Origin of the sequence: Paraburkholderia sp. A1RI-2L, assembly GCF_048957375.1 — a bacterium.
Lineage (GTDB): Bacteria > Pseudomonadota > Gammaproteobacteria > Burkholderiales > Burkholderiaceae > Paraburkholderia.
Genome location: NZ_JARBTA010000001.1, coordinates 3080058 through 3135537 on the forward strand (window position 1 = coordinate 3080058; position 55480 = coordinate 3135537).

The 55480-nt window shown below is 63.4% G+C and carries 61 protein-coding genes and 1 pseudogene (2 of these 62 only partly in view); 54 read left to right on the forward strand and 8 right to left on the reverse strand.

Annotated features, from left to right (window positions below):
• The 36 genes from recQ to dsbD form a co-directional block, all read left to right on the forward strand.
• On the forward strand, positions 1-937 hold the 3' portion of the coding sequence (recQ, locus tag PWP93_RS14075; RefSeq protein WP_421044888.1) for a DNA helicase RecQ. Its footprint begins 911 nt before the window's first position; the window shows 937 of its 1848 coding nt (coding positions 912-1848); its start codon lies off the left edge, out of view; it ends in the stop codon at positions 935-937.
• A gap of 278 nt (positions 938-1215) precedes the next feature.
• Positions 1216-1596, forward strand: a complete 381-nt coding sequence (gene rpsL, locus PWP93_RS14080) for a 30S ribosomal protein S12 (RefSeq protein WP_027797953.1) — start codon at positions 1216-1218, stop codon at positions 1594-1596.
• A gap of 185 nt (positions 1597-1781) precedes the next feature.
• Positions 1782-2252 carry a 30S ribosomal protein S7 gene (gene rpsG, locus PWP93_RS14085; protein ID WP_006053291.1) on the forward strand — a complete coding sequence of 157 codons (471 nt, stop codon included), beginning with the start codon at positions 1782-1784 and terminating at the stop codon, positions 2250-2252.
• A 147-nt stretch (positions 2253-2399) separates the two neighbouring features.
• Positions 2400-4502, forward strand: coding sequence for an elongation factor G (fusA, locus tag PWP93_RS14090; RefSeq protein WP_421024923.1), 2103 nt, complete (start codon positions 2400-2402; stop codon positions 4500-4502).
• A gap of 95 nt (positions 4503-4597) precedes the next feature.
• Positions 4598-5788, forward strand: a complete 1191-nt coding sequence (tuf, locus tag PWP93_RS14095; protein ID WP_377784958.1) for an elongation factor Tu — start codon at positions 4598-4600, stop codon at positions 5786-5788.
• 143 nt (positions 5789-5931) lie between these two features.
• Positions 5932-6243 (forward strand): 30S ribosomal protein S10, encoded by a 312-nt coding sequence (gene rpsJ / locus PWP93_RS14100; RefSeq protein ID WP_027819357.1) that lies wholly within the window; start codon positions 5932-5934, stop codon positions 6241-6243.
• Positions 6244-6442: 199 nt separating this feature from the next.
• Entirely contained in the window at positions 6443-7102 is a 660-nt protein-coding gene (gene rplC / locus PWP93_RS14105) for a 50S ribosomal protein L3 (RefSeq protein WP_052148398.1), read from the forward strand.
• On the forward strand, positions 7102-7722 hold the full coding sequence (rplD, locus tag PWP93_RS14110) for a 50S ribosomal protein L4 (protein ID WP_028213350.1): 621 nt from the start codon (positions 7102-7104) through the stop codon (positions 7720-7722). Before rplC ends, rplD begins: the two co-directional genes overlap by 1 nt.
• Positions 7719-8033: a 50S ribosomal protein L23 gene (gene rplW / locus PWP93_RS14115; protein ID WP_028206513.1), complete on the forward strand. Its 315-nt coding sequence runs from the start codon at positions 7719-7721 to the stop codon at positions 8031-8033. Before rplD ends, rplW begins: the two co-directional genes overlap by 4 nt.
• Positions 8034-8035: 2 nt before the next feature.
• On the forward strand, positions 8036-8863 hold the full coding sequence (gene rplB / locus PWP93_RS14120) for a 50S ribosomal protein L2 (protein WP_421024921.1): 828 nt from the start codon (positions 8036-8038) through the stop codon (positions 8861-8863).
• Between the two features lie 10 nt (positions 8864-8873).
• Positions 8874-9149: a 30S ribosomal protein S19 gene (gene rpsS, locus PWP93_RS14125; protein ID WP_027797286.1), complete on the forward strand. Its 276-nt coding sequence runs from the start codon at positions 8874-8876 to the stop codon at positions 9147-9149.
• A gap of 12 nt (positions 9150-9161) precedes the next feature.
• Complete coding sequence (gene rplV / locus PWP93_RS14130; RefSeq protein WP_004199272.1) at positions 9162-9491, forward strand: 50S ribosomal protein L22; 330 nt, start codon at positions 9162-9164, stop codon at positions 9489-9491.
• An 11-nt stretch (positions 9492-9502) separates the two neighbouring features.
• A complete protein-coding gene (gene rpsC, locus PWP93_RS14135; RefSeq protein ID WP_421044889.1) occupies positions 9503-10285 on the forward strand; it encodes a 30S ribosomal protein S3 in 783 nt (260 codons plus the stop codon).
• Positions 10286-10287: 2 nt separating this feature from the next.
• A complete protein-coding gene (rplP, locus tag PWP93_RS14140; protein WP_042269753.1) occupies positions 10288-10704 on the forward strand; it encodes a 50S ribosomal protein L16 in 417 nt (138 codons plus the stop codon).
• A gap of 10 nt (positions 10705-10714) precedes the next feature.
• The gene (gene rpmC, locus PWP93_RS14145; RefSeq protein ID WP_035967606.1) at positions 10715-10909 is read left to right on the forward strand and encodes a 50S ribosomal protein L29; all 195 of its coding nucleotides are present in this window, start codon (positions 10715-10717) and stop codon (positions 10907-10909) included.
• The gene (gene rpsQ, locus PWP93_RS14150; RefSeq protein ID WP_027797289.1) at positions 10906-11178 is read left to right on the forward strand and encodes a 30S ribosomal protein S17; all 273 of its coding nucleotides are present in this window, start codon (positions 10906-10908) and stop codon (positions 11176-11178) included. Before rpmC ends, rpsQ begins: the two co-directional genes overlap by 4 nt.
• A 353-nt stretch (positions 11179-11531) precedes the next feature.
• Positions 11532-11900 (forward strand): 50S ribosomal protein L14, encoded by a 369-nt coding sequence (rplN, locus tag PWP93_RS14155; RefSeq protein ID WP_028213345.1) that lies wholly within the window; start codon positions 11532-11534, stop codon positions 11898-11900.
• A 9-nt stretch (positions 11901-11909) separates the two neighbouring features.
• Positions 11910-12218: a 50S ribosomal protein L24 gene (gene rplX / locus PWP93_RS14160; protein ID WP_421024920.1), complete on the forward strand. Its 309-nt coding sequence runs from the start codon at positions 11910-11912 to the stop codon at positions 12216-12218.
• Positions 12219-12234: 16 nt separating this feature from the next.
• The gene (gene rplE / locus PWP93_RS14165; RefSeq protein ID WP_035531716.1) at positions 12235-12774 is read left to right on the forward strand and encodes a 50S ribosomal protein L5; all 540 of its coding nucleotides are present in this window, start codon (positions 12235-12237) and stop codon (positions 12772-12774) included.
• Positions 12775-12781: 7 nt separating this feature from the next.
• A complete protein-coding gene (rpsN, locus tag PWP93_RS14170) occupies positions 12782-13087 on the forward strand; it encodes a 30S ribosomal protein S14 (RefSeq protein WP_035531713.1) in 306 nt (101 codons plus the stop codon).
• Between the two features lie 14 nt (positions 13088-13101).
• Positions 13102-13497 (forward strand): 30S ribosomal protein S8, encoded by a 396-nt coding sequence (rpsH, locus tag PWP93_RS14175; RefSeq protein ID WP_027819345.1) that lies wholly within the window; start codon positions 13102-13104, stop codon positions 13495-13497.
• An 18-nt stretch (positions 13498-13515) separates the two neighbouring features.
• On the forward strand, positions 13516-14046 hold the full coding sequence (gene rplF / locus PWP93_RS14180) for a 50S ribosomal protein L6 (protein WP_421024919.1): 531 nt from the start codon (positions 13516-13518) through the stop codon (positions 14044-14046).
• Between the two features lie 12 nt (positions 14047-14058).
• On the forward strand, positions 14059-14424 hold the full coding sequence (rplR, locus tag PWP93_RS14185; RefSeq protein WP_027819343.1) for a 50S ribosomal protein L18: 366 nt from the start codon (positions 14059-14061) through the stop codon (positions 14422-14424).
• Between the two features lie 14 nt (positions 14425-14438).
• Positions 14439-14957 carry a 30S ribosomal protein S5 gene (rpsE, locus tag PWP93_RS14190; protein ID WP_028206522.1) on the forward strand — a complete coding sequence of 173 codons (519 nt, stop codon included), beginning with the start codon at positions 14439-14441 and terminating at the stop codon, positions 14955-14957.
• 11 nt (positions 14958-14968) lie between these two features.
• Positions 14969-15151, forward strand: a complete 183-nt coding sequence (gene rpmD, locus PWP93_RS14195; RefSeq protein WP_006400644.1) for a 50S ribosomal protein L30 — start codon at positions 14969-14971, stop codon at positions 15149-15151.
• A gap of 34 nt (positions 15152-15185) precedes the next feature.
• Complete coding sequence (gene rplO, locus PWP93_RS14200; protein ID WP_028222618.1) at positions 15186-15620, forward strand: 50S ribosomal protein L15; 435 nt, start codon at positions 15186-15188, stop codon at positions 15618-15620.
• Between the two features lie 59 nt (positions 15621-15679).
• Positions 15680-17026: a preprotein translocase subunit SecY gene (secY, locus tag PWP93_RS14205; protein WP_129562996.1), complete on the forward strand. Its 1347-nt coding sequence runs from the start codon at positions 15680-15682 to the stop codon at positions 17024-17026.
• Positions 17027-17034: 8 nt separating this feature from the next.
• Positions 17035-17253 carry a translation initiation factor IF-1 gene (gene infA / locus PWP93_RS14210; RefSeq protein ID WP_004521905.1) on the forward strand — a complete coding sequence of 73 codons (219 nt, stop codon included), beginning with the start codon at positions 17035-17037 and terminating at the stop codon, positions 17251-17253.
• Between the two features lie 20 nt (positions 17254-17273).
• Positions 17274-17390 (forward strand): 50S ribosomal protein L36, encoded by a 117-nt coding sequence (rpmJ, locus tag PWP93_RS14215; protein ID WP_027819338.1) that lies wholly within the window; start codon positions 17274-17276, stop codon positions 17388-17390.
• A 35-nt stretch (positions 17391-17425) separates the two neighbouring features.
• Positions 17426-17791, forward strand: coding sequence for a 30S ribosomal protein S13 (gene rpsM, locus PWP93_RS14220; protein ID WP_035531705.1), 366 nt, complete (start codon positions 17426-17428; stop codon positions 17789-17791).
• A 28-nt stretch (positions 17792-17819) separates the two neighbouring features.
• Entirely contained in the window at positions 17820-18224 is a 405-nt protein-coding gene (rpsK, locus tag PWP93_RS14225) for a 30S ribosomal protein S11 (protein WP_006052224.1), read from the forward strand.
• A 164-nt stretch (positions 18225-18388) separates the two neighbouring features.
• The gene (gene rpsD, locus PWP93_RS14230; protein ID WP_042269728.1) at positions 18389-19012 is read left to right on the forward strand and encodes a 30S ribosomal protein S4; all 624 of its coding nucleotides are present in this window, start codon (positions 18389-18391) and stop codon (positions 19010-19012) included.
• A 124-nt stretch (positions 19013-19136) separates the two neighbouring features.
• The gene (locus PWP93_RS14235) at positions 19137-20114 is read left to right on the forward strand and encodes a DNA-directed RNA polymerase subunit alpha (protein ID WP_028222614.1); all 978 of its coding nucleotides are present in this window, start codon (positions 19137-19139) and stop codon (positions 20112-20114) included.
• Positions 20115-20243: 129 nt separating this feature from the next.
• Entirely contained in the window at positions 20244-20636 is a 393-nt protein-coding gene (gene rplQ, locus PWP93_RS14240; RefSeq protein WP_027797304.1) for a 50S ribosomal protein L17, read from the forward strand.
• 258 nt (positions 20637-20894) lie between these two features.
• A complete protein-coding gene (gene cutA, locus PWP93_RS14245; RefSeq protein ID WP_213299013.1) occupies positions 20895-21227 on the forward strand; it encodes a divalent-cation tolerance protein CutA in 333 nt (110 codons plus the stop codon).
• Positions 21220-23193, forward strand: coding sequence for a protein-disulfide reductase DsbD (gene dsbD / locus PWP93_RS14250; protein WP_421044890.1), 1974 nt, complete (start codon positions 21220-21222; stop codon positions 23191-23193). Before cutA ends, dsbD begins: the two co-directional genes overlap by 8 nt.
• 95 nt (positions 23194-23288) lie before the next feature.
• Here the strand turns inward: dsbD and hemB are convergent, their stop codons facing one another.
• Both hemB and yihA read right to left on the reverse strand, forming a co-directional pair.
• Positions 23289-24287, reverse strand: a complete 999-nt coding sequence (gene hemB / locus PWP93_RS14255) for a porphobilinogen synthase (protein WP_421044891.1) — start codon at positions 24285-24287, stop codon at positions 23289-23291.
• Between the two features lie 327 nt (positions 24288-24614).
• A complete protein-coding gene (gene yihA, locus PWP93_RS14260) occupies positions 24615-25259 on the reverse strand; it encodes a ribosome biogenesis GTP-binding protein YihA/YsxC (RefSeq protein ID WP_421044892.1) in 645 nt (214 codons plus the stop codon).
• Between the two features lie 237 nt (positions 25260-25496).
• Here yihA and PWP93_RS14265 point away from each other — a divergent pair, with 237 nt between their 5' ends.
• The 5 genes from PWP93_RS14265 (at position 25497) to msrQ (ending at position 31751) form a co-directional block, all read left to right on the forward strand.
• On the forward strand, positions 25497-26168 hold the full coding sequence (locus PWP93_RS14265; protein WP_421044893.1) for a c-type cytochrome: 672 nt from the start codon (positions 25497-25499) through the stop codon (positions 26166-26168).
• 137 nt (positions 26169-26305) lie between these two features.
• Positions 26306-28510 (forward strand): cytochrome c biogenesis protein ResB, encoded by a 2205-nt coding sequence (locus PWP93_RS14270; protein ID WP_421044894.1) that lies wholly within the window; start codon positions 26306-26308, stop codon positions 28508-28510.
• Between the two features lie 81 nt (positions 28511-28591).
• Positions 28592-29827 (forward strand): c-type cytochrome biogenesis protein CcsB, encoded by a 1236-nt coding sequence (gene ccsB, locus PWP93_RS14275; protein ID WP_421044895.1) that lies wholly within the window; start codon positions 28592-28594, stop codon positions 29825-29827.
• 203 nt (positions 29828-30030) lie between these two features.
• Positions 30031-31032, forward strand: coding sequence for a protein-methionine-sulfoxide reductase catalytic subunit MsrP (msrP, locus tag PWP93_RS14280; RefSeq protein WP_421024913.1), 1002 nt, complete (start codon positions 30031-30033; stop codon positions 31030-31032).
• A 14-nt stretch (positions 31033-31046) separates the two neighbouring features.
• Entirely contained in the window at positions 31047-31751 is a 705-nt protein-coding gene (msrQ, locus tag PWP93_RS14285) for a protein-methionine-sulfoxide reductase heme-binding subunit MsrQ (protein ID WP_421044896.1), read from the forward strand.
• Between the two features lie 100 nt (positions 31752-31851).
• Here the strand turns inward: msrQ and lysA are convergent, their stop codons facing one another.
• Complete coding sequence (lysA, locus tag PWP93_RS14290; protein WP_421044897.1) at positions 31852-33135, reverse strand: diaminopimelate decarboxylase; 1284 nt, start codon at positions 33133-33135, stop codon at positions 31852-31854.
• Positions 33136-33171: 36 nt separating this feature from the next.
• Entirely contained in the window at positions 33172-33582 is a 411-nt protein-coding gene (gene lptM / locus PWP93_RS14295; protein WP_421044898.1) for an LPS translocon maturation chaperone LptM, read from the reverse strand.
• 35 nt (positions 33583-33617) lie between these two features.
• On the opposite strand from lptM, the gene cyaY reads away from it, so the two are divergent.
• Positions 33618-33935, forward strand: coding sequence for an iron donor protein CyaY (gene cyaY / locus PWP93_RS14300; RefSeq protein WP_035531687.1), 318 nt, complete (start codon positions 33618-33620; stop codon positions 33933-33935).
• A gap of 129 nt (positions 33936-34064) precedes the next feature.
• Here cyaY and PWP93_RS14305 read toward each other — a convergent pair whose 3' ends face one another.
• Positions 34065-36551: a penicillin-binding protein 1A gene (locus PWP93_RS14305; RefSeq protein ID WP_421044899.1), complete on the reverse strand. Its 2487-nt coding sequence runs from the start codon at positions 36549-36551 to the stop codon at positions 34065-34067.
• Positions 36552-36877: 326 nt separating this feature from the next.
• On the opposite strand from PWP93_RS14305, the gene pilM reads away from it, so the two are divergent.
• From pilM to ugpQ, 8 genes are all read left to right on the forward strand, one after another.
• Positions 36878-37900 carry a type IV pilus biogenesis protein PilM gene (gene pilM / locus PWP93_RS14310; protein ID WP_421044900.1) on the forward strand — a complete coding sequence of 341 codons (1023 nt, stop codon included), beginning with the start codon at positions 36878-36880 and terminating at the stop codon, positions 37898-37900.
• Positions 37897-38595 carry a hypothetical protein gene (locus tag PWP93_RS14315; protein ID WP_421044901.1) on the forward strand — a complete coding sequence of 233 codons (699 nt, stop codon included), beginning with the start codon at positions 37897-37899 and terminating at the stop codon, positions 38593-38595. The genes pilM and PWP93_RS14315 overlap by 4 nt, the downstream gene beginning before the upstream one ends.
• Entirely contained in the window at positions 38592-39488 is an 897-nt protein-coding gene (locus PWP93_RS14320) for a hypothetical protein (RefSeq protein ID WP_421044902.1), read from the forward strand. The genes PWP93_RS14315 and PWP93_RS14320 overlap by 4 nt, the downstream gene beginning before the upstream one ends.
• Complete coding sequence (gene pilQ, locus PWP93_RS14325; protein ID WP_421044903.1) at positions 39485-41155, forward strand: type IV pilus secretin PilQ; 1671 nt, start codon at positions 39485-39487, stop codon at positions 41153-41155. Before PWP93_RS14320 ends, pilQ begins: the two co-directional genes overlap by 4 nt.
• Before the next feature lie 150 nt (positions 41156-41305).
• On the forward strand, positions 41306-41860 hold the full coding sequence (gene aroK, locus PWP93_RS14330; RefSeq protein ID WP_421025280.1) for a shikimate kinase AroK: 555 nt from the start codon (positions 41306-41308) through the stop codon (positions 41858-41860).
• A 42-nt stretch (positions 41861-41902) separates the two neighbouring features.
• A complete protein-coding gene (gene aroB, locus PWP93_RS14335) occupies positions 41903-42985 on the forward strand; it encodes a 3-dehydroquinate synthase (protein ID WP_421044904.1) in 1083 nt (360 codons plus the stop codon).
• A gap of 177 nt (positions 42986-43162) precedes the next feature.
• A complete protein-coding gene (locus PWP93_RS14340; RefSeq protein WP_421045094.1) occupies positions 43163-44302 on the forward strand; it encodes a deoxyguanosinetriphosphate triphosphohydrolase in 1140 nt (379 codons plus the stop codon).
• 31 nt (positions 44303-44333) lie between these two features.
• Positions 44334-45095, forward strand: a complete 762-nt coding sequence (gene ugpQ, locus PWP93_RS14345; RefSeq protein WP_421044905.1) for a glycerophosphodiester phosphodiesterase — start codon at positions 44334-44336, stop codon at positions 45093-45095.
• Between the two features lie 90 nt (positions 45096-45185).
• Here ugpQ and PWP93_RS14350 read toward each other — a convergent pair whose 3' ends face one another.
• Both PWP93_RS14350 and PWP93_RS14355 read right to left on the reverse strand, forming a co-directional pair.
• On the reverse strand, positions 45186-45563 hold the full coding sequence (locus PWP93_RS14350; RefSeq protein WP_421024903.1) for a DUF883 family protein: 378 nt from the start codon (positions 45561-45563) through the stop codon (positions 45186-45188).
• A 402-nt stretch (positions 45564-45965) separates the two neighbouring features.
• Entirely contained in the window at positions 45966-46685 is a 720-nt protein-coding gene (locus PWP93_RS14355) for an OmpW/AlkL family protein (protein ID WP_421024902.1), read from the reverse strand.
• Between the two features lie 188 nt (positions 46686-46873).
• On the opposite strand from PWP93_RS14355, the pseudogene PWP93_RS14360 reads away from it, so the two are divergent.
• From PWP93_RS14360 to thpR, 4 genes and pseudogenes are all read left to right on the forward strand, one after another.
• Positions 46874-47563 (forward strand): annotated as a pseudogene (locus tag PWP93_RS14360) (transposase); the annotation flags it as partial.
• Positions 47564-48212: 649 nt separating this feature from the next.
• The gene (locus PWP93_RS14365) at positions 48213-52913 is read left to right on the forward strand and encodes a glutamate synthase-related protein (protein ID WP_421044906.1); all 4701 of its coding nucleotides are present in this window, start codon (positions 48213-48215) and stop codon (positions 52911-52913) included.
• Between the two features lie 119 nt (positions 52914-53032).
• Positions 53033-54499, forward strand: coding sequence for a glutamate synthase subunit beta (locus PWP93_RS14370; protein ID WP_421024900.1), 1467 nt, complete (start codon positions 53033-53035; stop codon positions 54497-54499).
• A 229-nt stretch (positions 54500-54728) separates the two neighbouring features.
• Complete coding sequence (gene thpR / locus PWP93_RS14375; protein WP_421044907.1) at positions 54729-55286, forward strand: RNA 2',3'-cyclic phosphodiesterase; 558 nt, start codon at positions 54729-54731, stop codon at positions 55284-55286.
• Positions 55287-55302: 16 nt separating this feature from the next.
• On the opposite strand, the gene PWP93_RS14380 is transcribed toward thpR, so the two are convergent.
• Positions 55303-55480, reverse strand: partial view of a D-amino acid dehydrogenase gene (locus PWP93_RS14380; RefSeq protein ID WP_421044908.1) — the 3' end only. 1199 nt of this gene lie beyond the right edge of the window; 178 of the gene's 1377 nt are visible here — the last part of the coding sequence; the start codon falls outside the window, past its right edge; its stop codon occupies positions 55303-55305.

Below are 55480 nucleotides of genomic sequence, written 5' to 3' on the forward strand. Positions count from 1 at the left end.
GGACGTGCGTTTCGTCGCGCACCTCGACCTGCCCAAGAGCGTGGAAGGCTATTACCAGGAAACCGGCCGCGCGGGCCGCGACGGGCTGGCGGCGAATGCGTGGATGGCCTACGGCCTCGGTGACGTCGTGCAGCAACGCAAGATGATCGACGAGTCCGACGCCGACGATCAGCACAAGCGCGTCCAGACGGGCAAGCTCGATGCGCTGCTCGGCCTGTGCGAAACCGCCACGTGCCGGCGCGTGCGCCTGCTCGCGTACTTCGGCGAAGCGAGCAAGCCCTGCGGCAACTGCGACACCTGCATCGAGCCGCCGGCTACGTGGGACGCCACGCGCGAGGCGCAGATGGCGCTTTCGTGCGTATTTCGCGCGCAGCGCGCAAGCGGTTTCAATTTCGGCGCGGGCCATTTGATCGACATTCTGCGCGGCAACCGCAACGAAAAGATCATGCAGCGCGGGCACGAGAAAATTTCGACGTTCGGCATTGGCTCGGCGCTTTCTGAAGCCGAATGGCGCGCGATTTTCCGGCAACTGGTGGCGTTCGGCTATCTCACCGTCGATCACGACGGCTTTGGCGCACTCGTGCTCACCGAAGCAAGCAAGCCCGTGCTCAAGGGTGAGCAGCAGGTCACGATGCGCCGCTACGTGAAACCCACGCGTACGCGCACCTCGTCGAGCCGCACCAGCGAGCGTGCCGATCCGACCCTCGGCATGAGCCCGCGCCAGCGTGGGCGCTGGGAGCGCCTGCGGCTGTGGCGCACCGATACCGCGAAGAGCGAGGGCGTCCCCGCCTACGTGATCTTTCACGACGCCACGCTGGCGGAGATCGCGCGCAACGGCCCCGAGTCGGTCGACGAGTTGCGTGATATTCCGGGCATCGGCGCGCGCAAGCTCGAACGCTTCGGCGAGGAGCTGGTCGAGGTCGTCGGCGACGATTGAGCGCGCTGGCGGGGCGGCGCGTTCGTGCTGTGTCACGTGATTGCCACATTCTCCGTCCTCCGAAATGTCGCAAGCCGTTGACTCGCTTGGTATTTTCGGAATATCATGCTGGGTTCCGGTTTCTGGGATGCTTGCGCGCGTCGGTTAGTTTGACTAATTCGTCGGCTGAGCAACGCATAAAGCGCCTGTCATTTTCAGGTTCTGGAGTTCGATACGCATGGTTTTCCGCTTTGCCCGGAAATAAATGCGTCGATTTTGTTCAATTTCAGGAATAAACAATGCCAACCATCAATCAACTGGTTCGCAAAGGCCGCGCTTCGGAAGCTACGAAGAGCAAGTCGCCGGCCCTGCAGGACTGCCCGCAGCGTCGCGGCGTGTGCACCCGTGTGTACACGACGACGCCGAAGAAGCCGAACTCGGCACTTCGTAAGGTCGCCAAGGTTCGTCTGACGAACGGCTTCGAAGTCATTTCGTACATCGGTGGTGAAGGCCACAACCTGCAGGAGCACTCGGTCGTGCTGATCCGCGGCGGCCGTGTGAAGGACTTGCCGGGTGTGCGCTACCACATGGTTCGCGGCTCGCTGGATACCCAGGGCGTCAAGGATCGTAAGCAGGCTCGTTCGAAGTACGGCGCAAAGCGCGCGAAGGCTGCGAAGTAAGAGTCAAGTGTCGTCGTGCTCGCGAGAGTGCCGGCGATAAAAGCGACAGGTGCCGGATTGGCCGGTGCTGTCGAGTAAGTGGTCACCCGACCAGGCTGGTAAGTCGTGAGATGAATCGGGTTAGTTGGTGGCCGCGGAGCGTTGGGTTCAATCCACGCTTCAACTGAAAAGTTAAAGGAAGAAACATGCCGCGTCGTCGCGAAGTCCCCAAGCGGGAAGTGTTGCCGGATCCGAAGTTCGGCAACGTTGATGTAGCCAAGTTCATGAACGTGCTGATGCTCTCCGGCAAGAAGTCGGTTGCCGAGCGTATCGTGTACGGCGCTTTCGAACAGATCCAGACCAAGGGTGGCAAGGACCCGCTGGAAGTGTTCACTGTTGCGCTCAACAACGTGAAGCCGGTGGTGGAAGTGAAGAGCCGCCGCGTTGGTGGTGCGAACTATCAGGTTCCGGTCGAAGTGCGCCCCTCGCGTCGTATGGCATTGGCGATGCGTTGGCTGCGTGAAGCCGCGAAGAAGCGTAGCGAGAAGTCGATGGCCCTGCGTCTGGCAGGTGAACTCTCCGAAGCGGCCGAAGGCCGTGGCGGCGCGATGAAGAAGCGCGACGAAGTTCACCGGATGGCAGAAGCGAACAAGGCGTTCTCGCACTTCCGCTTCTAAGAGAAAGCCCCTACCGGGGTTTGCTCAAAAAGCGGAAAAAAATCCGGGCGGGTGCGCTTATCGAGCGCCTCGCCCGTTTGTGTTCAGACGCGTTGGGATCACCCGGTCGGGATCGATCCGGCGCGCACCTCCCCATAGAGGATCAAAGTGGCTCGCAAGACTCCTATCGAGCGCTACCGCAATATCGGTATTAGCGCTCACATCGACGCCGGCAAGACGACGACGACCGAGCGCATTCTGTTTTACACCGGCGTGAACCACAAGATTGGTGAAGTTCACGACGGCGCTGCGACCATGGACTGGATGGAGCAGGAGCAGGAGCGTGGCATCACGATTACCTCCGCTGCTACGACCGCGTTCTGGAAGGGCATGGGCGGCAACTACCCCGAGCACCGCATCAACATCATCGACACCCCGGGCCACGTCGACTTCACGATTGAAGTCGAGCGCTCGATGCGCGTGCTCGACGGCGCGTGCATGGTCTACTGCGCAGTGGGCGGCGTGCAGCCGCAGTCGGAAACGGTGTGGCGCCAGGCGAACAAGTACAAGGTGCCCCGTCTCGCGTTCGTCAACAAGATGGACCGTACTGGCGCGAACTTCTTCAAGGTCTACGACCAGCTGAAGAACCGCCTCAAGGCGAACCCGGTTCCGGTCGTGGTGCCGATCGGCGCGGAAGAAAACTTCAAGGGCGTCGTCGACCTCCTGAAGATGAAGGCGATCATTTGGGACGAGGCCTCGCAAGGCACGAAGTTCGACTACGTCGACATCCCGGCTGAACTCGTTGACACGTGCAACGAGTGGCGCGAAAAGATGATCGAATCGGCTGCTGAAGCCAGCGAAGAGCTGATGGAAAAGTACCTCGGCGGCGAAGAGCTGTCGGAAGCCGAAGTCGTCAAGGCACTGCGCGACCGTACGATCGCGTGCGAAATCCAGCCGATGCTGTGCGGCACCGCGTTCAAGAACAAGGGCGTGCAGCGCATGCTCGACGCCGTGATCGACTTCCTGCCGTCGCCGGTGGACATTCCCCCGGTCAAGGGCGAGCTCGAAAACGGTGAAACGGCCGAGCGCCGCGCAGCCGACGACGAGAAGTTCTCGGCACTCGCGTTCAAGATCATGACCGACCCGTTCGTCGGCCAGCTGATCTTCTTCCGCGCGTACTCGGGCATCGTCAACTCGGGCGACACCGTGCTGAACTCGACCAAGGGCAAGAAGGAACGCCTCGGCCGTATTCTGCAGATGCACGCGAACAACCGCGAAGAAATCAAGGAAGTTCGCGCTGGCGACATCGCCGCCGCGGTCGGCCTGAAGGAAGCGACCACGGGCGACACGCTGTGCGACCCGGCGCACCCGATCGTTCTGGAGCGCATGGTGTTCCCGGAGCCGGTGATTTCGCAGGCCGTCGAGCCGAAGACCAAGGCTGACCAGGAAAAGATGGGCCTCGCCCTGAACCGCCTGGCGCAGGAAGACCCGTCGTTCCGCGTCCAGACGGACGAAGAATCGGGCCAGACCATCATTTCGGGCATGGGCGAGCTCCACCTGGAAATTCTGGTCGACCGCATGAAGCGTGAATTCAACGTGGAAGCGACCGTCGGCAAGCCGCAGGTTGCCTACCGCGAAACGATCCGCGCAACGGCGAAAGACGTGGACGGCAAGTTCGTCAAGCAGTCGGGTGGTCGCGGCCAGTACGGTCACGCGGTCATCACGCTCGAGCCGAACGAGCAGGGCAAGGGCTACGAGTTCCTGGACGAGATCAAGGGCGGTGTGATTCCTCGCGAATTCATCCCCGCGGTCGACAAGGGTATCCAGGACACGCTGAAGGCTGGCGTGCTGGCGGGCTTCCCGGTCGTCGACGTCAAGGTTCACCTGACGTTCGGTTCGTACCACGACGTTGACTCGAACGAAAATGCGTTCCGCATGGCCGGTTCGATGGCGTTCAAGGAAGCGATGCGCAAGGCGCAGCCGGTCATCCTCGAACCGATGATGGCTGTCGAAGTCGAAACGCCGGAAGACTACATGGGCAACGTGATGGGCGACCTGTCGGGCCGTCGCGGTATCGTCCAGGGCATGGAAGACATGGTTGGCGGCGGCAAGATCGTTCGCGCCGAAGTGCCGCTGTCGGAAATGTTCGGCTACTCGACGTCGCTGCGCTCGCTCACGCAGGGCCGCGCAACGTACACGATGGAATTCAAGCACTACGCAGAAGCACCGCGTAACGTGGCCGACGCGATCATCAGCGCGAAGGCGAAGTAAGCATCGGCGCTCATTTGAGCACGCAGTGGGCCAGGCATGGGTCTGGCTCACAATGCACAGTCACCGATTCACCACTTTTTTGAAAGAAGAGAAACATGGCAAAAGGTAAATTCGAACGGACCAAGCCGCACGTGAACGTGGGCACGATCGGTCACGTTGACCACGGCAAGACCACGCTGACGGCAGCGATCACGACGGTTCTCACGCAGAAGTTCGGCGGCGAAGCGAAGGCGTACGACCAGATCGACGCAGCGCCGGAAGAAAAGGCGCGTGGTATTACCATCAACACCGCGCACGTCGAGTACGAAACGGCTAACCGCCACTACGCACACGTCGACTGCCCGGGCCACGCTGACTACGTGAAGAACATGATCACGGGCGCGGCACAGATGGACGGCGCAATCCTGGTGTGCTCGGCCGCTGACGGCCCGATGCCGCAAACGCGTGAGCACATCCTGCTCGCCCGTCAGGTTGGCGTGCCTTATATCATCGTGTTCCTGAACAAGTGCGACATGGTCGACGACGCCGAGCTGCTCGAGCTGGTCGAAATGGAAGTGCGCGAACTCCTGTCGAAGTACGACTTCCCGGGCGACGACACGCCGATCATCAAGGGTTCGGCCAAGCTGGCGCTCGAAGGCGACAAGGGCGAACTCGGCGAAGTGGCGATCATGAACCTGGCCGACGCGCTGGACACGTACATCCCGACGCCGGAGCGTGCTGTTGACGGCGCGTTCCTGATGCCGGTGGAAGACGTGTTCTCGATCTCGGGTCGCGGCACGGTGGTGACGGGTCGCGTCGAGCGCGGCATCGTCAAGGTCGGCGAGGAAATCGAAATCGTCGGTATCAAGCCGACGGTGAAGACGACCTGCACGGGCGTGGAAATGTTCCGCAAGCTGCTCGACCAGGGTCAGGCAGGCGACAACGTCGGTATCCTGCTGCGCGGCACGAAGCGTGAAGACGTGGAGCGTGGCCAGGTTCTGGCCAAGCCGGGTTCGATCACGCCGCACACGCACTTCACGGCTGAAGTGTACGTGCTGAGCAAGGACGAAGGCGGCCGCCACACGCCGTTCTTCAACAACTACCGTCCGCAGTTCTACTTCCGTACGACGGACGTGACGGGCTCGATCGAGCTGCCGAAGGATAAGGAAATGGTCATGCCGGGCGACAACGTGTCGATCACGGTGAAGCTGATCGCTCCGATCGCGATGGAAGAAGGTCTGCGCTTCGCAATCCGCGAAGGCGGCCGTACCGTCGGCGCCGGCGTGGTTGCCAAGATCATCGAGTAAATCGAGTAGAATACTTGGCTTGCTGTAAGCAGTAGTAGTTGAGGTACTTGGGACCGGCCTGCGGCTCTCCGCCGCAGGCCGGTCCTGCGCTCTTTATATCGTCTGGCGGCGCAAGTCCGCCTCGCTCTTTTCAAGGAATTGCCATGCAGAACCAAAAAATCCGTATTCGCCTGAAGGCCTTCGACTATCGCCTGATCGATCAATCGGCTGCTGAAATCGTCGAAACGGCGAAGCGGACGGGTGCAATCGTTCGCGGTCCGGTGCCGCTGCCGACGCGCATCCAGCGTTTCGACATCCTGCGTTCGCCGCACGTCAACAAGACCTCGCGCGACCAGCTCGAAATCCGCACCCACCTGCGCCTGATGGACATCGTCGACCCGACGGACAAGACCGTCGACGCGCTGATGAAGCTGGACCTGCCGGCTGGTGTGGACGTCGAAATCAAGCTGCAGTAAAAGTCTCGAGCGCGGCCAGGATAGCCTGATCGCGCTAAGTCTTTGATTGCTTGCGGAAATCGTGGGAGGACGTTATACTTGACGTCTTTTCGCGCATTTGCGCAATAAATCGGTGTGATTTTTTGGGCCTTTACCCTGAAAACACGCCGGTACTTTGTAAATTAGCCCCGACCAATCGCAGTCGGGAATGGAGAAAACGATGAGCCTTGGACTCGTAGGTCGCAAGGTTGGCATGACGCGTATCTTCACGGCTGACGGGGATTCGATTCCCGTGACCGTGCTGGACGTGTCCGACAACCGCGTGACGCAGATCAAGACTGTTGAAACCGACGGCTACACGGCCGTTCAGGTTGCGTTCGGTACGCGCCGTGCATCGCGCGTGACGAAGCCGCTCGCAGGTCATCTCGCCAAAGCTGGCGTTCAAGCCGGTGAAATCCTCAAGGAATTCCAGATCGACGCCGCCAAGGCTGCCGAACTGTCCGCTGGCGCCGTGATCGGTGTGGAACTCTTCACGGAAGGCCAAAAGATCGACGTGCAAGGCACCTCGATCGGTAAGGGCTACGCCGGTACCATCAAGCGTTACAACTTCAGCTCCGGCCGTGCTTCGCACGGTAACTCGCGCTCGCACAACGTGCCGGGTTCGATCGGTATGGCGCAGGATCCGGGTCGGGTGTTTCCGGGTAAGCGCATGACCGGTCACATGGGCGACGAGACCGTAACGGTGCAAAACCTCGAAATCGCCCGTATCGACGCAGAGCGCAAGCTGCTGCTGGTCAAGGGTGCCGTGCCGGGTGCTAAGGGCGGCAAGGTTTTCGTGACGCCGGCCGTCAAGGCGCGCGCCAAGAAAGGAGCGCAATAATGGAACTGAAGCTCCTGAACGCTAATGGTCAAGAAGGTGCTGCAGTCAATGCGTCGGACGTCGTGTTCGGCCGTGACTACAACGAAGCACTGATTCACCAGATCGTTGTCGCCTACCAGGCGAACGCGCGCAGCGGTAACCGCGCGCAGAAGGATCGTGAGCAAGTCAAGCACACCACCAAGAAGCCGTGGCGCCAGAAGGGTACGGGCCGTGCTCGTGCCGGTATGTCGTCGAGCCCGCTGTGGCGTGGCGGTGGCCGCATCTTCCCGAATTCGCCGGAAGAAAACTTCTCGCACAAGGTCAACAAGAAGATGCATCGCGCAGGCCTCTGCTCGATCTTCTCGCAGCTGGCCCGCGAAGGCCGCATCTCGGTCGTCGAAGAGCTCTCGCTCGAAGCGCCCAAGACGAAGCTGCTGGCCGAAAAGTTCAAGGCCATGGGTCTCGAATCCGTGCTGGTCATCACCGACACGGTCGACGAGAACCTGTATCTCGCGTCGCGCAACCTGCCCCACGTGGCAGTCGTTGAGCCGCGTTTTGCCGACCCGCTCTCGCTGATCTACTTCAAGAAGATCCTGATCACGAAGGCAGCGGTCGCCCAGATCGAGGAGTTGCTGTCATGAGCGAGATTCGCAAGAACGATCATCGTTTGATGCAGGTCCTGCTCGCACCGGTGATCTCCGAAAAGGCGACGCTGGTTGCGGAGAAGAACGAACAAGTCGTCTTCGAGGTCGCGCCGGACGCGAACAAGCAGGAAGTCAAGGCTGCTGTCGAGCTGCTGTTCAAGGTGGAAGTCGAGTCCGTCAATGTGCTGGTCCAGAAGGGCAAAGCCAAGCGCTTTGGCCGCTTCAACGGCAAGCGCAAGGACGTGAAGAAGGCGTATGTCTGCCTGAAGCCCGGCCAGGAAATCAACTTTGAAGCGGAGGCCAAGTAATCATGGCAATCGTGAAAGTTAAGCCGACCTCGCCGGGTCGCCGCGCGATGGTGAAGATCGTCAACAAGGATCTGCACAAGGGCGCGCCGTACGCACCGCTGCTCGAAAAGCAATCCGTGAAGGCGGGTCGTAACAACAACGGTCACATCACGACGCGTCACCAGGGTGGCGGTCACAAGCAGCACTACCGTGTGATCGATTTCCGTCGTACGAAGGATGGCGTCCCCGCGAAGGTGGAGCGTCTCGAGTATGACCCGAACCGTAGCGCGAACATTGCGCTGGTTCTGTACGCAGACGGCGAGCGCCGCTACATCATTGCGCCGAAGGGCGTGACGGTTGGCACGCCGCTGATGTCGGGCTCGGAAGCGCCGATCAAGGCAGGCAACACGCTGCCGATCCGCAATATCCCGGTCGGTACGACGATCCACTGCATCGAAATGCTGCCGGGCAAGGGCGCGCAGATCGCGCGTTCGGCTGGTACGTCGGCCATGCTGCTGGCACGTGAAGGCGTCTATGCGCAGGTTCGTCTGCGTTCGGGCGAAATCCGTCGCGTGCACGTTGAATGCCGTGCAACGATCGGTGAAGTCGGCAACGAAGAGCACAGCCTCCGTCAAATCGGTAAGGCTGGCGCGAACCGCTGGCGCGGTATCCGCCCGACGGTCCGTGGCGTCGCAATGAACCCGGTCGACCACCCGCACGGTGGTGGCGAAGGCAAGACTGCGGCTGGTCGCGACCCGGTGAGCCCGTGGGGCACGCCGACGAAGGGCTATCGCACCCGCAGCAACAAGCGCACGACGAGCATGATCGTCCAGCGCCGTCACAAGCGTTAAGGAGTAGGCAATGGCACGTTCTATTAAGAAAGGTCCGTTCTGCGACGCCCATTTGCTGAAGAAGGTTGAGGCGGCTGCAGCTACGCGCGACAAGAAACCGATCAAGACCTGGTCGCGTCGTTCGACGATCCTGCCGGACTTCATCGGCCTGACGATCGCCGTGCACAACGGCCGTCAACACGTTCCGGTGTATGTCACGGAAAACATGGTCGGCCACAAGCTTGGCGAGTTCGCACTGACCCGTACGTTCAAGGGTCACGCGGCCGACAAGAAGGCCAAGAAATAAGGGGCAATCAAGATGGAAGTGAAGGCAATTCATCGCGGTGCCCGCATCTCGGCGCAGAAGACGCGCCTTGTGGCTGACCAGATCCGCGGTCTGCCGGTCGACAAGGCTCTGAACGTTCTGACGTTCTCGCCGAAGAAAGCGGCTGGCATCGTGAAAAAGGTTGTGCTCTCGGCTATCGCCAATGCGGAACACAACGAAGGCGCCGATATCGACGAGCTCAAGATCAAGAGCATCTACGTCGACAAGGCTGCTTCGCTGAAGCGTTTCACCGCACGCGCAAAGGGTCGCGGTAACCGCATCGAGAAGCAATCCTGTCACATCACTGTGACGGTCGGGAATTAAGGAGCCATACGATGGGACAGAAAATTCATCCGACTGGCTTCCGTTTGGCCGTCAGCCGCAATTGGGCTTCGCGTTGGTACGCGAACAACAACAATTTCGCGGCGATGTTGAAGGAAGACATCGGTGTTCGTGAATACCTGAAGAAGAAGCTGAAGAATGCTTCGGTGGGCCGTGTTGTGATCGAGCGTCCGGCTAAGAACGCTCGCATCACGATTTACAGCTCGCGCCCGGGTGTGGTGATCGGCAAGAAGGGTGAGGATATCGAACTCCTCAAGGCCGAACTCCAGAAGCGCATGGGCGTTCCGGTTCACGTGAACATCGAAGAAATTCGCAAGCCGGAAACCGACGCGCAGCTGATCGCCGACTCGATCACGCAGCAGCTCGAGCGCCGCATCATGTTCCGTCGCGCAATGAAGCGCGCGATGCAGAACGCGATGCGTCTGGGTGCCCAGGGCATCAAGATCATGAGCGCTGGCCGTCTGAACGGTATCGAAATCGCACGTACCGAGTGGTACCGCGAAGGTCGAGTGCCGCTTCACACGCTGCGTGCTGACATCGACTACGCAACCTCGGAAGCGAAGACGACGTACGGCATCATCGGCGTGAAGGTTTGGGTCTACAAGGGCGACACGCTCGGCCGCAACGACGCACCGGTGGTGGAAGAAGTCGCCGAAGAAAAGCGTCCGCGCCGCAGTGCGCGTCCGGGCGATCGTCGTCCGCGCCGTGATGGCGAAGGCGCACCGGGTGCCCGTCGTGGCGCACCGCGCCGTGGCGACGGCAAGAGTGGAGAATAACGATGCTGCAACCGAAACGCAGGAAGTATCGCAAAGAGCAGAAGGGTCGTAACACCGGTATCGCAACGCGCGGCAACGCGGTTTCGTTCGGTGAATACGGTCTGAAGGCTATCGGTCGTGGTCGCCTGACCGCGCGTCAGATTGAAGCGGCGCGTCGTGCAATGACGCGTCACATCAAGCGTGGCGGCCGCATCTGGATCCGTATTTTCCCGGACAAGCCGATCTCGCAAAAGCCGGCGGAAGTGCGTATGGGTAACGGTAAGGGTAACCCTGAGTACTACGTCGCTGAGATCCAGCCGGGCAAGATGCTGTACGAAATGGATGGTGTGTCCGAAGAACTGGCCCGTGAAGCCTTCCGTCTGGCTGCAGCCAAGCTGCCGCTGAAGACGGTCTTCATGGTTCGCCAGCTCGGCGCCTAAGGAGTGAATGATGAAGGCTTCTGAACTTCACCAGAAAGACCAGGCCGCGCTCAACCAAGAGTTGTCGGACCTGCTTAAGGCGCAATTCGGCCTGCGCATGCAACTCGCGACCCAGCAGCTCACGAACACGAGCCAGCTGAAGAAGGTTCGTCGCGACATCGCACGTGTGCGGACCGTCCTGACTGAGAAGGCGAACCAGAAATGAACGAAAGCGTGAAAACCTCGCTTAAGCGGACGCTGGTCGGCAAGGTCGTCAGCAACAAGATGGACAAGACGGTCACCGTCCTGGTCGAGCGCCGCGTCAAGCACCCGATCTACGGCAAGTACGTCGTGCAGTCGAAGAAGTACCACGCTCACGACGAATCGAACACGTACAACGAGGGTGACCTCGTTGAAATCCAGGAAACCCGTCCGATTTCGAAGACGAAGGCCTGGACCGTGTCGAAGCTGATCGAAGCAGCACGCGTCATCTAAGAGCCGTTTCAGATGATGCAGTACCCCGGGGGCCCTCCCCGGGGTAGAGAAGTTGTTGAAATCGCTAAAGATTTCGCTTGCGAGACCAAGATTATCGAGTTATAGTCTTGGTCTTCCCTCTTTATGGGTTCGTTGTTGGCAAAGCAACGGGCGAAAGTAGTGGGGGAGGTGGTTCGGGCGCCAGTCCGGATCTGCAAGATTCACCGGAATGCGATGGCCGGTTTCGTTTGCCGTCGCTGCTGTTCTAACCCAAGCAGCTGAGCGGTCGTTCTAGTGGCGGCGCGGCTGACGGGACCAAGACTGACCGGATGTGCCATGGTGGTGCAACCGGATTAAGTTGGGAAAGATAAACCATGATCCAGACCGAAACTCGGCTTGAAGTAGCCGACAACACGGGTGCGCGTGAAGTCATGTGCATCAAGGTGCTCGGCGGCTCGAAGCGTCGTTATGCCAGCATTGGCGACATCATCAAGGTGAGCGTCAAGGAAGCAACGCCGCGCGGGCGCGTGAAGAAGGGCGAAATCTACAACGCTGTTGTGGTTCGCACCGCCAAGGGCGTGCGCCGTCAAGACGGCTCGCTGATCAAGTTCGATGGCAACGCCGCCGTGCTTTTGAATACCAAGCTTGAGCCGATCGGCACCCGCATTTTCGGGCCGGTTACGCGTGAGCTGCGTAGCGAACGATTCATGAAGATCGTTTCGCTGGCGCCGGAAGTGCTGTAAGGAGTCGCGATGAACAAGATTCGCAAGGGTGACGAAGTTATCGTCATTACCGGCAAAGACAAGGGCAAGCGCGGTGTCGTGGTCGCCATCGGTGAAGAGCGCGTTACTGTCGAAGGCATCAACATTGCGAAGAAGCATGTGAAGCCGAACCCCATGAAGGGTACGACGGGTGGCGTGGAAGCCAAGGCAATGCCGCTGGCTATCTCGAACGTCGCATTGGTCGACGCGAACGGCAAGCCGTCGCGCGTGGGCATCAAGGTCGAAGGGGACAAGAAGGTTCGTTTCCTGAAGACGACCGGTGCTGTCCTGAGCGCCTGACGCTGCGGAGTAAAAAATGGCACGTTTGCAAGAATTTTATAAAGAGAAGGTCGTCCCCGGCCTGATCGAGAAGTTCGGTTACAAGTCGGTCATGGAAGTGCCGCGCCTCACCAAGATCACCCTGAACATGGGTGTGGGTGAAGCCGTCGCTGACAAGAAGGTCCTCGAGCACGCCATTGGCGACCTCACGAAGATCGCCGGCCAGAAGCCTGTTGTGACGAAGTCGCGCAAGGCAATCGCCGGCTTCAAGATCCGTGAAGGTTATCCGATCGGCACGATGGTTACGCTGCGTGGCAATGCCATGTACGAATTCCTGGACCGTTTCGTGACGGTTGCGCTCCCCCGCGTGCGCGACTTCCGTGGCGTGTCGGGCAAGGCGTTCGACGGCCGTGGTAACTACAACATCGGTGTGAAAGAGCAGATCATTTTCCCCGAAATCGACTACGACAAGATCGACGCGCTGCGTGGGCTGAACATCAGCATCACGACGACCGCGAAGACCGATGAAGAAGCAAAGGCACTGCTCGCCGGCTTCAAGTTCCCGTTCAGAAACTGAGGTTACCGTGGCTAAACTGGCACTGATTGAACGTGAAAAGAAGCGCGCTCGTCTGGCAGCGAAGTTCGCGCCGAAGCGCGCAGCGCTGAAGGCGATCATCGACGACCAAAGCAAGTCGGAAGAAGAGCGCTACGCAGCTCGCCTCGAACTGCAACAACTGCCGCGCAACTCGAACCCGACCCGCAAGCGTAACCGCTGCGCGATCACGGGTCGTCCGCGTGGTACGTTCCGCAAATTCGGTCTCGCACGTAACAAGATTCGTGAAATCGCGTTCCGTGGTGAGATCCCTGGCATCACCAAGGCGAGCTGGTAATAGGAGAAACATAAATGAGCATGAGTGATCCTATCGCCGATATGCTGACTCGCATCCGCAATGCGCAGATGGTCGAGAAGGTTTCGGTTGCTATGCCCTCGTCGAAAGTGAAGATTGCCATTGCGCAGGTTCTGAAGGACGAAGGTTATATCGACGACTTCGCGGTGAAAACCGAAGGTGCGAAGTCGGAATTGAACATCGCGTTGAAGTACTACGCTGGCCGTCCCGTTATCGAGCGCATCGAACGCGTTTCGAAGCCGGGCCTGCGCGTGTACCGCGGCCGCAACGACATCCCGCAGGTCATGAATGGCCTCGGCGTTGCAATCGTGTCGACGCCGAAGGGTGTGATGACGGACCGCAAGGCGCGCGCTACTGGCGTCGGCGGCGAAGTTATCTGCTACGTCGCTTAAGACCTAAGGAGAAGAAACATGTCTCGAGTAGGTAAGAGCCCGGTCGCGCTGCAAGGCGCAGAAGCGACGCTCAGCGACGAGAAGATTACCGTCAAGGGCGCGCTGGGTACGATTTCGCAAGCTGCGAACCGCCTCGTGAAGGTGGTGAGCGAAGACGGTCAGCTCAAGTTTGAGCCGACGGACGACAGCCGCGAAGCCAATGCGATGTCGGGCACGATGCGCGCGATCGTCGCGAACATGGTGCAAGGCGTGACGAAGGGTTTTGAGCGCAAGCTGACGCTGGTTGGCGTTGGTTACCGTGCTCAAGCGCAAGGCGACAAGCTGAACCTGTCGCTGGGTTTCTCGCACCCCGTGGTGCACCAGATGCCGGAAGGCGTCAAGGCTGAAACCCCGTCGCAAACGGAAATCGTGATCAAGGGGATCGACAAGCAGAAAGTTGGCCAAACCGCTGCCGAAGTGCGCGGTTATCGCCCGCCGGAGCCCTACAAGGGCAAGGGTGTGCGTTACGCCAACGAGGTTGTGATCCTCAAAGAAACGAAGAAGAAGTAAGGGTGCGCAATCATGGATAAGACTCAATCTCGCCTGCGCCGCGCTCGTCAGACGCGTCTCAAGATCGCTGAGCTGCAGGTCGCGCGCCTGGCCGTGCATCGCACGAACACGCACATCTATGCGCAAGTGTTCTCGCCCTGCGGCACCAAGGTGCTGGCCAGCGCGTCGACGCTTGAAGCCGAAGTGCGTGCGCAACTGGCTGACCAGTCGGGCAAGGGCGGCAACGTCGCCGCTGCCTCGCTGATCGGCAAGCGTATTGCAGAAAAGGCTAAGGCCGCCGGCATCGAATCCGTCGCCTTTGACCGCTCGGGTTTCCGCTATCACGGCCGCGTCAAGGCGCTGGCTGATGCTGCGCGCGAAGCCGGGCTCAAGTTCTAAGGAAGGAATTCGTCATGGCAAAGATGCAAGCGAAAGTTCAGGCTGACGAACGCGACGACGGCCTTCGCGAAAAAATGATTTCGGTCAACCGCGTGACCAAGGTCGTGAAGGGTGGCCGTATTCTCGGCTTCGCCGCACTGACCGTGGTTGGCGATGGTGATGGCCGCGTCGGTATGGGCAAGGGCAAGTCGAAGGAAGTGCCGGTTGCTGTCCAGAAGGCGATGGAACAAGCTCGTCGCAACATGTTCAAGGTGCCCCTGAAGAACGGCACCCTGCAACACGAAGTGCACGGCAAGCATGGCGCATCGGTCGTCCTCCTCGCTCCGGCGAAGGCAGGTACGGGCGTGATCGCCGGCGGCCCGATGCGTGCCGTGTTCGACGTGATGGGCGTGCAGAACGTCGTGGCCAAGAGCCACGGTTCGACGAATCCGTACAACCTCGTTCGTGCGACGCTGGACGGCCTGCGCAAGCAGTCGACCCCGGCCGACATCGCGGCGAAGCGCGGCAAGTCCGTCGAAGACATTCTGGGCTAAGGGTGGGTACCATGTCTGAAAAAACTGTCAAGGTTCAGCTCGTCAAGAGCCTGATTGGGACCCGCGAATCGCACCGTGCCACCGTGCGCGGTCTCGGCCTGCGTCGCCTGAACTCGGTTTCCGAGCTGCAGGACACGCCGGCAGTGCGCGGCATGATCAACAAGGTCTCGTACCTCGTCAAGGTCATCGCTTAAGCGCACTCGGACCAAAAGACTCCAGGAGTTGAAAATGGAATTGAATAACCTGAAGCCGGCAGAAGGCGCGAAGCACGCAAAGCGTCGCGTCGGTCGCGGCATCGGCTCTGGCCTCGGCAAGACCGCTGGCCGTGGTCACAAGGGTCAGAAATCGCGTTCGGGCGGCTTCCACAAGGTCGGCTTCGAAGGCGGTCAAATGCCGCTGCAACGTCGTCTGCCCAAGCGTGGCTTCACCTCGTTGACGAAGGAATTCGTTGGTGAAGTGCGCCTCGCGGATATCGAGAAGCTGCCGGTCGACGAAATCGATCTGCTGGCTCTCAAGCAGGCAGGCCTCGTTGGCGAAATGACCCGCAGCGCGAAGATCATCGCTACTGGCGAGATCAAGCGCAAGGTCGTGGTCAAGGGCCTGGGTGCGACGAAGAATGCGCGTGCTGCGATCGAAGCAGCAGGCGGTTCTTTTGCCGAGTGATTGTGGGTGGTGCGTGCGGGCTTGCCCGCCGTCACTAACATCTGCATCGGAGAAGCTACTTGGCTAACAGCCCGAGTCTCGCAAAAACCGGTCGCAGCGCTCCGAAGTTCGGCGACCTGCGCCGGCGTGCAATGTTCTTGCTGCTGGCGTTGGTCGTTTATCGCATCGGAGCGCACATTCCGGTTCCCGGTATCGACCCGGACCAACTGGCGAAGCTCTTCCAGAGCCAGTCAGGCGGCATCCTGGGCATGTTCAACATGTTCTCGGGTGGCGCGCTGTCTCGCTTCACGATCTTCGCGCTGGGTGTGATGCCGTATATCTCGGCGTCGATCATCTTGCAGCTGATGGCGATCGTCTCGCCGCAGCTCGAGGCGCTGAAGAAGGAAGGGCAGGCTGGACAACGCAAGATCACGCAGTACACGCGGGTCTTCACGGTGGTGCTGGCAACCTTCCAGGCTTTCGGCATCGCGGTCGCGCTGGAAAATCAGCCTGGCCTCGTGATCGATCCGGGCATGGTGTTCCGCCTGACGACGGTGGTGACGCTCGTGACGGGCACGATGTTCTTGATGTGGCTTGGTGAGCAGATCACGGAACGCGGGCTTGGCAACGGCATTTCGATCATCATCTTCGGCGGGATCGCAGCGGGTTTCCCGAATGCGATTGGTGGTCTCTTCGAACTGGTTCGCACCGGCTCGATGGGTCCCATCTCGGCGATCATCATCGTGGTGCTGATCGCGGCCGTGACGTATCTGGTGGTGTTCATCGAACGCGGCCAGCGCAAGATCCTCGTGAACTATGCGAAGCGTCAGGTTGGCAACAAGATTTACGGTGGGCAGTCGTCGCACCTGCCGCTCAAGCTGAACATGTCGGGCGTGATTCCGCCGATCTTCGCATCGTCGATCATCCTGTTCCCGGCAACCATCCTGAACTGGTTCAGTTCGGGGTCGCGGACCGGCTGGTTCGCGGACACGCTGCACAACGTGGCCGAAGCTCTCAAGCCTGGTCAGCCTGTGTACGTGTTGCTGTACGCGTTGGCGATCGTCTTCTTCTGCTTCTTCTACACCGCTCTGGTGTTCAACAGCAGGGAAACGGCCGACAACCTGAAAAAGAGTGGCGCGTTCGTACCTGGCATCCGCCCGGGCGATCAGACGGCTCGCTATATCGACCGCATCCTCACGCGTCTGACGCTGGCCGGTGCGATCTATATCGTGTTCGTTTGCCTGCTGCCCGAGTTTCTGGTGCTGCGCTGGAATGTGCCGTTTTATTTTGGTGGTACGTCGCTGCTGATCATTGTCGTCGTCACAATGGACTTCATGGCGCAGGTGCAGTCGTACGTGATGTCGCAACAATATGAATCGCTGCTCAAGAAGGCCAACTTCAAGGGCGGCGGCGTCCCGATGCGTTGAAAGGACCTATGGCCAAAGACGATGTAATCCAGATGCAGGGTGAGGTCATCGAAAACCTCCCCAACGCAACCTTCCGGGTGAAGCTGGAAAACGGCCATGTCGTTCTCGGGCATATTTCCGGAAAAATGCGGATGCACTACATCCGCATTCTCCCGGGCGACAAGGTGACGGTTGAGTTGACGCCTTACGATCTGTCGCGTGCGCGGATCGTGTTCCGGGCGAAGTGATTTAGAAAAAGGGTAATATCATGAAAGTGATGGCATCGGTAAAGCGCATTTGCCGCAACTGCAAAATCATCAAGCGCAACGGCGTCGTTCGCGTGATCTGCAGCTCGGACCCGCGCCACAAGCAGCGTCAAGGCTGATTAGCGCGCTTGCGCTTTTTGTTTGAGGAAAAACAATGGCTCGTATTGCAGGGGTTAACATCCCGAACCACCAGCACACTGAAATCGGCCTGACGGCAATTTTCGGTGTTGGCCGCACGCGTTCGCGCAACATCTGCGTTGCCGCGGGTGTGCCGTTCAACAAGAAGGTCAAGGACCTGGACGACGCGGATCTCGAAAAGCTGCGTGAGGAAGTGGGCAAGTTTGTCGTCGAAGGCGATCTGCGCCGTGAAGTGACGATGAACATCAAGCGCCTGATGGACCTCGGCTGCTACCGCGGCGTGCGCCATCGCAAGGGCCTGCCCCTGCGTGGCCAGCGCACGCGCACCAACGCACGTACGCGCAAGGGTCCGCGCCGCGCAGCACAGTCGCTGAAGAAGTAAGCGGAACTGACAGTTACAGGAAAACGTAATGGCTAAGGCTTCGAACAACTCCGCGGCGCAACGCGTTCGCAAGAAGGTCAAGAAGAACGTCGCCGAGGGCGTGGTTCACGTTCACGCGTCGTTCAACAACACCATCATCACGATCACCGATCGTCAAGGCAACGCGCTTGCCTGGGCAACCTCGGGCGGTCAGGGCTTCAAGGGCTCGCGCAAGTCGACTCCCTTCGCAGCTCAGGTCGCAGCCGAGTCGGCTGGCCGTGTCGCGATGGAATACGGCGTCAAGAACCTCGAAGTGCGTATCAAGGGCCCCGGTCCTGGCCGCGAATCGGCGGTGCGCGCGCTGCATGGTCTTGGCATCAAGATCACCGCGATCTCCGACGTGACGCCGGTCCCGCACAACGGCTGCCGTCCGCCGAAGCGCCGCCGCATCTAAGGCGTCGCTTGAGCCGAACGCCTGAGCCGCCGGAAACGGCGACCCAGGCTCTCGGCGTTATTGAATTGACTAAGCCCACCGTTCGGTTCAAAGAGCCGGACTAGCGTGAAACCGCGGGTTCGCCCATTCAGGTTTCGCGTGATCAATTATCGAAGGAAAGCAACGTGGCACGTTATATCGGCCCGAAGGCCAAGCTGTCCCGCCGTGAAGGCACCGACCTCTTCCTGAAGAGCGCACGCCGCTCGCTCGCCGACAAGTGCAAGCTCGACAGCAAGCCGGGTCAGCACGGCCGCACCTCGGGCGCCCGCACGTCCGACTACGGCACGCAGCTTCGCGAAAAGCAAAAAGTGAAGCGCATCTACGGCGTGCTCGAGCGCCAGTTCCGCCGCTACTTCGCGGAAGCTGACCGTATCAAGGGCAACACCGGCGAAAACCTGCTCAAGCTGCTCGAATCGCGTCTCGACAACGTCGTGTACCGCATGGGCTTCGCATCGACCCGCGCTGAAGCGCGTCAGCTCGTGAGCCACAAGGCTCTCACGCTGAACGGCGTCGTCGCGAACATCCCGTCGATGCAAGTGAAGGCAGGCGACGTCGTCGCAATTCGCGAAAAGGCGAAGAAGCAGGCGCGTATCGTCGAAGCGCTGTCGCTCGCTGAGCAAGGCGGCATGGCAGGTTGGGTGTCGGTCGACGCGAAGAAGTTCGAAGGCACGTTCAAGGGCATGCCTGAGCGCAGCGACATCGCTGGCGACATCAACGAAAGCCTGATCGTCGAATTGTATTCGCGTTAATCGGATTGACGGCCGGGGTAGCCTCTGTGCTTCGCGCAGGAGGTGGCCTCGGCTGTTTTTTTCAGGTTGTTGCCATCTCAGCCTTATCGGTGTAACGAGCCGAGGGTATTGAAAAGGAAAACCTATGCAAACCAGTTTGTTGAAACCCAAGATCATCGCTGTGGAATCGCTCGGCGAGAACCACGCGAAAGTGGTCATGGAGCCGTTCGAACGCGGTTATGGCCACACCTTGGGTAACGCGCTCCGGCGCGTGCTGCTGTCGTCGATGGTTGGCTATGCGCCGACCGAAGTGACGATCGCAGGCGTCGTGCACGAATACTCGACGCTCGATGGTGTGCAAGAGGACGTGGTCAACCTGCTGCTGAACCTGAAGGGCGTGGTGTTCAAGCTGCATAACCGTGACGAAGTGACGGTTACGCTGCGCAAGGAAGGCGAAGGCGTTGTCACCGCTGGCGACATCGAACTCTCGCACGACTGCGAAGTCATCAACCCGGAACACGTGGTTGCGCATCTGACGAAGGGCGGCAAGCTCGACGTGCAGATCAAGATCGAGAAGGGCCGTGGCTATGTGCCGGGCAACGTGCGCCGCTACGGCGACGAGTCGGCCAAGATCATCGGCCGCATCGTGCTGGACGCGTCGTTCTCGCCGGTTCGCCGCGTGAGCTACGCCGTCGAGAGCGCGCGTGTCGAGCAGCGTACCGACCTCGACAAGCTCGTGATGAACATCGAAACCAACGGCGTGATCTCGCCTGAGGAAGCGATTCGCCAGTCGGCGCGCATCCTCGTGGATCAGCTGTCGGTGTTCGCGGCTCTGGAAGGCACGGAAACGGCAGCGGAAGCCCCGTCGCGCGCGCCGCAGATCGACCCGATCCTGCTGCGTCCGGTGGACGATCTCGAACTCACGGTTCGCTCGGCGAACTGCCTGAAGGCCGAGAACATCTACTACATCGGCGACCTGATCCAGCGTACCGAGAACGAGCTGCTCAAGACCCCAAACCTGGGTCGCAAGTCGCTCAACGAGATCAAGGAAGTGCTCGCTTCGCGCGGTCTCACGCTCGGCATGAAGCTCGAAAACTGGCCGCCGGCTGGTCTCGACAAGTAATGTAAGTGGCACGGACGCGGATTTTCCTTTAAAATCCGCGTCTTGCTTTTTTCTGTACCGGCCCGTGCCCGAGTTTGATGCTCTGGCGATAGAAGAGCTGGACCAAAACTTTGTTTCAAGGAAATTGAAATGCGTCACCGTCACGGTCTGCGGAAACTGAACCGCACGAGCAGCCACCGTCTGGCAATGCTCCGTAACATGTCCAACTCGCTCATCGAGCACGAAGTCATCAAGACGACGCTGCCGAAGGCGAAGGAACTCCGTAAAGTGGTCGAGCCCCTCATCACGCTCGGCAAGAAGCCCTCGCTGGCGAACCGTCGTCTGGCGTTCAACCGCCTGCGCGATCGTGACTCGGTCACGAAGCTGTTCGACGTGCTCGGTCCGCGCTTCGCGAACCGTCCGGGCGGCTACCTGCGCATCCTGAAGTTCGGTTTCCGTGTTGGCGACAACGCACCGATGGCTCTGGTCGAACTGCTCGACCGTCCGGAAGTCGCGGAAGAGAACGTCCAGGAAGCGGAATAAGCTTTCGGTCGCTTGGTCCCCGGATCAAGCGGCGTGCGAAAAAGCCAGGCCTAGCCTGGCTTTTTTGTTTTCAGCAGTGGATTAAACGGCTCGGGAATGTGTTTGCTGTATGTCACCGCTGTGTCACCGCTGTGTCGTCGCTCCGCATGCTTACGGCGCATGAGCGAAGCCAGTTGACGCCGGTGGTACGATAACGTTCTGCCTCAGGCGCCCCCGGCTCTCGCGCCGTGGGGGCGGGGCACCATGACGGAGCTTGTCGTGACCCTCAATGTAATTCTGATGTTGACCACCTTGCCCGACGAGGACGCCGCCGAAAAGCTGTCGTCGACGGCGCTCGAAGCCCATCTCGCGGCCTGTGTGACGCGGCTTGGCCCGGTCCATTCGCAGTACCACTGGCAGGGCAGGATCGAGTCCAGCGACGAGGTGCAGCTTCTTTTCAAGACGAGTCTCGCGCGCGCGGCCGAGCTCGAACAGTTCATCCAGACCCAGCATCCTTACGAGACGCCCGAGATTCTCTCGTGGCAGGTCACGGCGTCGAACGCCTATGGCCAATGGGTCAATGCCGAGACACAGCGTCCCATTCATGTTTAAGCGTTTCGATCGGCGCTTGCGCGCCGTGCCGTACACCTCGTTTCTGGCTTTCCTCGCACTCGTCGGTTGCGTGCTGCCGCTCTTGTTCGGTGCAGCGCCCGCCCGCGCCGACGACGACTTCCTGCCGCCCGATCAGGCCTTCACGTTCAGTGCGAGCGAGGAGCCGGGCGTCGTCGATGTTCACTTCAAGATTGCCGATGGCTATTACATGTACCGCGAGCGCTTTGCATTTGCGACGCGCAACGGTACGGCCACGCTCGGCGATGCACAGATTCCTCCAGGGCATGTGAAGTTCGATACAACGTTCAACAAGAACGTCGAGACCTATCGCAAGGAACTCACGATCCGCGTGCCCGTGAAGCAGGCGAGCGGGGCATTCGATCTTGCGGTGACGTCCCAGGGATGCGCCGACGCCGGCATCTGCTATCCGCCGGCGGAGCATGTCTATCACGTGAGCGGCGCGGCGCTTCAAGCCGCGGCCGGCGGGCAGAGTGCGGCGGGCACCGTTGCGCCGGCCACTTCGGCCACGCCTTCGGCACCGGCGGACAACGCACGGCAGTCGTGGTACGAACGCGCGACGAGCGCGGACTATGCGCAATCGCTGCTGCAAGGCGGTGGCTTTTTCGGCGTAGTCGGCTTGTATTTTCTCGCGGGCATCGTGCTGAGCCTGCTGCCCTGCTCGTATCCGATGATTCCGATCCTCTCGGCCATCATCGTGGGCGAGGGCGCGCAGGTGACGCGCGCACGCGGTTTCGCGTTGTCGTTCGTCTACGTGCTCGGCATGGCGCTGGTCTACACGGTGCTCGGCATTGCCGCGGCGCTGATCGGGCAAAGCCTTGGGGCGTGGTTGCAGAACCCGTGGGTGCTCGGCGTGTTCGCCGGGCTGCTGACCGCCTTCGCGCTCATGCTGATCGCCGGCTACGACCTCGCATTGCCGCAGCGCTGGCAGGATGGTACATCTCGCGCGTCGCAGGGCCGCTCGGGCGGCAAGTTCGTGGCTGTTGCCGTGATGGGCGCGCTGTCCGCCCTGGTGGTGGGCGCCTGCATGACCGCGCCGCTCTTCGCCGTGCTCGCGTTCATCGCGCACACAGGCAACGCCGTTCTCGGCGGCGCCGCGCTTTTCGCAATGGGCATCGGCCTTGGCGTGCCGCTCATGATTATCGGGCTCGGCGCAGGCACGCTGCTGCCGCGCGCGGGCACGTGGATGGATGGCGTGAAGGTCTTCTTCGGCATCGCGCTGCTCGCAGCCGCGCTGTGGATCGTATGGCCTGTGCTGGGCGCGAGCGCGCAAATGCTGCTGGCTGCGCTCTGGCTCCTGCTCGCCGCCGCCGGGCTTGGACTTTTTACGCCGAATGCGGGCGCCTCCAATGTCTGGCGGCGTCTGGGGCGCGGCGTAGGCGCCGCGTTCGCGATCTGGGCCGCTACGCTCATCGTCGGTCTTTCGGCTGGCTCGACCGATCCGCTGCGCCCGCTCGCCGTGCTGGCCGCACGCGCGGGCGGCGCTGCAGGCAACGACGCGGCGCAGGCACGGGTGGCCGAGGCCGATGCACTGACCTTCGCCCCGGTGCGCTCGTCGGCGCAACTCGACGCGATGCTCAAGACGGCGGGCAAGCCCTCGATGCTCGACTTCTACGCAGACTGGTGCGTGAGTTGCAAGGAGATGGAGAGCCTCACGTTCAGCGATTCGCGCGTGCAGGCGCGCCTCGCGCAACTCGGTCTGCTGCGCGCCGACGTGACGGCCAATAACCCCAACGATCAGGCGCTGCTCAAGCGCTTTGGCTTGTTCGGCCCGCCGGGCATCATCTTCTTCGATGCAAGCGGTCAGGAGGTGCTGCGCGTGGTGGGCTACGAAAACGCGGATAAATTCCTCGCCCGGCTCGATCGCGTGGTGGCGCAGGGACAGTCGCCGGCGCCTTCGGCCAAGCCCGTGCAATCGGTGCTTTCGACGCTCACGGGCAGATCGTAAGCACACCGCACGACGCATCGAGCATCCGCGCAAACAAAAAGGCACGTCGCGAGACGTGCCTTTTTTCATGCGTCAAGCGCGAATCCGCGCGGCGCTTATTTCTGCGCGCGCAACAGGCGAGCGGCGTCGAGCGCGAAGTACGTGAGAATGCCGTCGGCGCCCGCGCGCTTGAACGCGAGCAGCGACTCCATCATCACTTTGTCGTGGTCGAGCCAGCCGTTTTGCGCTGCAGCCTTGAGCATCGCGTATTCGCCGCTCACCTGGTACACGTAGGTCGGGAAGCGGAACTCGTCCTTCACGCGGCGCACGATGTCGAGATACGGCATGCCGGGCTTGACCATCACCATGTCGGCGCCTTCTTCGATGTCGAGGCGCACTTCGCGCAGCGCTTCGTCCGAGTTCGATGGGTCCATCTGGTAGGTCATCTTGTTGCCCTTGCCCAGATTCGACGCGGAGCCCACGGCATCGCGGAACGGTCCGTAGAACGCCGAAGCATACTTCGCCGAGTACGCCATGATGCGCGTATGGATGTGGTTCTCGCTCTCGAGCATCTCGCGGATCGCGCCGATGCGGCCGTCCATCATGTCCGAAGGCGCGACGATATCGACGCCCGCTTCAGCCTGCGCGCGTGCCTGAGCGACGAGGATCTCGATGGTTTCGTCGTTGATGACGTAGCCGTTTTCGTCGATCACGCCGTCCTGGCCGTGGTTCGTGTACGGGTCGAGCGCGACGTCGCATAGCACGCCGAGTTCCGGAAAGCGCTTCTTGAGCTCGCGCACGGCGCGCGGAATCGTGCCGCCGGGGTTGGTCGCTTCGATGCCGTCGGGTGTCTTCAGCGCCGGATCGACGGCGGGGAAGAGCGAGAGCACCGGAATGCCCAGTTCGACGCATTGCTCGGCCACGCCCATGAGCAGATCGACCGAAACGCGCTCGACGCCGGGCATCGACGGCACGGCTTCGCGCACGTTGGTTCCAGCGACCACGAATACGGGGTAGATCAGGTCATTGGTGGTGAGGAGGTTTTCGCGCATCAGGCGGCGCGAGAAGTCGTCGCGGCGCATGCGGCGCGGACGATGATGCGGATAGAAGCTCATGTCGGCAGGGATATCTTGAAACGGGGTGCGCCTGGGCGCACAGGAAACTTTTCAGGACAATGGTATATCATACCGATCGAGCGAGGCGCCTGGCGCCGGACTCCCCGCTTCTCCTCCCTGAGCGGGTGCCTGTCGTTTTTTCGATAAGGCTGTTTAGCCCGCCGGCATTTACGGCGGGTTTTTTTATGTGCCGCCGAAATGAGCAATGCCGGTACGCCGGCGAGGACGTGCGGCGTCGCACGTCCCGTTATGTGGGCTAACGCACATTCGTGCATCGAACGTGGCAAGCGAAGCGTCGGCTTGGCTTCGCGCGCGAGCGCGCCGGCCTTAAGCCTCGCCGGATTTGACCTCGGGCGCGATCCAGCTTTCGATGACCGCGTGCGCCTCGTCGAGCCCCACGCGCTTGAGCGCGGAAAAGAGCTGTGCGCTCAGCTTCCCTTCATAACCCTGCTTGCGGTACTCGTCGAAGGCCTTGTTCGTCGTGCGCAGTGCAAGAACGCTTTCTTGGCGCGTCAATTTGTCGCATTTCGTCAGAAGCGCGTGGACGGGCTTTCCGGTCGGCGCGAACCACTCGATCATGCGCCGGTCCAGTTCGGTGAGCGGCCGGCGCGCATCCATCATCAGCACGAGGCCGGCGAGTTGGGCGCGCGTTTGCAGATAGAGCGAGAGCAGTTGCTCCCAATGCGCCTTCGCGGCTTCCGGCACTTCGGCATAGCCGTACCCCGGCAAGTCGACCAGATAGCCTGTGGGATCGTCGGCGCTGCCCACGCCGAAATAGTTGATGTGCTGCGTGCGGCCCGGGGTCTTCGACGCGAAGGCGAGGCGCTTCTGGTTGCACAGCAGGTTGATTGCCGTGGATTTGCCCGCGTTCGAGCGGCCGGCGAACGCGACTTCGGGCCGTGCCGTAGCGGGCAGGTCGCGCAGATGATTCACCGTCGTGAAGAAACGGGCTTGGTGCAGCAGGAAGGCCATCGGTAGGACCACAAGTGAAGTAGCGAGGCGGGCGGGACCGCCCAAGCCCGGAGGTGCCGGGAACGATCTGAAGATATCGGGGGGAGGCCCGACTGGCGCCGTGGCGCCTTGCGCGCTATTGTACAATGCGACGGTTTACTGAATACCGGGAAGGCCAGCGCGGAGCTTTTCGGGTAGATCGGTCGCTGTCGTGTATTTGCAGAACCTGATTCCCACAAGACGAAACAAGGTGCGCGAATGAATCGATTGGGCAAGTTCTTGAAGGTACTCCAATTTGCGATAGGTGCGACAGCAGCAGGTCTCGTAGCAAGTGTTTCGATGATGGCGACGGCAGCCGAGTCGGCGCCGGCCAAGCCCGATCTGGCCCGGGGGCAGGCCATCGCGGGGCAGGTCTGCGCCGCCTGTCATGGCGCCGATGGCAACAGCAGCGGCGGCGCCTATCCCAAGCTCGCCGGTCAGCACGCCGAGTATCTCGTCAAGCAGCTCAAGGATTTCAAGCCACAGCCCAGTGGCAAGCCCCCTGTGCGTAATAATCCAATTATGGTTGGCTTTGCCAGCGCGCTTAACGATCAGGATATGATCAACGTTGCGGCGTGGTTCGCATCGCAGACGCCCAAGCCCGGCACCGCCCACGACGCGAAGACCGTGCCGGTCGGCCAGAAGATCTGGCGCGCCGGTATCGCGGACAAAGGCGTGCCTGCATGCGCCGGGTGCCACGGACCCACGGGGCAGGGCATTCCGATTCAGTACCCGCGGCTGTCGGGCCAATGGTCGGAGTACATCGTCGCGCAGTTGCAGGCGTTCCAGCAGCGCACGCGCAACAACAACGAACCGATGCGTGAAATCTCGCACCGTCTCTCGGACGACGAGATCAAGGCTGTCGCCGACTACGCAGCCGGCCTGCACTGATCCCGGCTTCGCGCCGGGCAGTCCAAGAACAAGAAAAGGGTGTGGGCGCCGCATGGATGCGGCGGTCCCGCACCCTTTTTTGCTGTAATGCGCTGACGAAAAGCGCAGTGAGAAGTGCCATGAGAAGCGGAGTTTGAATGAGCGTCACCACGCAGGGTCTGCAGTTGAATATCCGCCAGAGAGCGGTCAGAAGCACCATCGAGCTGCTCAGCTCGATGCGCTTTGCCATCGCGCTGCTCGTGGTGCTGTCCATTGCGAGCATCATCGGCACGGTGCTCACGCAGGACGACCCGTATCCCAACTACGTCAATCAGTTCGGCCCGTTCTGGGCCGACATCTTCCGCGCGCTGAGCCTCTACACGGTGTATAGCGCGTGGTGGTTCATGACCATCCTCGGCTTTCTCGTGGTATCGATCTCGCTGTGCGTGATCCGTAACGCGCCGAAGATGATTGCCGACACGAAGAGCTGGAAGGACAAAGTCCGCGAAGGCAGCCTGCGCGCGTTCCACCACAAGGGCGAGTTCGTGCTCGAGGGCGGCTCGCGCGCGCAGACCGCCGCGACGCTAGGCAAGCTCGCGCAGCGCCTCGGCTACAAGTTCGTCACGCGCGAAAGCGAGGGCGCGACGCTCATCGCCGCCAAGCGCGGCGCCCTCGCGAAAATCGGCTATATTTTTGCCCACCTCGCCATCGTGGTGATCTGCATTGGCGGCCTGCTCGACAGCAATCTGCCGATCAAATTCCAGATGTGGCTCTTCAACAAGACGCCCATCCAGAGCAATGCCGTCATCAACGACATTCCGCCCGAGCATCGGCTTTCCACCGCGAACCCGACGTTCCGCGGCTACGCGTGGGTGCCCGAGGGCCAGTACGTCTCCACGGCCATCCTGAACCAGCCCAACGGCTCGCTGATCCAGGATCTGCCGTTCTCGATCCAGCTCAACAAGTTCATCGTCGATTACTACTCGACCGGGATGCCCAAGCTGTTCGCGAGCGACATCGTCGTGATCGATCACAAGACCGGCCAGCGCATTCCGGCGCGTATCGAGGTCAACGAGCCGTTCGAGTACGACGGCGTGTCGATCTACCAGTCGAGCTTCCAGGACGGCGGCTCGCAGATGCACATGACCGCGTGGCCCATGGCCGGCGCGAGCGCGAAGAGCTTTCCGTTCGAAGGCACCATCGGCAATTCGGCGAAGCTTGCGCTGCCCGCGGGCCAGAGCGTGCCGGGCGTGGATGGCCAGACCATCGAATTCGCCGACTTCCGCGCGATCAACGTCGAGAACATTTCGAATGGCAGCGGCCAGAGCGACGTGCGCGGCGTCGCGCATCAGACCCTCAAGGAAGCGTTCGACGAGCGCCTCGGTTCGGGCGCGAAGAGCTCGAAGCCGATCGATCTGCACAACGTCGGCCCCTCGGTGCAGTACAAGGTGCGTGACAAGGACGGCCAGGCGCGCGAGTACAACAACTACATGCTGCCCGTCGACGTGGGCGGCGCGCGGATATTCCTCGCGGGCATGCGCGAGAACCCCGACGAGCCGTTCCGTTACCTGCGCATTCCGGCCGACAGCGGCGGCACGATGAAGGAATGGATGCTGCTGCGCGCCGCGTTCGAGGATCCGGCGCTGCGCGAGCAGGCCGCGCAGCGCTTCGCCGCGCGCTCGGTCCCCGATGCGAACCGCGAGTTGCAGCAGCATCTGCAAGAAAGCGCTTCGCGCGTCCTGACCCTTTTCGCGGGCGCCGATCCTTCGGCGCAAGGCACGTCCCAGGCGCAAAAGGGCGGCTTCCAGGCGGTGGCGATCTTCATCGACAAGTCTGTGCCCAAGGGCCAGCAGGAAAAGGCCGCCGGGCTGCTGCTGCGCATGCTCGAAGGCGCGACGTGGGACCTTTGGCAGCTCGCGCGCACGCGGGCCGGCGAGCCTGTGCTCACGCCTGACGCGCAATCGACGCGCTTCGTCCAGGACTCGATCAATGCGGTTTCGGACAGCTTCCTGTACGGGGCGCCTGTCTATCTACAGCTTGATTCATTCAAGCAGGTGCAAGCTTCGGTATTTCAGCTGACGCGCGCGCCAGGCAAGAAAGTCGTGTATCTTGGCAGCCTGTTGCTCGTACTTGGCATCTTCTCGATGTTCTATGTGCGCGAGCGACGTCTGTGGTTCTGGCTGAAGGACCGGAGCGGGGCCAACGGCGGGGGTGTCGACGTCATCATGGCGATGTCGACCGCGCGCCGCACCCTCGACTTCGAGAAAGAGTTTGCCCGTACCCGCGAAGCGGTCTCCCGAGCCTTGGGGGCGAAACCCGAGGTCACCGGCGCCGGCAGCAGCGGGACGGACCGTACCCCTTGATCCACGCGCCACTCATGCGATTCACGCGACTCACGTGATTGATGCGATCCACGGAAACTCACGATCGACACCGGTAAGCCCATGGACTTGACTCAAGTAACTTCTTCCGCGCAAACCCGCCGCGCCGACCGCACGGCAGCGGCTGCGTCGCACGATGCGACGCTTGCGCACGATCCCCACGCGGACGCGTTCTTCGACGAACGCTCCTTCCTGCGCCGTCTCACGGCACTCGACTGGCTGTTCGCGCTGGCCCTGGTGTTGGGCGCGGGCTTCGCGCTCTCGCGCTATCACGCGCACATGAACTATTACGACAAGCTGGTGCTGTGCGGCACGGTGCCGGCGCTCGTCGTGCTGGGCTGGCGCTGGAAGCCGGCGCGTCTGCTGATGGCGGGCATTGCGGTGCTGTCGGTCGGCGCGATCCAGATTTATCAGGGCGACCTCGCGCGCGCCGACCAGGCGTTCTTCCTCAAGTACTTCCTGTCGAGCCAGTCGGCCATCCTGTGGATGAGCGCGCTGTTCGTGCTAGCGACGTTCTTCTATTGGGTCGGTCTGCTTTCGCGCTCGCCCACGGGTGGCGCGATCGGCACGAAGCTCACGTGGACGGCGGTGCTGATCGGCTTCGTCGGCCTGATGGTGCGCTGGTACGAGTCGTATCTGATTGGCGCCGACGTCGGCCATATTCCCATCTCGAACCTCTACGAAGTGTTCGTGCTGTTCAGCCTCATCACGGCGCTGTTCTATCTGTATTACGAAAAGCACTACAACACGCGCGCGCTCGGCGCATTCGTGCTGCTCGTGATCAGCGCGGCCGTGGGCTTCCTGATGTGGTACTCGATCTCGCGCGACGCGCAGCAGATCCAGCCGCTCGTGCCCGCGCTGCAAAGCTGGTGGATGAAGATTCACGTGCCGGCGAACTTCATCGGCTACGGCAGCTTCGCGCTTTCGGCGATGGTGGGCGTGGCCTACATCATGAAAGAGCGCGGCATGCTGGCGGACCGCCTGCCCGCGCTCGACGTGCTCGACGACGTCATGTACAAGTCGATCGCAGTCGGCTTTGCGTTCTTCACCATCGCGACCATTCTTGGCGCGCTATGGGCGGCGCAGGCGTGGGGCGGCTACTGGAGCTGGGACCCGAAGGAAACCTGGGCGCTGATCGTGTGGCTCAACTACGCGGCATGGCTCCACATGCGTCTCATGAAGGGCTTGCGCGGCGGCGTGGCCGCGTGGTGGGCGCTCACGGGCCTGCTCGTCACGACCTTCGCGTTCCTCGGCGTGAACATGTTCCTCTCGGGCCTGCACAGCTACGGCAAGCTGTAACGCCCGGGAGCACATGATGTTGGCGGACGGTGTAACCGCCGCCGTCCGCCGAGCGAACTAACCGTCGGAAGCCTCGCGCTCCGGCGGTTTTTTATTTGCGGGGCGGAAGAATTGCGGATCGCGTGCGTTTGCCCGGTAGTGGAGGGCTCGGAACGGCGCGGGCGCGGCGGGGCCGAGTGGGTCCATTCGACAGGAGCAACATCATGTGGATCAAGCGCAGCAGCAGGATCATCCTCAACGGCGACGACATTGCCGCGAGCGAGATCACGCCGCAAAAGGTGTATGAACAGCGCCGCCGTTTGCTGCAGGCGGCCGGAGCGGCAGCGCTCGGCGGCGTGGCGGGCCTGTTCGGCGCGCGCGATGCGTTCGCGGAATACGCGTCGCCGGATGCGAAGGCGCTCAAGCTGGCCGCGAAGACCAACACGAAGTTCGTCGCGCTCGACAAGGTCACGCCCTATAAGGACATCACGACCTATAACAACTTCTACGAGTTCGGCACCGACAAGGGCGACCCGGCGGAAAACGCGCATACGCTGCGGCCGCGCCCCTGGAAGGTGAGCGTGGAGGGCGAGGTGAAGAACGCGAAAGTCTACGACATCGACGAGATTCTCAAGCTCGCGCCGCTCGAGGAGCGCGTGTACAGGCACCGCTGCGTGGAGGGCTGGTCGATTGTGGTTCCGTGGATCGGCGTGTCGCTTGCGGAGTTGATTCGCCGCGCGCAGCCCACCGGCAACGCGAAGTACGTGCAGTTCATCACGCTCGCCGACCGCTCGCAGATGCCCGGCCTCGCCGATCCGATCCTCGATTGGCCGTACTCCGAAGGACTGCGCATGGACGAGGCGATGAACCCGCTCACGTTGCTCACCGTGGGGCTCTACGGACAGGTGCTGCCGAACCAGAATGGTGCGCCGCTGCGCGTGGTGGTGCCGTGGAAGTACGGTTTCAAGAGCGCGAAGTCGCTCGTGAAGATCCGCTTCGTGGAAAAGCAGCCGCCCACGAGCTGGAACACTTACGCCGCCAACGAATACGGCTTCTATTCGAACGTCAATCCGAACGTCGATCACCCGCGCTGGAGTCAGGCGACGGAGCGGCGCATCGGCGAAGACGGCTTTTTCGCGCCCAAGCGCAAGACGCTCATGTTCAACGGTTACGGCGATCTGGTGGCGTCGATGTATCAGGGCATGGATCTGCGCAAGAACTTCTGAGCCGAGAGACGGTAATGGAGCATCCGATGGAATCAACGACCGTTTCTCCGCGCACTGGCGCGGCGACCGCGCGCGCGGCGCGGGCGTTGCGCGCGGCCACCGGTCCGCGCTGGCTGCCGTGGGCCAAGGGCGTGGTGTTCGTCGCGGCGTGGTATCCGCTTGCGCGGCTGGTGTTCTTCGGCGTCACGGACCGGCTCGGCGCGAACCCGATCGAGTTCATCACGCGCTCGACGGGCCTATGGACGCTCGTATTCCTTTGCATCACGCTCGCGGTCACGCCGTTGCGCCGCCTTACGGGCTTCAATGCGCTGATACGCTTTCGGCGCATGCTCGGGCTCTATGCGTTCTTTTACGCTGCGCTGCATTTCACCACTTATATCTGGTTCGACAAGTGGTTTGACGTGGCTGCGATGCTAAAGGACATAGGCAAGCGGCCCTTCATCACGGTGGGCTTCACGGCGTTCGTATTACTGATTCCGCTCGCCATCACCTCGACGCGCGCGATGGCGCGCAAGCTCGGGCGTCGCTGGCAGACGCTGCACCGGCTGGTCTACGCGATCGGCGTGCTCGCGATCCTGCACTTCTGGTGGATGAAGGCGGGCAAGCACGATCTCGCGTTGCCGAAGCTCTATGGCGCGATCATGGTCGTGCTGCTCGGCTGGCGGATCGGCGCGTGGCTGCTTGCGCGCTGGAAGGCGCGCACAGCGACGTTGCGCTAACCATTTGTCTCGCTTTCCCGCGCGCGGGCAATAAAAAAGCGACGCACGAGAGGCGTCGCTTTTTGCATTCAATGCGGGCGCTTTGCGCCCGACACGGTGCTCAATCCGGCAGCAGATGCTCGCCGGCGAACAGTTGCTGCACCGTCTCGCGTTCGCGCGCGACGTGCGCGCGCGCGCCGTCGACCAGGACTTCGGCCGCGCGCGGACGCGTGTTGTAGTTCGAGCTCATCACGAAGCCGTAGGCGCCCGCCGAGCGGATCGCGAGCACGTCGCCGGCCTCGATCGCGAGCGTGCGCGAACGGCCGAGCCAGTCGCCGCTCTCGCACACGGGGCCGACGATGTCCCAGGTCTGCGCGGAGTCAGCGCGCTCGGTAACCGGCTCGATGGCGTGATACGCCTCGTACATGGCTGGACGCGCGAGATCGTTCATCGCAGCGTCGACGATCGCGAAGTTTTTCTCCACACCGGGCTTCAGGAATTCGACGGTCGTGAGCAGGATGCCTGCATTGCCGACCAGCGAGCGGCCCGGCTCGAAGTACACCTCGCGGGTCCTGCTGGTCTTCGCCCCGTGGGCCTCGATGCGATCGAGCACGGTGCGCACGAATGCGCCGACATCGGGCGGTGTTTCATCGTCGTAGCGAATGCCGAGGCCGCCGCCCACGTCGATGTGATGGATGTGCACGCCATCCGACTCGATCTGGTCGACGAGCTCGAGCACCTTGTCGATGGCGTCGAGATACGGTGCGACTTCGGTGATCTGCGAGCCGATATGGCAGTCGATGCCGACCACGTCCAGATTCGGCATGGCTGCCGCCGCGCGGTAGGTCGCGCGCGCCTCGTCGAACGCGACGCCGAACTTGTTCGACTTCAGGCCCGTGGAGATGTACGGATGCGTCTTCGCGTCGACGTCCGGGTTCACGCGCAGCGAAACCGGCGCCTTCTTGCCCAGTTCGCCAGCGACGGCGTTCAGACGGTCGAGCTCGGGAATCGACTCGACATTGAAGCACTTCACGCCTGCTTCCAGCGCCAAGCGCATTTCGTCGGGATGCTTGCCCACGCCCGAGAACACCGTGTTTGCCGCTTTGCCGCCCGCTGCCAGCACACGGGCGAGTTCGCCGCCCGAGACGATGTCGAAGCCCGCGCCTTCGCGCGCGAACACGTTGAGCACCGCGAGGTTGCTGTTCGCCTTGACTGCGAAGTGCACCGTGGCGCGGCGGCCCGCGCACGCGTCGGCGTAGGCGTGCCATGCAGCAGTGAGCGCCGCGCGCGAGTAGACGTAGAGTGGAGTGCCGTACTGCGCGGCGAGGTCGGCGGCGGACACGCCTTCGACGAAGAGCGTGCCGTTGTCACGGTGAAAGGCGCGATGAAAAGCGGGCTGGGTCATGCGAGCGTCTGATTGAAGTCGGTGCGGGTTTGCGGCTTACTGAACCGGGGTTGCGGCGGAAGCAGGTTGCATATCGGGCTGCGCGCCGCTGGCGGGCACGGATTTGAGTTCGGCATCCGGGGACAGCGAAAGCGGCGTGCCCGATGTGTCGGGAAGCTCGCCGGCTTGCGCGCCCGATGCCGGTATGCCCGACGCCGGTATGCCCGATGCGGGCCGCTCGGTGGCGGGCGTCGGCTGTGCGTTGTCGCCGGTTTGCGTCTCGAAATTCGGCTTCTGCGGGAGCGGTGGCACCGTGGGCATGTAGAGCGGCCCTCTCTGGCCGCAGCCTGCCAACGAAAGCGCGGCTACAGCGCCGATCGCGAAAGCAGCTAGAATTGCGCCGGGCGTCGATACGCGGGGCGTCGATACGCGGGATGCCGGTGCGCGCATCCTGGAATTGACACGCATAATTGTCCCTGAATGATTAACCGGTGGAGTTTAGCATGCCAGATAGTGACTACCTGAGCCGCGCGGAGGCCGTGCTGGCGGCGGTGGAGCGCGTCGCCGACGAGGCCGAGGCCGATATCGAACTCGAGCGCAGCGGCAACGTTTTGACACTCGAATTCGAAAATCGCACGAAGATCATCGTGAATCTGCAGCCGCCGATGCGCGAGATCTGGATCGCGGCGAAAGCGGGCGGGTTTCATTATCGTTTTATCGATGGCGAATGGCGCGACACTCGCACGGGCACTGAGTTCTTTTCGGCGCTCACGGCCTACGCGAGCGAGCAGGCGGGCGAGCCTGTCACGTTCAAGCCGTGACGTCGCCATGATGCCGCTTTGAATGCCGCTGCGAATCTCGCGGTGAAGCGGTCGAGCGGCGAAGTGGTCAGGCGCTCAACGTGAAAACGGGCACCCTCGGGTGCCCGTTCTTCATGGTGCTGAGCGTGCTCAATGGCCGCGGAACAGATTCATGATGTCTTCCTTCTCCTTGGCGTTGACCTGCTCGGGCGCCGAACCTGCGCCTGCCTGACCGCCCATGCCCGCGGCGCCGCTCGTCTGGGCGTCGAGCGCGGCCTGGCTGATGCCGACCGTCGAGACGAAGCCGTGGCCCGGCGTGGCGTCGGCATAATAAAGCTCGTCGCCGAGGGTGACGATGCCATCGGGCATCGGCATCTTGTATTCGGGCACGCCGTTGAGCGCCTTCTGCATGTATTCGATCCACACGGGCAGCGCGAGGCCGCCGCCGGTTTCCTTGTCGCCGAGGCTGCGCGGATTGTCGTAGCCGATCCATGCGATGGCCGCGAGCGTGTGCTGATAGCCCGCGAACCAGGCGTCGCGCGAGTCGTTGGTCGTGCCGGTCTTGCCGCCGAGGTCGGTGCGCTTCAGGACGTTCGACTTCGCGCCCGTGCCGCGCTGGGCCACGCTCTGCAGCAGGCTGTTCATGATGTACGCGTTGCGCGGGTCGATCGCGCGCGGCGCGTTCTGGCCTGCCACGAGCGGCTGCGCCTGCGCGACCACCATGCCGCGCTGATCGGTGACTTCGGCGATCAGGTACGGATTCACGCGGTAGCCGCCGTTGGCGAACACCGAATAGCCTCCGGCCATTTGCAGCGGTGTGACGAGACCCGCGCCGAGCGCCATCGGCAGATAGGCGGGATGGCGGTCCGCATCGAAGCCGAAGTGCGTGATGTATTGCTGCGCGTACTTCGTGCCGATGTGGTTGAGGATGCGGATCGATACAAGGTTCTTCGACTTCATGAGCGCGGTGCGCATGGTCATCGGGCCGTCGAAGCCGCCGCCGTAGTTCTTCGGCTCCCACGCCTGGCCACCCGTTTCGGCGGCGCTGAAGAAGAGCGGCGCGTCGTTGATGATGGTGGCCGGCCCGAGCCCCTTGTCGAGCGAAGCCGAATAGATGAACGGCTTGAAGCTCGAGCCCGGCTGGCGCCATGCCTGGGTGACGTGGTTGAACTTGTTCTTGTTGAAGTCGAAGCCGCCCACCAGTGCGCGGATCGCGCCGTCTTGCGGCACGACCGAGACGAACGCGCCTTCGATCTGCGGCAACTGCGTGATCGACCATTCGCCGGCGCTGCTTCCCGCGCTGTTTGCGGAGCTGTTAGCGGCGTTATGTCCGGCGCTATTGCGCATGATACGGATGATGGCGCCCGGGCGAATGCGCTGATTCGGCTGCGCGCGCGTGCTCAGGTTGTATTGCGCGAAGCGCAGGCCGTCGCCGGTGATGGTGGCCGTGTTGCCGTCCATGAGGGTCGCCTGCACCTGCTTCGGGCTCGCCGAGGTGACCACGGCCGCGACGAGCTCGCCGTTGTCGGGGTGCTCGAGCAGCGCGTCGTCGATGGCCTGCTCGCGGTCGTCCGCGTCGGCGGGCAGTTCGATGAACGCTTCGGGCCCGCGATAGCCGCGCCGCCGCTCGTAATCGAGCAAGCCCTTGCGCAGCACGCGATAGGCGACATCCTGATCGGCCGAATCGATGGTCGTGACGACGCTCAGTCCGCGCGTGTACGCCTCTTCGTGATACTGGGCGTACATCATCTGGCGCACCATTTCCGCTACATACTCGGCGTGCACGCTGAATTCCTTGCCCGCACCCTTGACGACGAGCGGCTGCTGCGCGGCTGCATCGAATTGCTGCTGGGTGATGTAGTGCAGTTCCAGCATGCGCTCGAGGATGTACTCCTGGCGCACCTTGGCGCGCTTCGGATTGACGACCGGGTTGTACGCCGAGGGCGCCTTGGGCAGACCCGCGAGCATCGCGCATTCGGCGAGCGTGAGATCTTTCAGATCCTTTCCGAAGTACACGCGCGCGGCGCTCGCGAAGCCGTAGGCGCGCTGTCCCAGATAGATCTGGTTCATGTACACCTCGAGAATCTGATCCTTGGAGAGCTTCGACTCGATCTTGTAGGCGAGCAGCATCTCGTAGATCTTGCGCGTGTAGGTCTTCTCGCTCGACAGGAAGAAGTTGCGCGCCACCTGCATGGTGATCGTGCTCGCGCCCTGCGAGGCGTGGCCATTGGTGAGCGCGACGAAGCCCGCGCGCGCGATGCCCGTGAGGTCGACGCCGCCGTGCTCGTAGAAGCGCGCGTCTTCGATCGCGAGGATCGCTTTCTTGAGGTTATCGGGCACGTCCTGGATATGGACGATATCGCGCCGTTCCTCGCCGAATTCGCCGATCAGCACGTGGTCGCGCGTATAGATGCGCAGCGGCACCTTCGGCCGATAGTCGGTGAGCGCGTCGAGCGACGGCAGGTTCGGGGTAGCGACGATGAGCGCATAGCCGAGCACGAGCGCCGCACTGGCGGCCGCGCCCACGATCAGCACGGCAGTGCCGATGAGCAGCTTGAGCCACCACGGCCGCTTGCGTTTGGGCGGCGCGGGCGGCGTGGACGGCGGAACGGATGAGGGAGGCAGAGCTTCGTGCATACGGACACCGGAAAAACAGTCCCGCGATTATAGCCGCCTGCCCAGGCGTGCTTTCGGAATGCTTACGCCGGATGGGCGAGGCCGGGTGGGAGCGAGGCGAGCGGGACGGCCACGCGGCATAGACGCACTCTAGCCGTGTCTCGCATGTGCGAGAAGATCGCATGACGGTCGCAGTCGGTTGTATTCGGTTGTACCGGTCGACACGAAGCCACGGCATGCACGGATTGGCCATCCGGACGAGTGTGCGCGGCAAGCGCCGCTTCGCACAATTTCCCCCTGAGCGCGTCACGAATGGTTCGCGGCGCGACGCACATGGGAGGAATGCGATGAGCTTGCTCAATCCGCTGTTGCTGGGTGCGCGCCGCTTTGCTGCGGGCGTCGATGTGGGCGCGCGTGGCGTCACGCTGGTTGTTCTGAGTCAGCGGGTGTTCGGCGGCGGGCCGTTGCGCATCGAATGGCTGGGCCGTGCGCCGATTGCGCGCGAGGCGCTCTCGGGCGCCGAGATCGTCAATCGTCAGGCGCTGGCAGGCGCGCTGCAGGAGGTGTTCGGCGCGCTGCCATCCGTTTGTGCGCAGGCCACTCTGCGTTGCGCGATGGCGCTGCCCGCCGGCGCGACGCTGCTGGCATCCATGCCGCTCTCGCGGCTGGCGTCTGTGGAGGGGAGCAGCCGCACCGGCGGGATGGACCGGCCGGACATTTCAGGCCTTTACGCCGAGCTCGAGCCGCTCGTGCTCGCCGAGGCGGAGCGCGTGTCGGGTGTCGAGCGCGCCGAGCTGGCGGTGGATTGGCGTGTGGGCCCGCTTGCACTGGAGTGCGGCGTAGCGTCCGCGCACGAAACCCAGGTGACGATTGCGGCCACGGCGCGTGCCCATCTGGAGGCGCGCATCGAATGCGCGGCGATGGCGGGCGTCACGCTATGCGCCGTAGACGACGAGGCGCATGCGGCACTGCGCGCGATGCGTCATGCCGCTGAGTTCGAGTTGTCGCCGCACGAGGCGTGGGTGGCGTTGTGGATCGGCGCGGACGGCGTGCACGGCTGGTTCGTTGCCGAAGAGACCGTTGTGCGAACCATGCGTTTTCCGGCGCTGGAGCACGCCGATCTGGTCGAAGCGCTGCGCGATCTGGCGGGCGACGGGCAAACCGGCTGCACGTTCGTGGCCGGCGACCTCGGCTTGCTGCACGGTGCGCATCTTTCGCTCGCCGATATCGGCGACGTGCTCGGCACTCCTGTGCTGCCGTTCGAGTGCGCGCCGCTCGCAGACATCGAACACCCGCTCGACGCCAATCTGCTGCACGATCCGTCGTGTGCCGTCGCGTTCGGCCTCGCCATGCGCGGGGTGAGCGAATGAGCTTGCGAGCGGGTAGCGTGCGCGAGCAGAGCGCCGTGCCGGGAGCGTGGAGCGGTGGATTCAACTTGCTGCCATGGCGGCCCGCCGCGATGCGGCGCTTGCGCCGTCGCCGCGCGTTCGAGTGGCTGGCGGCGTTGACCGTGGGCTGTGCATGCGGCAGCGCCGTAGCCGGATGGCAAATGTTCGAGCGCACGCGAATCGAGGTGCGCCGCGAGGCGGTAGAGCAACAATTCGCGCGGTTGGCGGTGCCGCTGGATCTTGCGCACAAGCTCGAACGCGAAGCCGACAGGCGCCGCGCCGCACGTTCCGAAGCGCAGCAGCGGGCGAAGCCGCTTTCACACGTGTTTGCGCTCATAGATGCGTTGTCGGGGGCGCGCACGGTGGGCGTGACCCTCGAGCAGCTTGCGCAACGTGCCGAAGAATCGGAGTTGCACGCAAGCGCGACCGATGAGGCGGCAGCCGCGGCATGGCTCGCAAGCCTGCACGCGATCCCGGGAGTCGAGGCCGTCGACGTGCGCGAATTGAAGCGTGCACAGCAGCCTGGGCTCATGCGCGAGCGCGTTCCGCCTGGTGCGTCGCGCGGCATGGTGCCAGCCCGTGCGCCGATTCGTGTGGCCGTGCGGCTGATGTGGAAAGGCGCGGCGGCGAAGGCGGCCAGCACGGCGCGTAGCGTGAGCGCGAAGGAGGCGAAATGATGGCCGCGCTGGCGATGCGCGCCCGCCCGTTTGGGCGCGAAAGCACGCACGGCGGCGTGCTCTCCACGCGCTTGCGCGGCTGGCGGCCCATACACGCGTGGAGCGGCCGGCGCAGCGCCGTGGTCGCTGCGGTGCTTGGTGTGCTCGCTATGTGTCTGGTGAGCAGCGTGTGTGTGGTCCTGGACGTGGGCGGCGTGCAGGCGACGCAATCCGCGCTTGCCGATGCCCATGCGCGACTCGCGGGCGCGCGGCAAACACTGGCGCGCCTGCCGGCTTTGCAGCGCGACGCACAAGACGGGCCGCAGCGCGAGCGCGAGGGCAGCGCCGCCGGTGATATTCGCGGCATCTCGCAGCTCGCGGCGCAGGCCGGGCTCGTGCTGATCGCGCTCGAGCCAGCGGCTTCGGGCAGTGCCCCGGCACCGGCGTTCCGCACGACGAAGCTGGTCGCGCTGGGTAGCTTCGGGCAATTGTCGGCCTTCCTCGGCGGACTAGCGACGTTGCCCGAGCTTGTGGTGCCCAGCGAACTCTCAGTCAGGCGCAGCGGAGGCAGCCTCGCGATCTCGGCCATGCTGCAGGTGTTCGACGGACTGCCCGCTGCTGCCTCTGTGCGCAATGGCGACGAAGGCGGCACGCTTGCCGATCCGTTCGGAAGTGGGTTCCCCGGCGTTCAGGGCGCTGCGGGGATACAGGGCGACGCTGCGATGCGCTTGTCCGGCATGCTGGTGGAGCGCGGGCGAGCCGTTGCGCTGGTTGAAACCGCCGAAGGCACGGTGGCCGTGCAGACCGGCGCCACGCTTGCGGGCGCACGGGTGTCGAGCGTGGATCCGGTGCGCATCGTGCTCTCGCTCGATGGCGCGACGCATACCTTGGGCTGGGCGGAGGACACCAAATGAAATCCCGGCAATCGGTGTGTTCTGACGAAAGCCGGCTTCGGGCCCCGGAGCGCCTCACGATCCATTGGCTGAGCTGGGTGCTTGCATCGATGGCGCAGGCAGTGCCCATCGCACAGGGCGCTGTGCCGCCACCGCTGCCGGCGTGGCGCCAGGCTGCCGCGCCGGTGGCGCGTTATGAGGCGCCGCCGCTGCCGCCACAACCACCGCTCGGTGCTGGCGGAACGGGCGGCGAGTCCGCTGCTCCGCCAGGCTGGGTCGCGAATCCGTTCGCGCCCGAAAACGGCGCAGATAATGCTTCGCTACCCGGTGCTGCCGAGGGTGAGGGCGGCGATCCAGTAGCGCAGCGTGCGGCAGTGCCGGCTGCGCTCGAGGCGCCACCACCGCTCGAAGGGCCACCGGTGCCGCTGCGTCCACCTGCCCGCTTGAGCGGCGCAGCATCGGACGATGATGGCCTGCCGCCCGATCGCCCGATTTCGCTCAATTTTCAGCGCGCGGAGCTCACGGCTGTGCTGCACGCGTTCGCGCAGTTCACGAAGCTGAACATCGTTGCGAGCGAGCGCGTGCGTGGCCAGGTCACGCTGCGGCTCGATCGTGTGCCATGGCGTGCCGCATTCGATCTGCTGCTCGTGTCGAACGGCCTCGCCATGGAGCGCACAGGCCGTGTGCTCTGGGTCGCGCCTGCGGCAGACATGGCGGCGCGTGAGCGGCAGCTATTCGAAGCGCACGCGCGCGCCGCCGAACTGGAGCCGCTTGCGAGCCGCACGTTCGAGCTTCAGTACGCGCGCGCCGAGGACCTGCGCCGGCTCCTCACCGGCTCGGGCACGCAGCGCGCGCTCTCGAAGCGGGGCGCTGCCGTGGCGGACACGCGCACGAATCTGCTGTTCATCACGGATTTGCCGGCGCGTCTCGACCAGATCGCGCGGCTCATCCAGCGCCTCGATGCGCCCGCGCGCCAGGTGCTGATCGAGGCGCGCATCGTCGAAGGCGACGAAGGTCTGTCGCGCGAGCTGGGCGTGCGGCTCGGGCTCTATCCGACCAATCCCGATGGCGTCCCGCGCGGGCTGCACGGCGATGCGGTCGGCGCGGTCTACGACTTGCCAGCAGGGCCGCTCTCCGGTTTCGACGCCGCCCAACTCGGCCTCACGCTGCTCGCCGCGCGCGCGACCCGCCTGCTCGACATCGAGTTGAGCGCGCTGGAAGCCGAAGGGCGAGGGCGCGTGGTATCCAGTCCACGCGTCGTGACCGCCGACCGCACCAAGGCTGTCGTCGAGCAGGGCACCGAGTTGCCGTATCAGGCGAAAGTCGGACAGGGCGTCTCGGGCGTGCAATTTCGCCGCGCCACGCTGAAGCTGGAGGTCGAGCCGCAGATCACGCCGGATGGCCGCGTGATTCTCGATCTCGACGTGGCCAAGGACAGCGTGGGCGAGCAAACCGCCGCAGGGCCGGCGATTCACACCAAGCACGTGCAGACGCGGGTGGAGATCGAGGACGGCGGAACGGTCTCGATTGGCGGCATCGATGCGACCGATGACCGGGACGATGTGACGCGGGTGCCGCTCCTGGGCAAAATACCGTTATTGGGCGCGCTTTTTTCGCATCGCGCGCATCGTGACCGACGCAGCGAACTGGTGGTGTTCATCACGCCGCGCGTGGTCAGCGGAGATTGAACGATACGGGCGGGCGTAAGATGCTGGGTTTGGTCTCAATTAATGCAGCGCCGCGAGGACTCCCGAAAAGGGCCGGACCGTGGGCGCTGCAGGCTCGACAACGCCGCCGCTTTGCCAGTAAGCTGCGGCACCAACCTTTCGTAGGAAACGCTGCAAGTGCGGGACGCAAACGCCAATGTATTTTTCGTAGGGCTCATGGGCGCCGGCAAAACGACCGTGGGCCGGGCGGTCGCGCGTCGGCTTGAGCGTCCGTTTTTCGACTCCGATCACGAGATCGAGGCGCGCACGGGCGCGCGCATTCCGGTGATCTTCGAGCTGGAAGGCGAAGCGGGCTTTCGCGAGCGCGAGGCGCACGTGATCGACGACCTCAGCGCGCGCGAAGGCATCGTGCTGGCGACGGGCGGCGGCGCGGTGCTACGGCCCGAGAACCGCGCGGCGCTCAAGGAGCGGGGTTTCGTCGTCTATTTGCGCGCGAATCCGCACGACCTCTGGCTGCGCACGCGCCGCGACAAGAACCGGCCGCTCCTGCAGACCGAAGACCCCAAGGGGCGGCTCGAAGCGCTTTACGCGCAGCGCGATCCGCTTTATCGCGAGGTCGCCGACTTCGTGATCGAGACCGGCCGCCCGTCCGTGAACGGCCTCGTCAACATGGTGTTGATGCAGCTCGACATGGCCGGCGTCGCTCGAACCCCGGCGAGCGAGTAGGGCGTTCCTGCTCGTGTCACCCACCCTGAACGAATGCCTCGCATGATTACCGTCAACGTCGAACTGGGCGACCGCGCCTACCCCATCCACATCGGCACAGACCTCATTGGCCAGACGGCGCTGTTCGCGCCACATATCGCCGCCAAGTCGGTGACCATCGTGACCAACACGGTCGTAGAGCCGCTTTATGGCGACCAGTTGCGCGCTGCGCTCGCGCCGCTTGGCAAGGACGTCCACACGGTCGTGCTGCCCGATGGCGAGGCGTACAAGAACTGGGAAACACTCAACCTGATCTTCGACGCGCTGCTTACCGCGCGCGCCGACCGCAAGACCACACTGATCGCGCTGGGCGGCGGCGTGACCGGCGACATGACGGGCTTCGCGGCCGCCTGCTATATGCGCGGCGTGCCGTTCATCCAGGTGCCCACGACGCTGCTCTCGCAGGTCGATTCGTCGGTGGGCGGCAAGACCGGCATCAACCATCCGCTCGGCAAGAACATGATCGGCGCGTTCTATCAGCCGCAGGCCGTGGTTGCCGATATCGGCGCGCTGCGCACGCTGCCGGCGCGTGAACTCGCGGCGGGCGTGGCCGAGGTCATCAAGACCGGGGCGATCGCGGACGCCGAATTCTTCGAATGGATCGAGGCGAACGTGGCGGCGCTCAACCGCTGCGAGCCGGAGGCGCTCGCGCATGCGGTGAAGCGCTCGTGCGAGATCAAGGCATCGGTGGTGGCCGCCGACGAGCGCGAAGGCGGCTTGCGCGCGATCCTGAATTTCGGGCATACGTTCGGCCATGCGATCGAAGCGGGCCTCGGCTATGGTGAGTGGCTGCACGGCGAGGCCGTGGGCTGCGGCATGGTGATGGCGGCTGATCTTTCGGTGCGTCTCGGCATGCTCGACGAAGCGTCGCGCGAGCGGCTGGTGCGCGTGGTCAAGGCGGCGAATCTGCCCATCGTGGCCCCGGCGCTGGGCGCGGCGCGCTATGTCGATCTCATGCAGGTCGACAAGAAAGCCGAGGGCGGCGCGATCAAGTTCATTCTGCTCGAGCGCTTCGGGAAGACGCATATCGGCCGCGCGCCCGACGAAGCCGTGCAGGCGACGCTGGCCGCCGCCGTGAAGGGCTGATTCAAGGGCCTGAAGCTGGCGGCCTGAGCTTGCGCGGTCCGTGCCCGAGAGGCCGCGGCCGCCCCAGATGCGATCCTTGCGGAGGAACCGTTGAGCGACACCCGCAGCGACATTAGAGGTGAACATCCCGGTGAGCGCGCAGGTCCGGACTGCGTTCACGCGCCGGGCGTTGTCGGTGTGCCCGTCGATCTCGAAGCGGGACTCGCGCCCTACGCGGCACGTTCCGCGCAATCGCGTGGCCGCCGGTTCGCCGAGCCGCCGCCCGCCGCGCGCAGCGAGTTTCAACGCGACCGCGACCGCATCGTCCATTCCACAGCGTTCCGGCGGCTCGAATACAAAACTCAGGTGTTCGTGAACCACGAGGGCGATCTCTTTCGCACGCGGCTCACGCACAGCCTCGAAGTCGCGCAGATCGCCCGCTCGGTCGCTCGCAACCTGCGCGTGAACGAGGATCTCGTCGAGGCCATCTCGCTCGCGCACGACCTCGGCCATACGCCGTTCGGCCATGCGGGCCAGGACGCGCTCAACGAATGTATGCGCGGGCACGGCGGCTTCGAGCACAACTTGCAGAGCCTCGCCGTCGTTGATGAGCTCGAGGAGCACTACGGCGCGTTCGACGGCCTGAATCTGTGCTTCGAGACACGCGAAGGCATCCTCAAACACTGCTCGCGCGAGCACGCGCGGCAGCTCGGCGAACTGGGCGAGCGTTTCCTGCTCGGGCGCCAGCCTTCGCTCGAAGCGCAGATCGCCAACATCGCGGACGAAATCGCCTACAACAATCACGACGTGGACGACGGGCTGCGTTCGGGGCTCCTCACCATCGAGCAGCTCGCCGAGGTCGAACTCTGGCAAATGCACTACGAAGCCGCGCGCGCCGAGTACCCGCAAATAGAGGGGCGGCGCCTCGTGCATGAGATCGTGCGGCGCATCATCAACACGCTGATCGTCGACTTGATCGACGAGACGAGCCGCAATCTCGCGAGGCTCGCGCCGCAATCGCTGGGCGATGTGCGCGCTGCGCCGCCCATCGTCGCGCACAGTGAGCGTGTTGCAGCCCAGGCCGCCGCGCTCAAGCGGTTTCTGTACCGTAACCTGTACCGGCATTACCGCGTGATGCGCATGGCGAACAAGGCGCAGCGCATCGTGAAGGGTCTTTTCGAGGCGTTTTCCGACGATCCGCGCTTGCTGCCCCCCGCGTACCAAACCCATGACGAAGCCTCGCAACCGCGCCAGATCGCGCACTACATCGCGGGCATGACCGACCGTTATGCCCTCAAGGAATACCGGCGCCTCTTCGTCGTGTCCGACGAGGTTTGAGCGCCCCTGTCTTGAATCCGGAGTCCAGACGATGAATAACTGGCCGTATCCGCGCGTTGCCGCGCACCGCGGCGGCGGTACGCTCGCACCTGAGAACACGCTGGCGGGCTTGTGCGTCGGCGCCGGGTTCGGACACACGATGGTGGAGTTCGACGCCAAGCTGTCGGCCGACAACGTAGCGTTCCTGCTGCACGACGACACCGTCGAGCGCACCTCGAACGGGCGCGGCGCGGCGGCGCAACTGCGCTATGCGAAGATTGCGGCGTTCGATGCGGGCAGCTGGTGCGATTCGCGCTTCGAAGGCGAGCACATGCCGACGCTCGCCGAGGTGGCGCAGTGCTGCCGCGAGGAAGGCCTGGCGGCGAATGTGGAGATCAAGCCGTGTCCGGGGCGGGAGGCGGAGACGGGCCGTATCGTCGGAGCGGAGACGGCGCGGCTGTGGCGGGCGTCGGGGCAAGACAGGTCCGCAGTACAGCCGCTGCTTTCCTCATTTTCGCCCGAGGCGCTCGCGGCGGCGCGCGATGCCGCTCCGGATCTGGCGCGCGGCCTGCTCGTCGAGCGCGTGCCCGACGACTGGCGCGAGCAGACTGCCGCGCTCGGTTGCGTTTCGCTGCATGCGAGTCACCGGCATCTCGACGAGGGACTGGTTCACCGCATCAAGGAAGCCGGCCTTTATATTCTCGCCTACACGGTGAACGACCTCGAGCGCGCGCGGCTACTCGTGAGCTGGGGCGTGGACATCATCTGTACTGACCGCATCGACCTGATCGGGCCGCACGCGCTCGACGGATAGCACGGTTTCAGGCACCCCTGAGGGGTGCCGGGCCGGTCGCAAGCCCATCGGTGCGCAACCCCGGGTGAGCTTGCGGCGCGCAGTGCGACTTCAGCGCAGGCGCGAAAGCAGCGCGCCTGCGACCAGCGCGACGCCGCCTACGATGGCGAGGGCTTGCCACGGGTTGGCATGCACGTAGTCGTCGGCCTGGGCCATGGCTGCGTCGGTGCGTTCGCGCGCGGAAGCGCGTGCAACTTCCAGGCGCTCGCGTGCCGAATCCAGACGCTTGCGAATATCGGCGCGCAGCGCGGTAGCGTCGGCTTGCGTGCCTTCACCCAGCGTCGTTTCCAGTTCGGCGAGCAAATCCCGCAGTTCTTCGGCGATGTCGGCGGCCGCGTTGCGGCCGTGGCGCGCCATGCGGCGCGCATGGCGGCCCGTGCGCGTCCACGATTCTCCGATGGCGTCTCGCGTGTTCGGAAATGCGCTCATGAATGACTCCGTCGTTTAAAAACACAGGGGGCCCGCCGTGCCTGCGTCCTAAAAGCGAGGCGCAGCGGGCGGAGGGCTTCAAGTATTGCGCATTTCGGGTGCCCGACGCGCCGAGGTGTACAGGCGGGATTACGCTTAGGCTCGCCGGCAAGACCCGCCTGGCGAGGCTTCGCGGCCCGCGAGCGGGGGCTGGAGAGCAAATCGGCGCATCTTGTTTGCGACAAATGATTACGGGGACAGCACGGATTTTCCGAGAGGCATAGAATCAAGAAAAGCCAATCGAGATGTAGGAGATAGTCGCCGTTGATGTAGGAGGCGCCGCCCTCCGTCGGTTGCTGTGAGGGCAGGACGGAGAGCAGAGCCAGGAAGGCTGGCGCGGGGTGTTCCGAAGCGCGCGGGCGCTCAGAAGTTGTAGCCGACCTTCAGGAAGGTGACGAGCGGGTTCAGGTGGATCTTGGCTTCGGAGCGTCGTTGGGTGCCCAACTGGTTGGCGACGGTGGTATCGAACGTGGCGATCACACTGACCGGGATGTACGAGAGCGAGAAGCCAGCGAACCAGTGCTTCGTGAAGTTGTAGTTGAAGCCCACATTAAATACGGGCGCCCAGGAACGATCCGTCGAAACACTGGTCGGACCCCCAAGTACGCCTTGCTCGAATGTGGGGTTCGTGATTTTCGCGTCGGTGAACCACACATACGTGAAACCGATGCCGGCGTAAGGACGGAATTTTGCTTCAGGCGTGTTGAAGTAGTACTTGAGCAACAGTGCCGGGCTCCACAGGCGCGCTTCGCCAACCTTGCCGAACTGGTTGAAGCTGCCGCCGCCGTAGAGATCGAACTTCGGCGGAATGCCCAATTCGGCTTCAGTTGCGATGTGGTCGGTAACGAAGTAGCCGAAGGAGAGACCCAGTGTGTCGGACGAGCTAATGCTGGCGCCTGTGTTCGGAATGGCGAGGTTGACGGGCCTGCCTCCCGCGCTGTCGATTTTGAGCGGGTCGCTGCTGTCCTGCGGCGCGAAGTGGAACCATCCGGTTGTAACGTAGAAGGTGTTGGCCGATTGTGCGTAAGCCCCCGACACGCAGGCGAGTGCGGCGGTGGCTGCCAGCGCCTGTTTTAATTTCATATATGTGCTCCTCCATGAAAGGCCCGCTCATTATGAACACAACGTTTGCAACAAACCATACACGACCGTTAGAGCTTTTTCCCTAAGCGCCGCGAGCGTTCCGCTCGAGCCGTCATGCCCGCGAAAATGAGCGCTGGCGCGGCCTGGCGGGCATGCGGGTATTTACTAACGTACCAGGAAAATCGAGCATGGCACGGCTTGCACGTCTTTATGTTCCCGACCAGCCGCAGCATGTGATTCTGCGCGGACTGGACCAGCAGCCCGCGTTCGTCGACGACCAGGATTACGAACTGTTCATCGACTGCCTGAAGGCGGCGGCGCGCGATCATCATCTGGCGGTTCACGCCTGGGTCTTGATGCCCGGTGCGGTGCAACTGCTCGTCACGCCCTCTGACGAATCGAGCCTTCCCAAGGCGATGCAGGCGGTCGGCAGACGCTACGTGGCGCATTTCAACCGCCGCTATGCCCGGCGCGGCACGCTCTGGGAGGGGCGTTATCGCGCCACGGTCATCGAGGGCGAGCGTTTCTTCCTGCTCGCGAGCCGCGTCGTCGAGCTCGCGCCGGTGCGCAATCACCTCGTGACGGCAGCGGAAGACTACCGATGGTCGAGTTATCGACATCACATCGGGCTCACGGTGGATAGCCTCATTACCGACCACCCGCTGTACTGGGCGCTCGGCAACACGCCGTTCGAGCGCCAGCGCGCCTATCGCGAACTCTGCGAGCAGCCGTTCGACGAGCGCGAGACCACGCAATTGATGCAGGCCACGCTCAAAGGCTGGGTGCTCGGCAGCGATACCTATCGCGAGTGGGCTTCGCGCTCCGCGAACCGGCGCGTCTCGCCGCTGCCGCGCGGGCGGCCGCGCAAGGTGCGCGAGACGCCCGCCGCGTCTGCAGCGGCCGGCGCGCCGGCCGCCAGTGCGGTTGGCGCAGCAGCCACCGCGGCCGCGGGCGGCAGCGCAGGGGCGCCAAACGTGTCACAGTCCCATGCCGGCGGGCAATCGAACCCCAATTATTCGCCGCCTGCTGGCGGGAATCCCGATGCGCATTCGGGAGGCCATGGAGGTACGCACGCGGGGAGTGGTTCCGGCGCAACGCCAGGGGCAAATACGGGTGGTGCGGGGGGGCATTCGTCGGGTTCGGCGTCGTCTGGCTCGGGCAGCGGCTCTGGTTCATCGCCGGTTCATCATGAGCGCAAGCCCGGCACAGGAACGCACTGATCCGCTTCCAGATCAATGGGTTACCAGAGAAACGGCATCTTCGGGTGCCGTTTTATTTCGCCTGAATTAAATATGACCCCAATAAAATATGGGTGCGATGCACCATCTTGATAATTGGGGATCAATCATCAGGTTTTATTTGCATGTTCTTGATTCGTTGCGTATATTCGCCTTTCGGCTCTCCTGGACGCACAACGCGGGAAGCCAACATCGCCCGCGCAACGCCGTACAGCGGTCACGCAAGCGGCGGGAAACTAAAAAGTACGGAATCAACGGCCACCCCTGGCCCCTCTTGGACGGTGTCCCCATGAACGATCACCTGCAGCGCGCCGCGGTGCCCGCCGCGCAAGGTCTGTATGACCCGCAAAACGAACACGACGCGTGTGGCGTCGGCTTCGTCGCCCATATCAAGGGCAAGAAGAGCCACGAAATCATTCAACAAGGTCTGAAGATTCTCGAAAACCTCGACCACCGGGGCGCCGTGGGCGCGGATCCGCTGATGGGCGACGGAGCGGGCATCCTGATCCAGATTCCGGACGCGTTCTATCGCGAAGAGATGGCGCGCCAGGGCGTGACGCTGCCGCCGTCCGGCGAATACGGCGTCGGCATGATCTTCCTGCCGAAGGAGCACGCCTCGCGTCTCGCGTGCGAGCAGGAACTCGAGCGCACCGTGCGCGCCGAAGGCCAGGTCGTGCTGGGCTGGCGTGACGTGCCGGTCGACCATGCGATGCCGATCTCGCCCACCGTGAAGGCGAGCGAGCCGCTGATCCGCCAGATCTTCATCGGCCGCGGCAAGGACGTGATGGTCACCGACGCACTCGAGCGCAAGCTCTATGTGATCCGCAAGACTGCGAGCCACCGTATCCAGGCGCTCAAGCTCAAGCACGGCAAGGAATACTTCGTGCCGTCGTGCTCGGCGCGCACGATCGTCTACAAGGGCCTGCTGCTCGCGGGCCAGGTGGGCGTGTACTACCGCGACCTGCAAGACGAGCGCGTGGTCTCGGCGCTCGCACTCGTGCACCAGCGCTTCTCCACGAACACCTTCCCGGCGTGGGAGCTGGCTCACCCGTACCGCATGATCGCCCACAACGGTGAAATCAACACCGTGAAGGGCAATGTGAACTGGCTGAACGCCCGTACTGGCGCGATCGCCTCGCACGTGCTCGGCGACGACCTGCCCAAGCTCTGGCCGCTGATCTACCCGGGCCAGTCGGACACTGCTTCGTTCGACAACTGTCTCGAACTGCTGGTGATGGCAGGCTACCCGCTAGTCCACGCGATGATGATGATGATCCCGGAAGCCTGGGAACAGCACACGCTGATGGACGAGAACCGCAAGGCGTTCTACGAGTACCACGCCGCGATGATGGAGCCATGGGACGGCCCCGCCGCGATCGCCTTCACCGACGGCCGCCAGATCGGCGCGACGCTCGACCGTAACGGCCTGCGTCCGGCGCGCTACATCGTCACGGATGATGATCTCGTCATCATGGCCTCGGAAGCCGGCACGCTGCCGATCCCCGAGTCGAAGATCGTCAAGAAGTGGCGCCTGCAGCCGGGCAAGATGTTCCTGATCGACATGGAGCACGGCCGCATCATCGACGACAAGGAACTCAAGGACAACCTCGCCAACGCCAAGCCGTACAAGAGCTGGATCGACGCCGTGCGCATCAAGCTCGACGAGATCGAGCCGAAGGCGGAAGACGTCGCCACGGCGCGCGCCGAAGCCGCCGCGCTACTCGACCGTCAGCAGGCGTTCGGCTACACGCAGGAAGACCTCAAGTTCCTGATGGCGCCGATGGCGGCATCGGGTGAAGAAGCTGTCGGTTCGATGGGCAACGACTCGCCGCTGGCGGTCATGTCCAACAAGAACAAGACGCTCTACAACTACTTCAAGCAGCTGTTCGCGCAGGTCACGAACCCGCCGATCGACCCGATCCGCGAAAACATGGTGATGTCGCTCGTGTCGTTCATCGGCCCGAAGCCGAACCTGCTCGACACCAACAACATCAACCCGCCGATGCGTCTCGAAGTGTCGCAGCCGGTGCTCGACTTCAAGGACATCGCGAAGATCCGCGCGATCGAGCAGTACACGGGCGGCAAGTTCAGCAGCTACGAGCTGAACATCTGCTATCCGGTGGCCTGGGGCAAGGAAGGCATCGAGGCGCGTCTCGCGTCGCTGTGCGCGGAAGCCGTCGACGCGGTCAAGTCGGGCTACAACATCCTGATCGTCTCGGACCGCCGCGCGGACCGCGGCAATGTCGCGATTCCGGCGCTGCTCGCCACCTCGGCAATCCACTCGCACCTCGTGCAGCACGGTCTGCGCACGAGCACGGGTCTCGTTGTGGAAACAGGTTCGGCGCGCGAGACGCACCACTTCGCGCTGCTCGCCGGTTTTGGCGCGGAAGCCGTGCACCCGTACCTCGCGATGGAAACGCTCGCGCAGATGGCGCAGGGCCTGAAGGGCGACCTGTCGGCGGATAAGGCCGTCTACAACTTCACCAAGGCAGTGGGCAAGGGCCTGCTCAAGGTGATGTCGAAGATGGGCATCTCCACGTACATGTCGTACACGGGCGCGCAGATTTTCGAAGCGGTCGGCCTCGCGGACGACCTCGTGCAGAAGTACTTCAAGGGCACGGCATCGAAGGTGGGCGGCATTGGCCTGTTCGAAGTGGCAGAGGAAGCGATCCGCCTGCACCACGACGCATTCGGCGACAACCCGGTGCTCGCGAACATGCTCGACGCGGGCGGCGAGTACGCGTACCGCGTGCGCGGCGAAGATCACATGTGGACGCCGGACGCGATCGCCAAGCTCCAGCACTCGGCGCGCAGCAACTCGTACCAGACGTACAAGGAGTACGCGCATCTGATCAACGATCAGACCAAGCGTCACATGACCTTCCGTGGCCTGTTCGAGTTCCGCCTCGACCCGGCGCGCGCGATCTCGATCGACGACGTCGAGCCCGCCAAGGAAATCGTCAAGCGCTTTGCAACGGGCGCGATGTCGCTCGGCTCGATCTCGACCGAAGCGCACGCCACGCTCGCCGTCGCGATGAACCGCATCGGCGGCAAGTCGAACACGGGTGAAGGCGGCGAAGACGAGAAGCGCTACCGCAACGAACTGCGCGGTATTCCGATCAAGAACGGCGACACGATGCGCTCGATCATCGGCTCCGAAGTCGTGACGGACATCCCGCTGAAGGATGGCGACTCGCTGCGCTCGAAGATCAAGCAGGTTGCGTCGGGCCGCTTCGGCGTGTCGGCGGAGTACCTGTCGTCGGCGGACCAGATCCAGATCAAGATGGCGCAGGGCGCGAAGCCGGGCGAAGGCGGTCAGCTGCCGGGCCACAAGGTTTCGGAATACATCGGCAAGCTGCGTTACTCGGTGCCGGGCGTGGGCCTGATCTCGCCGCCGCCGCACCACGACATCTACTCGATCGAAGACCTTGCGCAGCTGATTCACGATCTGAAGAACGTGAATCCGGTTTCGTCGATCTCGGTGAAGCTGGTGTCGGAAGTGGGCGTGGGCACGGTCGCGGCCGGCGTGGCGAAGGCCAAGGCCGATCACGTCGTGATCGCCGGCCATGATGGCGGCACGGGCGCTTCGCCGCTCTCGTCGGTCAAGCATGCGGGCACGCCGTGGGAGCTCGGCCTCGCCGAAACCCAGCAAACCCTGGTGCTGAACCAGCTGCGCGGCCGTATCCGCGTGCAGGCCGACGGCCAGATGAAGACGGGCCGCGACGTGGTGATCGGCGCGCTGCTCGGCGCGGATGAATTCGGCTTCGCGACGGCGCCGCTCGTCGTCGAGGGCTGCATCATGATGCGCAAGTGCCACCTGAACACCTGCCCGGTCGGCGTCGCGACGCAAGATCCGGTGCTGCGTGCGAAGTTCTCGGGCCAGCCCGAGCACGTCGTGAACTTCTTCTTCTTCGTTGCCGAAGAAGTGCGCGAAATCATGGCGCAACTGGGCATCCGCAAGTTCGACGATCTGGTCGGCCGCGCCGATCTGCTCGACACCCGCAAGGGCGTAGAGCACTGGAAGGCGAAGGGTCTCGACTTCTCGCGCGTGTTCTACCAGCCGCAAGTGGGCGCCGAAGTCGCGCGTATGCACGTGGAATCGCAAGACCACGGTCTGGACCGCGCGCTCGATCACACGCTGATCGAGAAGGCGAAGGCCGCGATCGAAAGCGGCGAGCACGTCTCGTTCATCCAGCCGGTGCGCAACGTGAACCGCACGGTGGGCGCGATGCTCTCGGGCGTGGTTGCGAAGAAGTACGGTCACGACGGTCTGCCCGACGACTCGATCCATATCCAGCTGAAGGGCACGGCGGGCCAGAGCTTCGGCGCGTTCCTCGCACGCGGCATCACGCTGGATCTGGTCGGCGACGGTAACGACTATGTGGGCAAGGGCCTGTCGGGTGGCCGGATCATCATCCGTCCGACCAACGACTTCCGTGGCAAGTCCGAAGAAAACATCATCTGCGGCAACACGGTGCTGTACGGCGCACTCGAAGGCGAAGCCTTCCTGCGCGGCGTGGCGGGCGAGCGCTTCGCGGTGCGCAACTCGGGCGCGACGGCCGTTGTGGAAGGCACGGGCGACCATGGCTGCGAATACATGACGGGCGGCACGGTGGTCGTGCTCGGCGAGACGGGCCGCAACTTCGCGGCAGGCATGTCGGGCGGCGTGGCTTATGTCTACGACCCGGAAGGCACGTTCGCCGGCAAGTGCAACAAGTCGATGGTCGCGCTCGACCCGGTCCTGCAACAGGCCGAACAGGAACGCACCGTGGACCGCGCGCTGTGGCACACGGGCGAAACCGACGAAGTGCTGCTCAAGGGACTCGTCGAGCGTCACTTCCAGTTCACCGGCTCGCCGCGTGCGAAGGCGCTGCTGGAAAACTGGGATGCGGCGCGCCGCCAGTTCGTGAAGGTGTTCCCGACGGAATACAAGCGCGCACTGGGCGAGCTCGGCGCGAAGAAGGCGAACCGGGAAGAGCTGGCCGCTTAATTTTCGCGACGACGACACCAAGACGAAGGAGCGCCCGCCGCGCGGCATGAGTTACGACAACTCGCGCGGCGGCGGGCGCGGTCCCCTCACCGAATTAGATAGAGATAGACGAGAACCAAATGGGCAAGGCAACCGGTTTTCTCGAGTTCGAGCGCCAGCATGAGGCGTACGAAGCACCACTTACGCGCGTGAAGCACTACAAGGAATTCGTCGCGGCGCTCTCCGACGCCGACGCGAAGGTCCAGGGCGCGCGCTGCATGGACTGCGGCATCCCGTTCTGCAACAACGGCTGCCCGGTCAACAACATCATTCCGGACTTCAACGATCTGGTGTTCCGCCAGGATTGGAAGAGCGCGATCGAAGTCCTGCACTCGACCAACAACTTCCCCGAGTTCACGGGCCGCATCTGCCCGGCGCCGTGCGAAGCGGCGTGCACGCTCGGCATCAACAACGATCCCGTAGGCATCAAGTCGATCGAGCACGCGATCATCGACAAGGCCTGGGCTGAAGGCTGGGTCGCGCCGCAAGTCGCGAAGCACAAGACAGGCAAGAAAGTGGCTGTGGTCGGCTCGGGCCCCGCAGGCCTCGCCGTCGCGCAGCAACTCGCGCGCGCCGGCCACGATGTGACCGTGTTCGAGAAGAACGACCGCATCGGCGGCCTGCTGCGCTACGGCATCCCCGACTTCAAGCTGGAGAAGTGGCTGATCGACCGCCGCATGCGCCAGATGGAAGCCGAAGGCGTGACGTTCCGCACCAACGTGTTCATCGGCAAGGGCGAATTGCCGGCGCACATTGGCAATACGGCCAAGCAGACCATCACGCCCGCCGAACTGAAGGAACAGTTCGACGCCGTGGTGATCGCGGGCGGTTCGGAAACGCCGCGCGATCTGCCGGTGCCGGGCCGCGAGCTGGAAGGCGTTTACTACGCGATGGAGTTCCTGCCGCAGCAGAACAAGGTCAACGCGGGCGACAAGCTGCCGGACCAACTGCTGGCCAAGGGCAAGCACGTAGTCGTGATCGGCGGCGGCGATACGGGCTCCGATTGCGTGGGCACCTCGAACCGCCACGGCGCGAAGAGCGTCACGCAGTTCGAGCTGCTGCCGCAGCCGCCCGAGGAAGAGAACAAGCCGCTCGTGTGGCCGTACTGGCCGGTCAAGCTGCGCACCTCGTCGTCGCATGAGGAAGGCTGCTCGCGCGACTGGGCGGTCGCTACCAAGCGCCTCGAAGGCAAGAACGGCAAGGTCGAGAAGCTGATCGCGGCTCGCGTCGAGTGGAAGGACGGCAAGATGGTCGAAGTGCCGGGTTCGGAGTTCGAAATGAAGGCCGATCTGGTGCTGCTCGCGATGGGCTTCACGCAGCCGGTCTCGCCGGTGCTCGAAGCGTTCGGCGTCGAGAAGGACGCGCGCGGCAACGTGCGCGCCGCGACCGAAGGCGAGAAGGCGTACTACACGTCGGTCGACAAGGTCTTCACCGCCGGCGACATGCGCCGCGGCCAGTCGCTCGTGGTGTGGGCGATCCGTGAGGGCCGTCAGTGCGCACGCTCCGTCGACGCGTTCCTGATGGGCAGCTCGGAGCTGCCGCGCTGAGATGGGTTGAGTAGATTCAAGCCGGCGAGCGATCCTCGCTGGCCGCAGTGGGCAACACGCAGTAAACACCGTCAAGCCGGGCCGCCTGTAAGGGTGGTCTGGCTTTTTTTCGCTGGCTTCCGTCGAGGTGGGCCGTCGCTGCGCGGGCCGGCGCAAGCGCATAAGGCCAGCAAACACTGGCAGGCGCGCTACCATGGGGCGGTTTTCCTCATCCCGAGGCCTGCCGATCATGTCCGAAGCCCGCGAGACCGATCAATGGCGGCGCTGCTTCGTCGCGCTCGCGCCCGATGCGCCTTCGCGCGACGCACTCGCCGCGCTCGACGTGCCGCCCAACGCGCGCCGGGTGCCGTATGCGCAGTTGCATCTCACGGTGGCGTTCATTGGCGCGATGTCGTTCGCGCAGGGCGAGTCGCTCGCGGCGCGCCTCGCCGAGCGTACGGTGCCGCCTTTGTCTCCATTCCCGCCCGCGTCCGTCACCAGGATCGAGTGCTGGCCGGGGCGTGCGCAGCCGCGCTTGATGGTGGCCGTGCTGGCCATGTCCGATGCGTTCACGGCGCTCGACTGGCGGGTGCGCTCCCTGATGGGCGAGGTGGGCTTGCCGCTCGATGCGCGCGTGTTCCGGCCGCACATCACGCTGGCGCGTTTTGCGCGCGACGCGCGCGGTGGGCCGCATGAGAACGGAGCGCCGGCGCTGCCGCCGTTGCGGTTTACTTCGCTCGTGCTGTATTCGAGCACGCTCGCGCGGCAGGGCGCGCGTTATGAGGCGCTCGCGAGCGTGGCGGTCTAACCGCTCGACGCCGCAATTAGCGTCGATACCGCTCCAGCGTCAACCCATCGAGATCGATCTCGGGCTTGCGTCCGGCGATCAGATCGGCGACCACACGTCCCGAGCCCATCGACATCGCCCAGCCGGTCGAGCCGTGGCCGACATTGAGCCACAGCCCTTGAACGCCGGAACGGCCGAGCAGCGGCGCGCCGTCG

Excerpts from the sequence above, each read along its gene's own strand:
- ugpQ (WP_421044905.1), top strand. The coding sequence starts at position 44,334 with ATGAATAACTGGCCGTATCCGCGCGTTGCCGCGCACCGCGGCGGCGGT.
- PWP93_RS14315 (WP_421044901.1), top strand. The coding sequence starts at position 37,897 with ATGAGCTTGCGAGCGGGTAGCGTGCGCGAGCAGAGCGCCGTGCCGGGA.
- rpsK (WP_006052224.1), top strand. The coding sequence starts at position 17,820 with ATGGCTAAGGCTTCGAACAACTCCGCGGCGCAACGCGTTCGCAAGAAG.
- dsbD (WP_421044890.1), top strand. The coding sequence starts at position 21,220 with ATGTTTAAGCGTTTCGATCGGCGCTTGCGCGCCGTGCCGTACACCTCG.
- rplB (WP_421024921.1), top strand. The coding sequence starts at position 8,036 with ATGGCAATCGTGAAAGTTAAGCCGACCTCGCCGGGTCGCCGCGCGATG.
- rpsE (WP_028206522.1), top strand. The coding sequence starts at position 14,439 with ATGGCAAAGATGCAAGCGAAAGTTCAGGCTGACGAACGCGACGACGGC.
- rplW (WP_028206513.1), top strand. The coding sequence starts at position 7,719 with ATGAGCGAGATTCGCAAGAACGATCATCGTTTGATGCAGGTCCTGCTC.
- rpsC (WP_421044889.1), top strand. The coding sequence starts at position 9,503 with ATGGGACAGAAAATTCATCCGACTGGCTTCCGTTTGGCCGTCAGCCGC.
- PWP93_RS14350 (WP_421024903.1), bottom strand. The coding sequence starts at position 45,563 with ATGAGCGCATTTCCGAACACGCGAGACGCCATCGGAGAATCGTGGACG.
- hemB (WP_421044891.1), bottom strand. The coding sequence starts at position 24,287 with ATGAGCTTCTATCCGCATCATCGTCCGCGCCGCATGCGCCGCGACGAC.
- rplN (WP_028213345.1), top strand. The coding sequence starts at position 11,532 with ATGATCCAGACCGAAACTCGGCTTGAAGTAGCCGACAACACGGGTGCG.
- yihA (WP_421044892.1), bottom strand. The coding sequence starts at position 25,259 with ATGGCCTTCCTGCTGCACCAAGCCCGTTTCTTCACGACGGTGAATCAT.
- rpsL (WP_027797953.1), top strand. The coding sequence starts at position 1,216 with ATGCCAACCATCAATCAACTGGTTCGCAAAGGCCGCGCTTCGGAAGCT.
- PWP93_RS14320 (WP_421044902.1), top strand. The coding sequence starts at position 38,592 with ATGATGGCCGCGCTGGCGATGCGCGCCCGCCCGTTTGGGCGCGAAAGC.
- thpR (WP_421044907.1), top strand. The coding sequence starts at position 54,729 with ATGTCCGAAGCCCGCGAGACCGATCAATGGCGGCGCTGCTTCGTCGCG.
- rpsH (WP_027819345.1), top strand. The coding sequence starts at position 13,102 with ATGAGCATGAGTGATCCTATCGCCGATATGCTGACTCGCATCCGCAAT.
- rpsS (WP_027797286.1), top strand. The coding sequence starts at position 8,874 with ATGGCACGTTCTATTAAGAAAGGTCCGTTCTGCGACGCCCATTTGCTG.
- PWP93_RS14370 (WP_421024900.1), top strand. The coding sequence starts at position 53,033 with ATGGGCAAGGCAACCGGTTTTCTCGAGTTCGAGCGCCAGCATGAGGCG.
- rplD (WP_028213350.1), top strand. The coding sequence starts at position 7,102 with ATGGAACTGAAGCTCCTGAACGCTAATGGTCAAGAAGGTGCTGCAGTC.
- PWP93_RS14265 (WP_421044893.1), top strand. The coding sequence starts at position 25,497 with ATGAATCGATTGGGCAAGTTCTTGAAGGTACTCCAATTTGCGATAGGT.
- pilQ (WP_421044903.1), top strand. The coding sequence starts at position 39,485 with ATGAAATCCCGGCAATCGGTGTGTTCTGACGAAAGCCGGCTTCGGGCC.
- msrQ (WP_421044896.1), top strand. The coding sequence starts at position 31,047 with ATGGAGCATCCGATGGAATCAACGACCGTTTCTCCGCGCACTGGCGCG.
- rplQ (WP_027797304.1), top strand. The coding sequence starts at position 20,244 with ATGCGTCACCGTCACGGTCTGCGGAAACTGAACCGCACGAGCAGCCAC.
- tuf (WP_377784958.1), top strand. The coding sequence starts at position 4,598 with ATGGCAAAAGGTAAATTCGAACGGACCAAGCCGCACGTGAACGTGGGC.
- cyaY (WP_035531687.1), top strand. The coding sequence starts at position 33,618 with ATGCCAGATAGTGACTACCTGAGCCGCGCGGAGGCCGTGCTGGCGGCG.
- rpmJ (WP_027819338.1), top strand. The coding sequence starts at position 17,274 with ATGAAAGTGATGGCATCGGTAAAGCGCATTTGCCGCAACTGCAAAATC.
- rpsJ (WP_027819357.1), top strand. The coding sequence starts at position 5,932 with ATGCAGAACCAAAAAATCCGTATTCGCCTGAAGGCCTTCGACTATCGC.
- rplO (WP_028222618.1), top strand. The coding sequence starts at position 15,186 with ATGGAATTGAATAACCTGAAGCCGGCAGAAGGCGCGAAGCACGCAAAG.
- rpsG (WP_006053291.1), top strand. The coding sequence starts at position 1,782 with ATGCCGCGTCGTCGCGAAGTCCCCAAGCGGGAAGTGTTGCCGGATCCG.
- rplF (WP_421024919.1), top strand. The coding sequence starts at position 13,516 with ATGTCTCGAGTAGGTAAGAGCCCGGTCGCGCTGCAAGGCGCAGAAGCG.
- rplP (WP_042269753.1), top strand. The coding sequence starts at position 10,288 with ATGCTGCAACCGAAACGCAGGAAGTATCGCAAAGAGCAGAAGGGTCGT.
- lysA (WP_421044897.1), bottom strand. The coding sequence starts at position 33,135 with ATGACCCAGCCCGCTTTTCATCGCGCCTTTCACCGTGACAACGGCACG.
- rpsQ (WP_027797289.1), top strand. The coding sequence starts at position 10,906 with ATGAACGAAAGCGTGAAAACCTCGCTTAAGCGGACGCTGGTCGGCAAG.
- PWP93_RS14355 (WP_421024902.1), bottom strand. The coding sequence starts at position 46,685 with ATGAAATTAAAACAGGCGCTGGCAGCCACCGCCGCACTCGCCTGCGTG.
- rplV (WP_004199272.1), top strand. The coding sequence starts at position 9,162 with ATGGAAGTGAAGGCAATTCATCGCGGTGCCCGCATCTCGGCGCAGAAG.
- rplC (WP_052148398.1), top strand. The coding sequence starts at position 6,443 with ATGAGCCTTGGACTCGTAGGTCGCAAGGTTGGCATGACGCGTATCTTC.
- PWP93_RS14305 (WP_421044899.1), bottom strand. The coding sequence starts at position 36,551 with ATGCACGAAGCTCTGCCTCCCTCATCCGTTCCGCCGTCCACGCCGCCC.
- PWP93_RS14270 (WP_421044894.1), top strand. The coding sequence starts at position 26,306 with ATGAGCGTCACCACGCAGGGTCTGCAGTTGAATATCCGCCAGAGAGCG.
- rpmD (WP_006400644.1), top strand. The coding sequence starts at position 14,969 with ATGTCTGAAAAAACTGTCAAGGTTCAGCTCGTCAAGAGCCTGATTGGG.
- rplX (WP_421024920.1), top strand. The coding sequence starts at position 11,910 with ATGAACAAGATTCGCAAGGGTGACGAAGTTATCGTCATTACCGGCAAA.
- PWP93_RS14365 (WP_421044906.1), top strand. The coding sequence starts at position 48,213 with ATGAACGATCACCTGCAGCGCGCCGCGGTGCCCGCCGCGCAAGGTCTG.
- rpsM (WP_035531705.1), top strand. The coding sequence starts at position 17,426 with ATGGCTCGTATTGCAGGGGTTAACATCCCGAACCACCAGCACACTGAA.
- rpmC (WP_035967606.1), top strand. The coding sequence starts at position 10,715 with ATGAAGGCTTCTGAACTTCACCAGAAAGACCAGGCCGCGCTCAACCAA.
- lptM (WP_421044898.1), bottom strand. The coding sequence starts at position 33,582 with ATGCGTGTCAATTCCAGGATGCGCGCACCGGCATCCCGCGTATCGACG.
- rplE (WP_035531716.1), top strand. The coding sequence starts at position 12,235 with ATGGCACGTTTGCAAGAATTTTATAAAGAGAAGGTCGTCCCCGGCCTG.
- PWP93_RS14235 (WP_028222614.1), top strand. The coding sequence starts at position 19,137 with ATGCAAACCAGTTTGTTGAAACCCAAGATCATCGCTGTGGAATCGCTC.
- aroB (WP_421044904.1), top strand. The coding sequence starts at position 41,903 with ATGATTACCGTCAACGTCGAACTGGGCGACCGCGCCTACCCCATCCAC.
- msrP (WP_421024913.1), top strand. The coding sequence starts at position 30,031 with ATGTGGATCAAGCGCAGCAGCAGGATCATCCTCAACGGCGACGACATT.
- pilM (WP_421044900.1), top strand. The coding sequence starts at position 36,878 with ATGAGCTTGCTCAATCCGCTGTTGCTGGGTGCGCGCCGCTTTGCTGCG.
- rplR (WP_027819343.1), top strand. The coding sequence starts at position 14,059 with ATGGATAAGACTCAATCTCGCCTGCGCCGCGCTCGTCAGACGCGTCTC.
- infA (WP_004521905.1), top strand. The coding sequence starts at position 17,035 with ATGGCCAAAGACGATGTAATCCAGATGCAGGGTGAGGTCATCGAAAAC.
- ccsB (WP_421044895.1), top strand. The coding sequence starts at position 28,592 with ATGGACTTGACTCAAGTAACTTCTTCCGCGCAAACCCGCCGCGCCGAC.